This window comes from Tepidanaerobacter sp. GT38 (assembly GCF_021991635.1).
Classification (GTDB): Bacteria; Bacillota; Thermosediminibacteria; order Thermosediminibacterales; family Tepidanaerobacteraceae; genus DTU063.
This window is the reverse complement of record NZ_JAFFJA010000027.1, coordinates 1-40627: the sequence shown is the minus strand read 5'-3', so window position 1 is coordinate 40627 and position 40627 is coordinate 1. Positions and strand designations below refer to the sequence as shown.

Below are 40627 nucleotides of genomic sequence, written 5' to 3'. Positions count from 1 at the left end.
CGCGGCATAACAGCCCTTGCAGAGAGTCTATTCTCTTAACCGATCAGAAGCCATCCCTTGATTTTGAAAAACACTTTGAGCCTACTCCAATAAAAACCAAAAAACCCAGTGACCAAGACATAACTCGTATCTTAGAGGCTACAGGGAAGTATAGACCTGAACATGAGTTGAACTGTGGCGCCTGTGGCTATAATTCATGCCGTGAAAAAGCAGAGGCAGTGTACAATGGCATGGCGGAAATTCATATGTGCCTGCCGTATATGCGAAATCGGGCCGAATCCCTTTCGAATCTCATTATCCAATCTACGCCTAATGCTATTATTGCAGTTGATAAAGATATGAATGTTCAGGTGTTCAACAATGGCGCTGAAAAAATGTTTAGAGTAAATAGTGCCGATATGATCCACAAACCTTTAAGTTTGCTTTTCGATGATGATGACTTTAAGTTTGTAAGTAAAACACACCAAAATATCAAAAAGAAAAAGGTGGTTTTACCAGAGTACGGCCTGATAACCCAGCAAAATATATATTACGAGAAAGAACATTCATTGGTAATAAGCATTATAACCGATATTACTGAGCAAGAGCAAGTTCGGGAAAGAGATGCAAGACTCCGCAAGGAGACAGTAAAAACTGCCCAAGAGGTTATTGATAAACAAATGAGAGTTGCTCAAGAAATCGCAAGTGTCTTAGGCGAGACAACGGCCGAGACAAAAGTTTTGTTAAATAAAATACAGCGACTTTTAATCGATGAGATACCGGGTGAAGAGTGATGGAAGTAAGAACCGAGGTGTATTGGGAGAGTTTAAATAAATACGGTGAAGAACTGTGCGGAGACAAAACCGAAGCAGTTCAAAGTCCAGAAGAAACCATAATGGTAATGGCTGATGGCTTAGGAAGCGGAGTAAAAGCAAACATTCTTTCTACGCTGACGACTAAAATCGCTTTGACCATGTTGCGTCAAGGTTCTTCTATTGAAGAAACGGTAAAAACCATAATAGCCACACTGCCTATATGCAAAGTCAGAAAAATAGCCTATTCCACTTTTACAATAATACGAGTGGACTCCAAGGGCAACTGTTATATTGTTGAATACGGCAATCCGCCGGTTATTCTTTTGCGAGAAGGTAAAGTCGTTAAGCTTGAAGGAACAAAGAGGCAGATAGCAGGCAAAGAAGTAAGGGAACACAGGTTAAAAGTGCAGCGAAACGACATTTTTATTGCCATGAGTGATGGAGTGGTGCATGCCGGGGTAGGTGGAATACTAAACTTAGGTTGGCAATGGGATAATATAGCCCAGTATATTGAGAAAGTGTCCAAAGTGGAAACCACCGTTGTAAGTCTTGTAAAATTGCTTTCTACTGCCACAACAAATTTTTATATGGACAAACCGGGTGATGATGCCACTATTGCTGCCATAAAAATCATTTCTCCAAACTTTGTAACGGTTTTTGCAGGTCCCCCACAGAATTCTGCTGACGATGAAAAATTAGTAAAGCGGTTAATGCAAAATCCTGGGAAAAAAGTAGTCTGTGGGGGGACCGCTGCTCAAATTGTGGCCAGAATTTTAGATAAAGAGATAAAAACTTCTACAAATTTTATTGATCCCGCTATTCCTCCCATTGCCTGGGTTAAGGGTATTGATTTGGTAACTGAAGGCGTATTAACATTAGATCGCACCCGCAAACTGCTGACCAGATTTGTAGATGCAAATATTCAATATAAAGAACTTCGAAAACTTGAGCAACAAGAGGATGGTGCGTCGAAACTAGCCAGAATTCTTTTGGAAGCTACGGATATCACTTTTCTTTTAGGTAAAGCTATAAACCCAGCCCATCAAAATCCTGATTTTCCAAAGAATCTTTCAATTAAATTAAATATAATAAGAGAATTAGTGGATATATTAGAAAAAATGGGCAAGTATATAGAAATTTTTTATTATTAATTAAGTTTCTCATCCATTTTAAGCTTTACATCTTTTCTAGTGCCAGGTGTATTACTTTTTTGTTGAGCTACCTGGGATTTTACTTCCCTGGGAGAAGGTCTACCTTCGAACTTGTAATAAATATTGGGTCTTGCATCTTGTTGAGAGGCTTTTTGTTGTGTAAACATTTTTTTCTTATTAGGCATGAAACTCACTCCGATTCTTAGAATAATCGTCACGTTTGATCGAGGCTCGATAAAACATCGTCAAAAAGGTTTATTTTACATTTATTGTTTTTCCAATGAATACAAGATTCACAGCTCACTTCGTTTTCTATATTTTCCGAAGCAAGTGTCCAAGAAATATTATGTGCTTGAACGTATCCCGGGCACATTTTACCTACTGAACGAAGCTGCATTTTGCTGACCATCACATAACGACCTCCAAAATAGTAGTTGCTGTATTTATTGTTTGATAAAATACACAGATTTATTATAAAAAGTTATGGCTTTTATAGTTAGTGTGAATATAGTATAATATACGAGTGCTTAGGGTTTAACCAAAAAATTTTAAAGCAAACTTAAATCACGAGGTGAGCTTATTGAATAAAAGGGATAAGTTTGCAACGAATCTTGGGGTTCTTGCGGCTACTCTGGGTTCGGCTGTAGGTCTTGGCAATATATGGAAATTTCCCTATTTTACCGGCCAATATGGAGGAGCAGCTTTTATTATCATTTATTTGATTTGTGTAGTGCTGGCTGGCGTGCCGGTTATGGTTTCCGAATTTATAGTTGGAAGACGAGCAAACTCAAACCCAGTGGGAGCATTTAAAAAATTAGCACCTGGAACAGCATGGTATGCAATTGGGTACTCAGGCATTGCAGCTTCTTTTCTAATCATGCTCTTTTATACCAGTGTGGCAGGATGGGTATACTCTTATATTTTTCGAGCCTTGAGCGGCACTTTCATTAATGCCAGTCCGGAGATGACCATTGGGGTTTTTGGGAAACTGATAACCAGCAATTATGAGCCAATAATATGGCAGATCATCGTTCTTATCGTAGTTAGTTCCATTATTATTGCTGGGGTTCAAAAGGGTATTGAGAGAATGACCAAAACCTTGATGCCCTTACTGTTCGTGCTTTTGTTATTGTGTGATATAAGGGCTCTTACTTTACCGGGAGCCCAAATGGGCGTTGAGTTCTTATTTAAACCGGATTTTACAAAGATTACCAGAGAAGTTATCATAATAGCTTTAGGGCTGGCTTTCTTTAAGTTGTCGGTTGGTATGGGGACCATGGTGACCTATGGAAGTTATTTTGATAAGAATCAAAACCTTCCCGGCACTGCTGTGAAGGTTGCTCTTTCAGACATTTTAGTATCCATGATGGCGGGTCTTGCCATATTCCCCGCAGTTTTTGCATTTGGATTTGAACCTGACGCAGGTCCCGGCCTGTTATTTATCACAATACCCATGGTATTTAGCAAAATGCCCTTAGGCAATATTTTGCTGACAATATTTTTCTTATTGACAGCAATAGCCGCCACCACTGCCATGATGTCTCTTCTGGAAGTACCTGTGGCTTATTTGGTAGAGGAAAAGGGCTATTCTCGCACAAAAGCTACTTTAACTTCCGCTGCAACGATAGCCATCCTTGGTTCTACTGCATCACTTTCAGCCAATGCAGGGTCGCTTCTTGGAAGCATAAAGATTTTCGGTAAGACTTTCTTTGATCTATATGACTATATATCTTCAAATATCTTAATGCCTGTGGGAGGTTTGTTTACAGTTATTTTTATAGTTTGGGTTTTGGGTAAAGCAAACCTTGCGGCGGAACTTTCCAACGATGGACAGTTGAATAATAAAGGTGTTATAAACCTGTTTTATTTAATCGTCAAATATATGACACCTTTGTTGATAATAATCATTTTCTTAAATTCCATAGGTGTACTGAAGTTTTAAATAGCTTAATATTTTCGGTTTATAAAAAAAGCCTGGTGTGTAAAAACATCAGGCTTTTTTAAAGTGCAGCCGCTTATAACACCAAAGGTTTAAGCAGCTCTAATGCTTTTTTTCAGCCTTTTCCTATGCTATAATAGAGGACAAAGCGGGGGAGAGGAGATATCAGATGAACTTAGAACAAGTTTTGGATCAGTTTAAGATTCAGGAGCGTTTTAGCAAAAACATAACACATTGGGAGATCATTCCCCAAAAGCCCGGTGAGTATGAGGATTTTCCGGAATACCTAAGTCCTAAGCTGGTTTCGGCTTTAAAGAAGAAAGGGATATACAAGCTTTATTCTCATCAGAGAAGGGCCTTAGATGAAGTTATGTCAAATCACAATATTACAGTGGTTACCCCTACCGCTTCCGGTAAGTCCCTTTGCTATAATCTGCCCGTCTTAAATGCGCTCATTTCTGACAAAGATGCCAGAGCTATATATCTTTTTCCAACAAAAGCCCTCTCCCAGGATCAAGTATCGGAGCTTATGGAACTAATTGATGAAATGGATGAAGATATAAAAACATTTACATATGATGGAGACACTCCCGTTAATGCGCGTGTGGCTATACGCAAAGATGGCCATATAGTTGTTACGAATCCGGATATGCTGCACACCGGTATCCTGCCCCATCATACCAAGTGGATGAAACTCTTTACTAATTTAAAGTATATAGTGATCGATGAAATACATATTTACCGAGGAATTTTTGGGAGCCATACCGCCAATGTGCTAAGGAGGCTTAGACGCATATGCAATTTTTATGGATCTGATCCTATTTTTATCTGCTGTTCGGCTACCATTGCAAATCCGGGAGAGCTTTCGCAAAAATTGACCGGAAAACCTGCTGTCTTAATTGACCAAAATGGGGCACCAGCAGGAGAAAAGAACATTATTTTTTACAACCCACCCGTTGTAAACAGACAGCTTGGGATCCGCCGCAGCTGCTTGTTGGAGGCTAAAAACATTGCTTTAAACTTTTTAAAAAATCATATTCAAACCATTACCTTTGCTCGAAGCCGATTGGCAGTTGAGGTGCTCCTGACATATCTGCAGGAAGACATGAAAAAAGAACCAGGAGCCATAGACCGTATTAAGGGATACCGAGGAGGATACCTTCCCAGAGAGCGCCGGGAGATTGAGAAAGGCCTTCGAGATGGAAAAATCCTTGGAGTAGTGAGCACTAATGCCTTAGAACTAGGCATAGATATCGGTAATTTAGATGCGAGCATCATAACAGGCTATCCAGGTTCCATTGCCAGCACCTGGCAGCAGGCAGGTCGGGCCGGGCGAAGAAATTCGGTATCAGCTTCAATTTTAGTGGCTTCCAGCAGCCCCCTTGATCAATTTATAGTCAACCACCCACAGTACTTTTTTAAAGCATCACCGGAACATGGGTTAATAAATCCCAACAACTTGTATATTCTCGTAAGCCATATTAAATGCGCGGCTTTTGAACTTCCTTTTAGCGATGGTGAAACTTTCGGAGATGAACGCATAGATGAGATATTGGCATTTTTGGAAGACGAAGGCATTCTCCGGCACGTGGGAGGGCGCTGGCATTGGATGGCTGAATCTTTTCCTGCTGAAGAAATCAGCCTGCGCAGTGCATCTACGGAAAACTTTGTGGTAATAGATATTACCGAAGGAGCCAAAGTTATCGGCGAGGTTGACCGCAGCAGTGCTCCAATGATGATTCATGAAGAAGCAATTTACATTCATGCTGGCCAACAGTATCAGGTTGAAAAGCTGGACTATGAGGAGAAAAAAGCCTATGTCCGAAAGGTCGATGTAGATTATTATACTGATGCAAATGTGGCTGTTGAAATCAAAGTTTTAGATGTATTTAGAGAAAAAACAGTTGAAAGCTGCCAAAACTACTTAGGTGAAGTAATGGTGACGAGCCTTGCTACCATGTTTAAAAAGGTAAAGTTTTTTACACATGAGAACTTAGGTTTTGGCCCAATCCATTTGCCGCCTGAAGAAATGCACACTACTGCTTACTGGCTGTCGATTCCTGAAAACACGGGTAATCTCTCAATCGAAGAGATAAAATCGGGGTTATTAGGGCTTTGTAATGTCATGGTAAATATAGCACCACTTTATTTAATGTGCGATCCAAAAGATATTCGAGGAGTTGTGCAAATCAGATCGCCTTTTACTCAGAAACCTACGATTTTTATTTACGACAACTGTCCCGGCGGCGTAGGTTTTGCAGAAAAGCTCTACGACATGGAAGAACAATTGTTAAAGGCTGCACGGCAAGTTATCTTGGAGTGCGACTGTGAAGATGGCTGCCCGTCCTGTATAGGTCCCTATGAAGAAGTAGGCCGTGGCAGTAAAGCTTTTGCGCTGAAAATTATCAAAGGGGTGCTTTCCGATTGAATCTTTCGGAAAAGTTAAAGACCTTTTTATCAAACAGGCCTGAAAAAAGCAGTAACAATAAAAATTCAAGACTGGAACTTCATAAATCAGTAAGCGATGTACTTGGGGCAATAGCAGTACCGACGCCTTTCGGTGAGCACTTCTTGGTAGAAAACACTTATCCCGGTTCTTATATGCACGGAAACATGCGGCTGAATTTGATTTGCAATATTTCCGGGGAAATAATAAAATTAATTGCTAAAAACTCAGAATACGAGAGCTTTGACTTTACCCGTGCAGTCTTCATTGATACGGAAACCACAGGGCTTGCCGGAGGCAGCGGTACTTTAGCTTTTTTAATAGGTGTAGGTTTCTTTAAGGGAAATGACTTTAAAATTTTGCAGTATTTTATAAGCGATTATGATAAAGAGGCAGCAGCCCTTTATAGTTTAGGTAAGCTGCTGGAAGAGTTTGAAAGTATAGTAACTTTTAACGGCAAATCTTACGACATACCTTTACTTGAAGCTCGCTATATGCTTAGCCGTATGGAAAGTCCTTTTAAAAAAAATTTTCATCTTGATCTATTAGCTGCGGCCAGAAGGCTTTATAAGGAGCGTTTGGAAAGTGTGAGCCTCTCGTCTCTAGAGTCAAACCTGCTTTCTCTTAAACGTGACGGTGACATACCTGGCTTTGAAATTCCGTCTGTTTATTTTAGATTTTTAAAAGATAAAAATCCATATCCTCTAAAGCCCATATTTTACCACAATCAGATGGATATACTGTCTATGGTTACACTTGCAATCAGCATGGCTTGCACTTTTGAAAATCCTTTGTATTCTGCAGCTTGCGAAAATCAAGACTATTACTGCCTTGGCAGAGTCTTTGAAGACATGGGTATGATTGAGGATAGTATTAAATGCTACGAAAAAGCTTTATACGTCCAGGGTGTTAGGGAAAAGTCTTATACCCAGTTATCGCTGTTGTATAAGCGTTTGGGGATGTGGCAGGAGGCAGAAAAGCTCTGGATAGCCATGGTCAAATCAAACATAAGGCCTGTCTTTGCGCTGGTGGAGCTTGCTAAATACTATGAACATAAGCTAAAGGATTACGACAGAGCAGCAAAAGCGGCACAAGAAGCATTGGAGAGAGCATATAAGAAAAATACCCTTGTGGGCTTTGCATTAAAAGAGGAAATTTTAGAGCTAAAAAAGCGCCTTGAGCGAATTGAGGGTAAACAAAAAAAGTATGAAACGGCAAGCCGTAAAGATATTTTTTATCCTCGTCAGGAGAGTTTACATATAAATTAATATTACTGGAGGGGATTTCTTATGAAGGATGCTCTGAAAATGGCGGCACAATTCATGGCCCTATCTGCCAGAACTGCTCCCAAAACTGCTGGGAAAGACTTCGTAGAGATCAAGGTCATTGACGATGAAGCTGAGCTTGCAAAATTGGGAGAGGAAATGGCTGCCTACGGTGAAAAACACGGCAAGAGGAATTATGATAGGGACGGTAAAGGTGTTGCCAGCTGTGGGGCTGTATTGCTTGTGGCATTAAAAGATGCCAAAACTGCCGGCTTAAACTGTGGAGCCTGCGGATATGATGAATGTGCAAAACTTCCGAAAGCTAGAGATGGTATTGAATTTGCCGGGCCATTTTGTGCATGGAGATTAGTAGACTTAGGGATAGCTGTTGGTTCTGCAGTTAAGACAGCCAGCATGCTAAATGTGGACAACCGCATTATGTATCGAATAGGTGTTGTTGCTCGAAAGATGAAGCTTATTGAAGGTGATGTGGTACTTGGGATACCGCTTTCGGCAACGGGGAAAAATATATTTTTTGACAGATAGGCTTTTGTTAAATAAAACTATGTTTAAAACAAAACCGGGTATAGTCCCCAGATTTACTCGGTTTTGTTTTTTATGAATGGTCGTTTATCTTGAGACCCAAAAAGAGTAAAGCTAAATGATTAACCTTTAAGGCACATAGCTTAATGCTGTTGCCTTTTTTATTTTATACCGATTGTACTGGAAACCTTAATAAAAATAGTATAAAATAAAGTAGGTATAAAATAGGAGTAAAATAATAGGGGGTCTATTAAATGAAATTTTTTCTTGATACAGCAAATGTTGAAGAAATTCGAGAAGCGGCTGCTACGGGTATAATCTGTGGAATTACAACAAATCCCACTTTAATAGCTAAAGAAGGCAGAGACTTTAAAGAAACTATCCTTGAAATTACATCAATAGTGGACGGTCCAATAAGTGCGGAAGTTATAAGTCTTGATGCACCAGGAATGATCAGAGAAGCTGAAGAGATAGCATCTTGGCATCCCAATATAGTAATCAAAGTGCCTATTACCTGGGAAGGCCTTAAAGCAGTAAGCGAGCTAAGCAAAAAGAATATCAAGACCAACGTGACACTGGTATTTAACCCAAATCAGGCACTAGCGGCAGCAAGAGCCGGAGCAACTTACGTTAGCCCCTTTGTTGGCCGTTTTACTGATATTACTCAAAATGGAATCGAACTAATTTCAAACATTGCCGATATATATCACTTACATGACATCTCAACAGAAATTATTGCTGCCAGCATCAGAACACCTATGGATATTTTTAACGCAGCAAAGGCCGGGGCCGACATTGCTACTGTCCCGTATAAAGTCTTACAACAAATGCTGAAGCACCCCTTGACAGATATAGGTATTGAAAGGTTTTTGAAGGATTGGGAAAAGGTTCAGAAAAAATAAAAAGGAGGTAATTTATGATAAAATATGAGACCACAGTTATAGAGATAGGCGAAATGGCCAAAAAGTTTTTCAGCCAAAAAATCATGGTGCTTTTTTCTAAAAAAGAAATGCCATTAGAAATGAAAGATATATCAATAATGCACAGTGGCGGAGAACTTGTTGAAGATATTAAAACCGGTGATATAGTGCGCCTAGGCAACAGAACCTATACAGTTTCTGCAATTGGAGACAAGGCAAACAGCAATCTAAGGCTTATGGGCCATGCATGCCTAAAATTTGATGAAAAACAAGCACCTGAAATGCCTGGCGATATACATTTAAAAGGCAGCGACCCTTTGGGTATAGAGCTTGGCGAAAAAATCATTATCGAAAGCCCTCAGTAATTTAATAAGAGTACTATAAGGAGCCTAAACATGCTAAATATCAATACAGCCCTAAGAAAATTAGATGAAAACGGAAAACATATATGCATGGGTCTCGTGGGCGCAGGCCAAATGGGGCGCGGAATTGTAACACAGGTTTTTCAAATGAAGGGTATGTGTATACCCATTATAGCTAATAGAACAGTGACCAAAGCGAAAGAAGCTTTTCAGCTTGCGGGGGTTGACAGTAAAGATATTATTGTGACTAATACCGTGTCAGAGGCAGAAAACGCAATAAAAAACGGCAAATATGTTGTAACTGAAGACTTTGAAGTCGTAGCAAAAGTGCTTCCCGTTGATGTGATTATTGAAGCTACCGGTGTGCCTGAAATCGGTGCTCAAGTGGCATTAAAAGCTATACACAACGGAAAGCACATTGTCATGTTAAATGTGGAAGCTGACGCAACTGTAGGTCCAATACTAAAAAAAATGGCGGATAGGGCAGGAATCGTATATACCGTATCTGCAGGAGACGAACCTGGTGCTATTAAAGAATTGTTTGACTTTGCAGATGCTGTCGGTTTTAATGTTATTGCTGTAGGTAAAGGTAAGAATAATCCTCTTGACCGTGATGCTACTCCCGATACCCTGCGACAAAAAGCTCTGGAAAAAGGTGTTAGCCCTAGGATGCTCACATCTTTTGTAGATGCAACCAATACCATGATAGAGCTAACAGCTGTGTCAAATGCTATAGGGTTTGTCCCATCAAAGAGGGGCTTAATAGGGCCATCTGCCAAGCTACAAGATTTACCGAAGCTATTTATGCTAAAAGAGCAGGGAGGAATACTGGACAGATATCAAGTCGTAGATTATGTATTTGGAATAGCCCCTGGAGTCTTTGCTATAGTTAACTCGGAGCGCCAAATTACAAGAGAGACAATGCAATATGTATCCATGGGAGAAGGTCCTAATTTTGTGTTATACAGGCCCTTTCATCTTATATGTATTGAAACGCCCCTTTCAGCTGCCAGGGCATTTTTATACAAAGAACCGACCATAGCTCCTGCTGGGGCGCCTGTGTCAGAAACGGTTGCCGTGGCAAAAAGGGATTTAAAAGCAGGAGAACACCTTGATGGCATAGGCGGATATACCGTATATGGCCTAATAGATACAGTAGAGAATGCTCGCAAAGACAACGCTGTACCCATTGGTTTAATCAACAATAATACGGTTGTTAAAACCGATGTGAAAAAAGGTGAAACCATAACCTATGATATGGTTAAGCTGGATGAAGACTCTACGGTTTTGCAACTGAGAAGGTTGCAGGATAAATTTTTAAGGTGAAGTGAGGTGGCCTCAAATGAATTCGAAAATGAAGGCCGAACTTTTCTGTCTTCACTGTAACAAAGACACTCCACATGAAGTTTCATATGCAGGTACAACCTTAAAAAGCATAAAATGTATTGAATGCGGCAGCGAAATTGAAATAAGACGTGAAAAACTAATAGGCAACTACGCGGTAGATTTTATTGAGCGTATACTTACGAAACCCTATAGAATGACTGAAGAACTGGAAAAGGATTTAACTAAATTTATACTGTCATTGCCTATAAGGATTATTACAAAACCTTATCGAATTGCGAAAGAAGTAACCGAGATGATAAAAAAAGAACATGACTGATAGAGGTGGTTAGTTTGTTAAAGGGAGTTGCAGCGTCGCCAGGGATAGCAATTGGAAAGGTCCATGTAGTGAAATCCCATCAAATCAATATCAATACAGAAGTCATTGCTCAAGATGACACAGATGCCCAGATTAAAAGATTTGATGAAGCTATTGCTGCTTCCAAGCTGCAGATAATGCAAATTAAGGAAAAAGCTGAAAAAGAACTGGGCACCGATGAGGCCAGAATCTTTGATGCCCATTTTATGGTGCTTGAAGATCCGGTTTTTCTAGATGAAGTAAAAGCAAAAATCAAAACAGAACTAATCACTGCAGACAATGCGGTTTCTCATGTTGTAAATAATTATGTGGATATATTTTCCAATATGGACGATGAATACATGAAGGAAAGGGCCGCCGATGTAAAAGATGTAGGAGATAGGATAATAAAAAATTTATTAGGGATTCCCACTGAAAGCTTTTTCTTCTCAGAAGAAGTTATTATAATAGCCAGAGATTTGACACCTTCAGATACTGCTCAAATGAACAAGGACAAAGTTCTCGCCTTTGCCACAGATATGGGTGGCCGCACTTCTCACACTGCAATTATGGCCAGATCTTTGGAAATACCAGCAGTGGTAGGCTTAGTTAACGCAACGGACAAAGTACAAGATGGCGATATTGCAATTGTAGACGGCAATAAAGGAATTGTTTACATAAATCCTGATGAAACCATTTTGAAAGAATATGAAAAATTAAAGCAAGATTACCTCGAATATCGAAAGAATTTGAGAGAATTAAAAGATTTAACAGCAGAAACACGCGATAAATTGCGCACAGTTGAGCTTGCGGCCAATATTGGAACGCCCCGCGATGTAAAAGGTGCCCTGGAAAACGGAGCAGAAGGTGTTGGGCTTTACCGCACCGAATTTTTATATATGGACAGAGATGAACTGCCTACAGAGGAAGAACAGTACAAAGCCTATAGAGAAGTAATAGAAAAGATGGCCCCAAGGCCTATTATCATAAGAACTCTTGATATAGGCGGCGATAAAAAACTTCCATATCTGGATATGCCAGAGGAACTAAATCCATTCTTGGGATGGCGCGCTATTCGCATGTGCCTTGACAGGCCTGAGATACTGAAAACCCAGCTTCGAGCTATTTTAAGGGCAAGTGTCTATGGAAAAGCAAAGATCATGTATCCCATGGTGTCAGGATTGGAAGAGATAAGAAGAGCTAATGCCGTATTAAAAGAAGCCAAAGAAGAGCTTAAAGCTGAAGGGATTCCTTTCGATGAAAATATTGAAGTTGGAATTATGGTTGAAATACCTTCAGCAGCAGTTATTGCGGATATTCTGGCGAAAGAAGTAGACTTCTTCAGCATTGGAACAAATGATTTGATACAGTATACATTGGCAGTTGATCGCATGAATGAACATATATCCCATTTATATGAACCTCTACATCCTGCAGTCTTAAGGCTGATCAAAAATGTAATTGATGCTTCGCATAGAGCAGGCAAGTGGACAGGAATGTGTGGCGAGATGGCTGGAGATACTTGGGCCACTGCTATCCTCTTGGGAATGGGACTTGATGAATTTTCCATGAGTGCATCTTCCATACCTCAGGTTAAAAACATAATACGCACTCTCACCTATGAAAAAGCAAAGCAAATTGCCCAAGAGGCTCTTTCTATGGATAATCCTGAAGATATACGAAATATGGTGAAACGGGAAATGGAAGCCATAAATTTGCCTATGTAATACATTGATCTGCCATTGAATAAAACTATCTTCCCCGGGCAACATAAACTTGAGGTGAGTCTGGTGGGGAAGAAGAAAAAGATTAAAAAGACCGTAAACCCGAACGAGAAATTAAAAATAGAAGCTGCTATGGAACTGGGGCTTTTGGAAAAGGCTCAACTTTTGGGTTGGGATAAATTAACGGCTCAAGAGACTGGAAAGATTGGGGCTCTTGTGAAAAAAATGCTAAAACATAAATAAATTATGCTACATCAGTATCTTTTTCAAAAAGTGTTTATTCTGTATATAACAATAAGCTTTTTCAAAAAAACTTGACGGATTATCGTCGAGTTTTTTTTTTAGATTTTTGTCATATAAAGTGTTATACTTAAAATAAACAGAAACCAGAGGAGAGAGAATATTTACAATTTCCATTATAAGAATATTAAGAGTTTGGCATAAAATGCTGACGAAACTCAATTGTATAAATAAACTTTGGAGGTACTATTTATGGATTTTTACTCTAAAATCCCCGACCTTATGGATGAAGGTATTATAGCTATAGATTCCGAAGGTTATATTAAAATCTACAACAGAATGGCAAAAAATATTTTTGGGATAAATTTCAATGAGGGCCCCAGTTATCCTGAAGGCGTAATAAAAGATGGAGATATAGTGGTCGTTGCAGACAATATGTTAGGAGCAGATGATGGTGGTATGACACCTGAGGATTTAAAACTTATAGGAGTAAACCCTTGCGGCGTTGAATTAGGGTATGCTGTTGTAGCAGTGGGGAGAAAGGGGGATAAAACTGGTCAGGGGTATGTAAAATTTCTGAAGCCGGATCAGATGGCGAATGAGTTATTATTGAAAACGTCGGTTGATGATATTGTTATTGAATCGCATATTAACTTTCCAAGAAGAATTTTAAGGATAAAAATAAACGATAAAATTTATGATTATGAGTATATATGGGCAGCAGGACATATGGTAATTTTGGATGGTAGTACAAAATGCGTAAAATTTTATCAATCTAAAGGCTATACTTCCAGAAAAGAAGATATGAAATTCATATTAATGGGTCAGCCTTTTAAAGGAAAAGGAAGGTACAGTAAAGTTTTTGAAACTTATAACAAGCATATTTTAGAACTGCATTCGGATTCTGAAGTGGTACGAAAGCTTTTAAATGTAGCTTGCGGTAAAGAAGATGATATAAAAGGTGTTGAATCTTTAATCAATGGTATCCCCGTCCGATGCTCTATTAAGGCTGTAACTGACGGAGCGGAAAGGATAGGAGCCATCCTAGAAATTGTAGATATAACTGAACTTAAGGCAATGCAAATTGAAAGAGAAGAGGCCCTCATAACTTTAAAAAAATTACAAGACAAAATGATATCAGAAAAGTATAAAAGGCAAGCTTTTAAAGCGATCATAGGGCAAAGCCCCAAAATAAAACAGGTAATAGAAATAGCCAAAAAAGCTGCTGAAGCTAATTCAACAGTGCTTCTACTTGGCGAAAGTGGCACAGGGAAAAATTTATTTGCAGAGGCAATTCATAAAGCCAGTTCTAGGCGAAATGGTCCTTTTATTTATATAAATTGTGCATCTATCCCCGAGAATCTCTTAGAAAGTGAACTGTTCGGACATGAGAAAGGTTCTTTCACTGGCGCCGTTTCAGAAAAAAAAGGCAAATTTGAAATGGCAAATGGAGGGACAATTTTTTTAGATGAAATAAACGAACTCCCAGTTACTCTTCAGGCTAAAATCCTACATGTTTTACAGAGTAAATCATTTACAAGGGTAGGAGGATTAAAGTCAATCGATGTGGATATTAGAATCATTGCTGCTTCCAATAAAGATTTGGAACAATTAGTCTCCCAAGGAAAGTTTCGAGGTGATCTTTTCTATAGAATAAATGTTGTTTCTATAACCTTACCTCCCCTAAGAGAGCGTAAAGAAGATATATATCTGTTAATAGAAAATATATGTAATAAATTGGAGGATAAAATTAACAAAAGAAAAAAATTATCACATGAAGTTTACAATATATTATATAATTATGAATGGCCCGGCAATATACGTGAACTTGAGAATGTATTAGAAAGGGCTATGCTCATGTCAGGAGATATAATTCAACCCGGGGATTTGCCAGAATATATATTAAGAGGAAATAATGGGAATATCCATGGAAAAGCACTGGTAGATGTAAAAGATCTCGGGCCTATGAGGGATATAGTTGAAGAAGCCGAAAAAAGAGCATTATTGAAAGCATTAAAAATAACAAAAGGGAACGGTAAAAAAGCTATGGAATTATTGCAAATAGGAAAGACAAATTTTTATGAAAAACTTAAGAAGTTCGGAATTGAGAGTTCGAAATTCCGGAATAATAGTTCGTAATTAAGGACAAATAATTTCTAAGAAAAAATACTCATTTTAAAATAAAAAAGTAAAAAGTCCGCAAAAGCGAACTCTTTTATTGTTTAATATTTCTCCCTCTCCTGAATAAAAAAGCAATAATTTCTTAATATTATTTATGGTCATTTCTTTTGGCATAATTATTGCTAAATAAATATTGTGTCTAATAAATCTTATTATAGTTCCTAATTTGGCATGATGGAGATAAATTTTTATCTTTATCCCCATCCGGCATAAAAATTTTTAGTATAAACAAATTACAAGGAGAGGGTTTTTAATGACTAATGCGAGAATTGTTGTAGTTGGTTACGGTAATGTTGGTCGAGGAGCAGTAGAAGCAGTGCTCGAAAGCCCAGATATGGACCTAGTCGGTATCATAGAAATTCCGCAGAAAGTTGAGGATGTTAAAAAGAAGGTTAAAGATATTGCTGTGACATCAGATATAAAAGAACTGGGTCACGTCGACGTAGCGATATTAGCTATTGGTAGTAGAGCAGTGTCAAATGTGGCACCTTTATACTTAAAAATGGGAATCAATACAGTAGATGCCTATGATATTCATGGAGATGCTACGATGAAATTAAAGCGAGAACTGAATGAAATAGCAAAAAAGCACAATGCAGTCTCAATTATATCCGCAGGCTGGGATCCTGGAACTGATTCTATAGTCAGAGCTTTATTTGAAATTATTGCACCGAGAGGTGTAACTTATGTCAATTTTGGGCCTGGTATGAGCATGGGCCATTCTGTGGCGGTGAAGGCAATACCGGGCGTAAAAGATGCCATATCCATTACTGTGCCAAAGGGAATGGGCCTGCATAAGCGACTGGTATACGTAGAAATTAAAGATGGTGTTGATTTTAAACAAATTGAAGAGGCAATTAAAAAAGATCCGTATTTCCAACATGATGAAACTCATGTATATAAGGTGGATAATGTAAAGAATCTTATAGATATGGGCCATGGCGTCCACATAGAGAGAAAAGGGGTTTCCGGCAGAACTCATAATCAAAAAATGGAATTTATTATGTCCGTAATCAATCCTGCAGCCACAGGACAAGTAATGGTATCAGCGGCGAGGGCGAGTTTAAGACAAAAACCAGGATGCTACAGTTTGCTGGAAATTCCGCCGATTGATTTCATCTATGGAGATAGAGAGCAACTTTTACATAATCTAATTTAAGTTATTGTTGAAGTTGCCAATAATTATATAGAGCAAAGGTGGTGATAATCTAATCGTAATATGAGAATTATTAAAAAAAATAGAGATGGAGGAGTGAAAAATGAGCGAGATTAAAAAGCAAACTCTGTGGGATTCTTACAAGTTTCCAATCATTCTTTTAACTTCTATTGTTCTAGGCAGTTTAATCGGTTTATTTATGGGCGAAAAAGCCGAAATTTTAAAACCTTTCGGCGATATATTTTTAAATGCCATGTTTACCATTGTTGTGCCTCTTGTTTTTATTACCATAAGCAGTGCAGTCGCAAGTATTGCAAGTCTTCAGAGGTTAGGAAGAATATTGAGCACCATGTTGGTCATCTTTATTATTACCGGTACAATCGCTGCAGTCTTAATGATTGTGACGGTTAATATTTTCCCACCGGCTCAAGGCGTAAACTTAGAACTCGAAGCAGTAGAAGAATTACAGCAATTAAATACCAGTGAACAGATTGTGTCAGCCATAACCGTTACTGATTTTCCCGAGTTGATATCTCGTAAGAACATGCTGCCACTTATAATCTTTTCTATTTTCTTTGGATTGTGCATCAGTATGCTGGGAGATAAAGCTAGGGGAATTGCCGAAGGGTTAAATACCCTGTCTGAAGTAATGATTAAGATGATTTCTCTCATTATGCTATATGCTCCAATAGGACTAGGTGCCTATTTCGCATCATTGGTGGGCACTTTTGGGCCACAGCTTTTGGGCTCCTATGCGAGGGCTATGCTAATATACTATCCAGTGTGTATACTTTACTTTTTCATTGCCTTTTCGATCTATTCTTATTTTGCTGCAGGCAAAGAAGGTATGACTACGTATTGGAGATATATAATCCCTCCAGCCGTAACATCCCTTGCTACCCAGAGCAGTATTGCAACACTGCCGGTAAACCTTGAAGCTGCTAGAAAGATAGGTGTTCCAAAAGATATCAGAGAGATAGTGCTTCCAATAGGTGCTACAGCTCATATGGATGGCTCCTGCTTAAGTGCTATATTGAAAATATCATTCCTATTCGGAATATTTAATGTGCCGTTTACAGGTATCAGTACGTATATTAGTGCTATTATCATTTCTGTATTAAGCGGTGTTGTCATGTCAGGTGTCCCAGGTGGTGGATTGATAGGAGAAATGTTGATAGTGAGCATGTATGGATTTCCACCTGAGGCTTTTCCAATTGTAGCTATGATAGGTTATCTTGTTGATCCACCTGCTACCATGATCAACGCAACAGGAGATACTGTTGCATCAATGATGGTTACGAAGATACTCGAGGGCAAGGATTGGATCAAAAAATCACTTGGTTGAACTTTAACAATATTTTTTAAATAATTATTAATGAAAAAATAAAGCGGTTCTGATATAGTATGAAGAGCCGCTTTATTTTGCTAAAAAACTCATTAGGAGAAGATGAAATATGGAAAAAGTTCCCTTTATGAAAATGAATGGGTGCGGTAATGATTTTGTAGTTATAGATAATCGGGAAGGGATAATGCAGCATTTTGATCTTTACAAATTCATAAGACGCGTATGTGCCAGAAGGACTTCAATAGGGGCAGATGGCCTAATGCTGCTAGAAAAATCCAACAAGGTCGATTTTAAGATGAGATATTTTAATGCTGATGGCAGTGAAGGGGAAATGTGTGGCAATGGGGCACGCTGTATATCAAAATTTGCATATCTGATAGGTGCAGCACAAAAGCAAATGCAATTCGAGACCATGGCGGGAATTTATGAATCTCAGATAAATGGAGAAAATGTTAAGGTGAAATTTCCACCTGTACAGATGAAAAATATTCAGCTTAACCGAAGACATGATTTTGGGCAGGTAAATGATTTTCATTTTGCCATAGTAGGAGTTCCGCATGTCGTTATTTATTGTGATGATGTGGATAACATGGAATATAAAGAGCTTTATAATCTTGGGAAAAAAATCAGAAACAGTTTGGATGTCTTTCCTGAAGGAACGAATGTGAACTTTGTCCAATATGTGGATGAGAGCAATATGAAAATAAGAACTTATGAAAGAGGAGTAGAAGACGAAACCTTCGCTTGCGGTACCGGTTCAACGGCTTCTGCTGTAATTTCAGGCTTATTAGGTAAGGTTAAATCACCTGTAAATATGCATACTCGAGCAGGAATCCTAAAGATATACTTTAATTTAGGGAAAGATTTAATAGATGATATATATCTAGAAGGAGATGCAAGGGTTGTAGCGGAAGGTTATATTCTTCCGGATGCTTGGAAATAAATAAAAGACTTTCCTTGCATAAGTTGACAAGGAAGTATATAATATAAAACAAATAATAAGTTTTAACAGGTGCCGCAAGGTTAAAAGGGAATCAGGTGAAAGTCCTGAGCGGTCCCGCCACTGTAATCGGGGATGAACTGCTATACCACTGGGAAACTGGGAAGGTGCAGGGAAAATGAACCGAGAGCCAGGAAACCTGCCTGTTAAGAAGTACTGCCAGCCTTCGGTAGAAAGGAGGGTACTGTATTAGTGGTAACAACCCGGCTTTTTCTATTAGGAGGCCGGGTTATTTTCATAATACTAATAAAAAGGAGCAGTTTAATATGAAAAGTAAAACGAAAATAAAAGTTTTATTATTAGCCGTTTTACTGATTACTGTATTTACGGTTGGCTGCAACAAAGGTCCTGAAATAACAGAATCAAAGGATAAGGTTGACGTTTCTGACAACTCTTTTCCATTAACGTTGAATGACCAAATAGGGAGAGAAGTTACTATTGAGAAACTGCCCGAAAGAATCGTTTCATTGGCACCCAGCAATACGGAAATTCTATTTGCCTTAGGTCTTGGAGACAAAGTTGTAGGCGTTACCGATTACTGCGACTATCCTGAAGAGGTAAAGACTATAGACAAGGTAGGAGGTTATTCAGAGCCCAATATCGAAAAAATTATATCTCTTAAGCCTGACTTAATACTTGCTACGGAAATACATCAAAAACCAGTAGAGGAATTGGAGAAATTAGGTGTTACATCAGTGGTTGTTGAACCTGAAAATTTCGATGAGGTTTTTGCAAGCATAGAAATTATAGGAAAGGCAACTGGTCGGCATAATGAAGCAGAGGCTTTGGTCAATGATTTAAAGGCTAGAGTAAAAAAGGTGGAGGATATGGTAGCCAATATACCAGAAGATGAGCGGCCGAAAGTTTTATATGAGCTGTGGCATAGCCCCATTACAACTGCCGGACCGGGGACTTTCGTAGATGACATTATACAGAGAGCAGGCGGAGACAACATAGCAAAAGATGCCAACAAAGAGTATCCTCAGTACAGTCAGGAAATGATAGTGGCTAAAAACCCTGATATAATAATTTTTTCTCATCATGGCACAACAGGAGCAACAGTTGAAGATATACTGCAGCGTCCAGGTTGGAACAGCATAAATGCGGTAAAAAATAAAAAGGTTTATTATGTAGATGAGAATTTGGTTCAGAGGACTACCCCGAGATTAGTAGACGGTCTAGAAGAGTTTTTAAAAATAATACACCCTGAGCTCTTTGAAAATTAAAGTTAGATTTTAAGTTAAAGGAGAAGCTTAATGGCCAAAATTTCAAGACCAAATAAAACCCATAAAATGTATATATTGATAATAATGGGAATAGTAATGGGTTTGGTTTTTTCTCTGGGCGTTGGGTCTGTAAATATTCCACCGGGCAAAATTTTCATGATACTGCTTAGCAAATTACCATTTACAGAAGGATTATATAAAAACTTAACAATTACCGAAGAGGCAATTGTATTACATATTCGGCTCCCTAGAATTATCCTGGCATTTTTGGTTGGTGCTCAGCTTTCCGCAGCTGGGGTTATATATCAAGGCATTTTTCGAAATCCCATGGCAGATCCGTATATAATAGGAGCTTCGTCTGGCGCGTCTTTAGGAGCTGCCCTTGGAATTTTGTTTTTTCCCAGTTTAAAGATTTTCGGCATCGGATCTACCCCTTTTTTTGCGTTTATTGGCTCAGCTGGAACGGTGTTTTTAGTCTACAGCCTTGCTAGCATAGGAGGTAGAACATATTCATTTACACTGCTTCTTTCAGGTGTTGCTGTCAGCAGTTTTTTGTCAGCTATAGTTTCTTTTTTCATGTATTTTAGCGGCAATAAGCTACACCAAATATATTTTTGGCTGATGGGCAGCTTTGCTTCACAGGGATGGAATGAAATATATATCAACTTGCCTTATGCTATTTTAGGTTTTGTAATGGTATATTGCAACTTAAGATCCCTTAATATACTGCAGCTGGGGGAAGAGACAGCCTTTTTCACAGGTGTAGATACAGAAAGACTAAAAAAGATTTCACTTACTGCAGCCGCACTGCTTACTGCATCTGCAGTGGCCGTCAGTGGTGTAATAGGCTTTGTTGGCCTAATTATTCCACATATTACCCGGTTGATTGTGGGCCCTGATCACAGACAGTTATTTCCCATGTCAACACTGGTAGGCGGTTTATATTTGATGTTGGCTGATACCGTATCAAGAATAATAATTGCCCCTACAGAACTGCCTGTAGGAATACTGACAGCACTATTCGGTGGTCCTTTCTTTATTTATTTACTTTTCCAAAAGAAAAATAAAGATTACAGAATTTGAAAAAGAGGAGAGAACATGAAAGCTACTTTCGTAACTGGAGGAGCGAGAAGCGGCAAAAGTCGCTTTGCTGAAAAAATGGCTTTAGAAACCGGACAAAATGTTATTTACATTGCTACCGCACAGGCATTAGATGAGGAGATGGCTCATCGAATCAAAATTCACAGGCAGCGAAGGCCAGAAAACTGGACAACTGTCGAAGAACCTCGCTACTTATCAAGGGCGCTCAAAGAAATTGAGCAGGAGAAGAAATATAACGGTTTTCCCATAGTTTTAATTGACTGTCTAGCCCTTTTGGTTTCCAACTGGCTGCCTTTAGAAAAGGCTTCGGATTTAAGCCTATGGGACAATTTGAGAGTAGACCTTTTAACCGAAATCGATGCGATGATTTCACAAATGAAGAGAATGGAAAAGGACTTTATCATCGTGTCAAATGAAGTGGGCTTAGGCTTGGTGCCAGAATATCCCTTAGGCAGGCTGTACCGAGATTTGCTGGGTGAAGTCAATCAAAAAGTGGCCGCATTTGCAGATGAGGTTATTTTTATGGTTTCAGGGCTGCCGATGAAATTGAAATAGGTAATTGGAGAGGATGAGACATTTGCGGGCTACAGCCATTTGTCCTGCCAGCTGTGGCGAAATAGTTCAGGGAATGATAGGTGATTGCAATTTTTTGATCACTTGTCCTATAGCCCTTTATACGAAGGTGTCGGTTCATTTAGGCGTTAACGTGCCAATAAACACTGATAGTGACAAAGTATACTATCATAAAGCACTTCAAGCTGTAAATAAAACTCTGGCGTTTTTCGGAATGGACCATTTAAAAGCCTTTGTAACAGTAAGTTCAGACATTCCGCGGGGCATAGGCCTTGCATCAAGTACTGCCGATATTACAGCTGCTTGTCTTGCCACTGCTCAAGCTTTAGGCAAAGAGATTTCTAATGATACTATAGCTGATATAGCCCTTTCCATTGAACCCAGTGACGGCATTATGTACCCAGGTGCAGTGCTTTTTGACCACATCAGCGGTTGCTTGAGAAAAAGTCTTGGCTTGCTTCCAGAACTTGATGTTTATATTATAGATATTGGACAACAGGTAGATACTGAGAAGTTTAACGGTATTAAAGATTTAAAAGAGAAAAACAAACAAAAGGAGCAGGTAGTAAAACATGCTCTGAGGCTTGCTTTAAAGGCATTTCGTCAATCTGATTTGAAACCTTTGGGCAATGCTATGAAAATGAGTGCCGTTGCCCACCAGTCAATATTATTTAAATCTCATTTAACAGATATTATTGACATAAGTGACAGGTACCATGCTGTTGGAGTAAATGTTGCCCACAGCGGGTCGGCCATAGGTGTCTTTTTTGAAAAGGGACAAATTCCCCCAGAGGATTTTTGGAAAGAAATAAGATATATTATGCAAGCTCACAATATGTCATACAGGATTATAAAAACTTTTACTGACAGCAAAGGTCCTAGGATTTTGAAATAAGTTTAGCTTTGAATACAATTTAAATAAACATTTTCAGGAGAGATAAAATGAAACCAAATTTAATTCACGGCGGAAATGTTTATAAAGCGGCCCAGGAACTAAATATTTCCCACGATGATATTTTGGATTTTAGTGCAAATATCAACCCGTTGGGATTTCCTGAAGCAGTCAAAAGCATTATTTTAAACCATATTAAAGATATAGTGCATTACCCGGACGTGGAGCAGATTGAATTAAAAAAGGCAGCAGCAGAATACTATGGTACAAGCCCTGAAAGTATAATGCCGGGCAATGGTTCGGTGGAGCTTATACATATTGTTCTAGAAGCTTTAAGACCATCCAGAGCTATCATTCCATCTCCTACCTTTGCCGAATATGCCATTTCCTGCCAAAGCAGAAATATTGACACCTTATTTATAAACTTAAGGCCAAACAACTTTAAATTTGATTTTCAAATGGTAAACAATCTTACAGATGAGATAATTCCCAATTCTATAATCATATTGTGCAATCCTAATAATCCCACAGGGTTACTAACAAAGCAACAGGACATATCAGTTTTATTAGATATTCTGTCTGATAAAAAGGCTTATCTTTTAGTAGATGAGGCATTTATGGATTTTGTAGATGTAGATGAAAGCATGGCCACATTTATCGAGAAATATGATAATCTCATGGTTTTAAAATCTGTTACCAAATTTTTTGCGCTGCCCGGTTTGCGCTTGGGTTTTGTGCTGGCGTGTCCCGAATTGATTAAAAGGTTTTATACACTAAAAGACCCTTGGAATATCAATACATTTGCTGGGCTTGTAGGTGCAAAAGTGCTGCAGGATAAGCACTACATAGATAAAACTCGCAAGTATATTAGAGAGGAGAAGCTGAGATTTTGGGAAAACCTAAAAAACGTACCTGCTATCCAGCCCTTGTATCCTGAGGCGAACTTTATTTTTATAAAGATAACTGCAGCAGACATTAAAGTACCTTTATTAGCTGAAAGTCTTAAGAAAAATAGGATTTTAATTAGAGACTGCTCTAACTATATGTTTTTAGATGACAGCTTCTTTCGCGTAGCTGTTAAACGCAGAGAAGACAACGATATTTTTGTTTCGGCGCTGAAAGAAGTGCTGGAAAAAGAGAAGGGCTGCTTATGAGCATGGGTATAATTATTTTTTTAGCTTTTTTGCTTGATATTTTGCTTGGCGACCCGGCAAGACCGACTCATCCCATAGTCTTAATAGGAAAATTCATAGCAATAATTGAAAGAAAGCTTAGGCAAGTGGCCAGGACCTCAAGGGGCCTTAAAGCAGCCGGAGTAGTACTTTGGTTTTTAACTGTTTCTTTGGCATATATTGCTACTTACTGTATAATAAAGACAGCCTATAAAATTAGTCCCTGGCTTGGCCATGGAATAAGTCTTTGGCTTACATATACTACCCTGGCTGCCAGGTGTCTTGCTGATGAGGCACTGGGCATATACTGTGAAATAAAGAAAAAAGATTTGGAGAAAGCCCGCAAGCGGCTTGCATGTATAGTTGGTCGAGATACCTATGATTTGCCGGTAGATGAAATTTGCCGCGCCACAGTCGAAACGGTGGCGGAAAACACTATTGACGGAATTATATCGCCTTTGATGTATGCCTTTATCGGCGGGGCGCCTCTAGCTATGGCATATAAAGCCGTAAACACCTTGGATTCTATGGTGGGATATAAAAATGAAAGGTATGAACATATGGGATGGTTTTCTGCTCGAATGGACGATGTAGCAAATTTTATTCCCGCCCGCATAGGAGGAATCCTGATGTTGATAGCCGCTGCTTTTTTGAAACTTGACATTAAGGGCGGAGTAAAAACTGTCCTTTCTGATGCAAAAAAGCATAAAAGCCCCAACAGCGGTATACCGGAGGCCATAACTGCAGGAGTGCTTGGAGTACGGCTGGGCGGTTGGAATTCTTATGGCGGTGTTTTAAGTTTTCGGGAATATATGGGGGAAGGTCTGAGACAAATCCAACCAGAAGACATAATTACAACAGTTAAGTTAAGTTTTCTTACTGCAATTATTGGGCTGATCGCAGGGGAAATGTTGTTTAGATTAATTTAACTGAAATTTGAGCGAACTCATGGGGCCAGATGCTACATTTTGAAAGGAAGGCGTTTTTATGGGGTTTTATGCTGCACTCTTGTTTCTTACTCGCATACCCTTACCTCAAATTGAACTTGATGAAAACAAAATCGCATCAGCAGTTCCCTTTTTTCCTCTGGCCGGAGCGGTGATTGGCGGGATTTTAACTCTAATAAATATATTAGCAAGGACAATACTTCCAAATCACGTTGTAGCAGGGATAACTGTAATTCTGAGCATAATCATTACTGGCGGCATGCACTTAGACGGTTTTGCTGATACATTGGACGGGCTTTTTTGTTTTGGTGATCATGAAAAAAAACTTACTGTTATGAAAGACAGCCGCATAGGGGCTTATGGTGTAATTGGTCTTGTTTCTGATATCTTATTAAAATACCTGTTCATTTCCTCATTATCCCAAGCTTATCTAATACCCGCATTAATTGGATTTCCCGTTTTAAGCAGGTTGATGATGACTTTTGCCATTGTGTTTTATCCCTATATTAGAGAACAGGGCTTAGGAAAAGCTTTTACAGGTCAAAAAGTTACAGCCTTTGTTATCGCAGGTCTATTTACTATACTCATCAATTATACTACTGCCAAAATGGAAGGTTTAATGGTGGTTTTGGGAGTATTTGCAGCAGGTTTTTGCTTTACTCAGTATCTGTTTAAACAGTTGGGCGGCATGACAGGTGATACTTACGGCGCCCTAAATGAGTTTTGTGAAATAATGGCTTTATTTATTTTTTCCATACTATCTTTTAGAATCGGGTGATATTTTGGCAAGGTTTTTTTTAGTGCGGCACGGTGAAACCATTTGGAATAGAGAGCGCAGATATCAGGGGCAATCGGATGTGCCCTTAAATGAAGAAGGGAGAGCACAGGCCAGAGTCCTGTCAGAAAGACTTAAAGATGAAAACATTAATGTGATTTATGCAAGCGACCTCAGCAGAACTGTAGAGACGGCAGAAATCATAGCAAAGTATCATGGCCTCAAAGTTTTGACAGCTCCACTGATGCGTGAATTGAGCTTTGGAATATGGGAAGGCATGACCTATGATGAAATCATACAAAAGTGGCCTCAGGAATACAAAGAGTGGCAGGCCGACCCTTATAATAAAAAGCCCCCTGAGGGAGAAACGCTATCGGAACTTTGCCAGAGGGCTTCTAAATTTTTAATGGAAACAGCAAAAAAGCACCCAGGAAGTCGAATACTCGTAGTAAGTCATGCTGGCCCAATCAGAGCAGTACTATCGGTGCTGCTGAATCTAAAAAAGGATTTTTTCTGGAAGTTTAAAATAAGCAATACATCCCTTACCATCATTGAATATGATGGGCAAAAAGAACTGGCAGAAAGCAATGCCTTCATAGTAACAGTAAACAATACTTATCATTTATAGTGGAATATGTAAACTACAACTCTTTGTAAAATGCTAAGAAAGACAAATACATCTTCTGCCATTTGCTGTTCCTTACAAGATGTTTTTGGACATGAAGAAAAATGTAGAGGGAAGATTCTTGAAGAAGCAGTTATGGCAGAGAATTGGCAAAAATGGAAGGGAGTAATTATAGAGAATAACATAAGAAAAAATGACCCCTTTGGGGTCGTTTAAAAATATGGGTTGGCGAATATTTTAGAGAGCCCTTTTGGCTCTGCCAGTAAATGCCCTTATAGGGCTAGAGCAGACAATCTGTTTTGCCTTTACAACATTATATGCTTCCTTTTATATAAGTTGTAAATTTAGAATACCTGCTGAACTTCTTTTACTTCCGGCACTTCCTGTTTTAGCGCTTCTTCGATGCCGTTTTTTAAAGTCATAGTTGCAAAGGGGCAACCTCCACAGGCACCGGTAAGTCTGACTTTGACTATACCGTTTGCTTCATCTACTTCAACCAATTCAACATCTCCGCCGTCTGCTTGCAAAGCAGGGCGAATTTTATTTAAAGTAGCTTCAACTTTTTCCTTCAAAAAATACAACTCCCTTCAATACTTTCTTATTTAAAATCATTCCCATTATATCAGATAATATTTCAGCATTCAATGAGAAAAAAGAAGAAATTCTATTTGTTTTATTTTGATAAAAGCAGGGATTCGTTTTGAGTTTGGATTTTTTTATTGTAAATGGTAGAATCAATATAACATAGAACAAAACAGTCAAGGAGATGATTATGAATACCCTAGATATACTATATGAAGACAACCATTTGCTAGTAGTCGTAAAACCGCCCAACCTATTGTCGCAAGGTGACCAAACTGGGGATCCGGATTTGCTCACTATTTTAAAACAGGACTTAAAACAGCGCTACAATAAGCCAGGAAATGTATATCTTGGTCTTGTCCATCGTTTAGATAGGCCGGTGGGAGGGGTCATGGTCTTTGCTAAAACCTCCAAGGCTGCGTCAAGACTTTCGGACCAGATCAGAAGAAAAGTATTTGAAAAAACTTACATAGCGGTGATTCGCGGCTTGCCAACAAAGCAAAAGGATACTTTGATTCACTATTTATTAAAAGATGAAAAGACCGGCAAAGTTGCAGCGGTTGATAAAGGAGTAAAGGGGGCTAAAGAAGCAGTTTTGGATTACGAAGTAATAAGCTATGCCCATCCCTACAGTCTTGTAAAAATAAATCTTCAGACCGGGAGACCCCACCAAATACGAGTTCAGCTTTCAAAAATAGGTTTCCCTATCCTGGGCGACCAGCGATATGGAGGATTTAAAGATAAATTCAGCCAAATAGCTTTGTGGGCTTACAAAATATCCTTTGAACATCCTACATTAAGGAAAAAGGTGGAGTTTTCTGCTTCGCCGCCAAAACGGCCGCCCTGGTCCCGCTTTTCGCTGTCTAAGTTAGAATAAAAACTCTTTGGACAAAGCTTAAACAGCATGTTGAATGTCAGACTTTGAGATTACTATAAAAAACACCTCCAAAAGTATTTTTAATGGTATAATAAAGACAGCTTATAAGATGTTTGGAGGACTACTATGAAGGCAGTTGTTTTAGCAGGTGGCAAAATCGAAAACTATGATAAAGTTAAAAAATATTTATGTGAAAGCAGCTTGATCATATGTGCCGATAGCGGCATAGAACATGCATTTAACATGGGAATTATACCGGATCTGCTTGTCGGAGACATGGATTCCATTAGCCCCGAAGCTGCAGCAAAGGTACAAAAGCTGGGTATAGAAAAGCACACTTATCCTTCGGAAAAGGACTACACAGATACCGAATTGGCTATAGATATAGCGCTTTCAAAAGGGGTCCGTGAAGTAATACTTTTGGGCGGACTTGGAGACAGGCCTGACCACAGCCTAGCGAATATTTATTTGATGGTCAATTTTAAAAGACAGGGGCTTGATTTAAAACTTGCCGGTGAAAAATGGGAGATGTTTTTAATAGACAAGGTGACGGAAGTCAGCGGTAAAAAGGGAGATATTTTATCGCTTATTCCCATAACTTCTGAAGCCATAGGTGTAGAGACTGAAGGTTTATACTATCCTTTAAAAGGCGAAACCCTTTTGATGGGACCTGCCCGTGGTATAAGCAACGTTTTTTTAGGAAATGTAGCTAAAATTTCAATAAAGCAGGGATTGCTGTTGGCAGTTAAGTGGACACAAACCTAGAAGGAGGAGAAGTATGGCTAGACCTAGAGTAGTGGAATTAGATTTTATAAGGGCATCGGCTATTCTTTTGGTGGTCATTCTTCATGTTTCTGCAGCATATGTGGCCTACAGCAGAGTAGATAGCAATGTCTTTCATTTGGGTCTCTTACTCAATCAATGGTCCCGGATTTGCCTGCCTTTATTTGTTTTTGTATCAGGATTTGGCCTTTTTTACAAATACGGTCAAAAGAATCAGCTTAAATTGAAAGACTTTTATTTGCGTAGATTTTATACAGTTTTTGTACCATATCTGGTATGGAGTTTTATCTACATGATTTTAAGGGACATATTTAATCCATCTTTTCATTTTATAGGTCTACCTTTTAAAGACGCGTTTTTATCTTACATAAATTGGACATTTAAAGAAAATATACATACACCCATATGGTTTGTAATGATGATTGTGCAATTATATGCCGCATTTCCCATTTTAATTAACCCAATAGTGAAAATAATCAAACCGAGCAAAGCCATAGCAGCAAACTTTTTACTGTTTCTCATTTTAAGCGTTTATTTTCGCCATTTTATGGTTATGACCGGCATATATGCAATAGACTTGCTGCAAAAATATTACAATGTAAACCTTATTGGTTGGTATTTTTATTTCATACTGGGGGGCATAGTAGCGCAAAACTGGGAAAAACTTAAAGAAATAAAACTGAATAAATTTCGAATTGCGTTATTATATATTATTACTACATTGCTGGTAATACTGGAGGCTTACATGGGATTTTTGACATACGGACAAGCTCACTTAGGTGTATACACATCAACCAGACCTACGGTTTTGATTAATTCGGTTGTTGCCATTCCTTTAGCATTTATCCTTGCTCAAAAGGCAATGAGACGGGACAAAACTGCAAAGTTTTTTACAGCCATATCAAGGTACTCTTATGGAATTTTCTTTGTACATCCACAAGTGCTGACAGTAGTAAAACAAATCGTAGGCCTAATATATGGCACCTACACCACCCGAATTTTTCATTTGATTCTAATATTTATGCTTACCATTATGCTTTCATATTTATTCTGCTATATTGTCGATAAGACGCCAATGAGGACGGTGTTATTAGGTAAAGGTAAAAAATAGTGGCTACCACGCCCTGTATCGTTTGCCTGCGCTATAGGCTAAGCTGCCATTTTTAAAGACAAGCCAGCTGTCGGTGGTTAGAAACACGCCGGTTTCTCGATTGCCCCAAATTTCGGGATAAGTTCCACCATCAGATCCAACCACAGTACCTCCTGTAACAGCAGAAAGTTTCCTAGAAAAAGTGCCCAGGTCACAGCCAAACAACAGAATTTGCGAGTCAGGCGTAAATCTGATAATTCCTTTTTGAATTCTGTCAGCCAAGTCGCTTAAATAAGCGGCTTTTTTTGTATCTTGAGGCCCCGGCTCATCGTAAAACCCGCTCCAATTTGACATGATTATTCCTCGCGGATAAGAATGGCTAAACACTTTCATTAAAAAAATAGGTCCTCTCGTTTTAGTCAAGTCTGCCAACATTTCTAGAAATTCTTGCCCTGTGCTAGGTTTGATAATTGTATGGCCTGTCATTTCAGCCCTGTAGTCAAAAGCTGGTTCATCTCCATACCCTTGTGCGGAAACAGCTATAGCAATGCTCATTTTTTCCTCTCCCTTTAAAAATGTTGTTATAATATCATTATATTCAATTTTTTTTTGGGGTTTCCTTAACTAGTGTAACGATGTATCGGCAATGCAGGTAAATTAACTATATGCTATTTACCATATGCGGGAAAGTCTGTCTTTGGTGATGGGGAAATATACCGGATTAAAAACCATGATGTTGTTGTAGCTATTTTCATAAATTTACACAAAATATTTATCTACCCCTTGTTATGTGCTATTATTAAAATATAAATCAGCAAGGGGTGATCTTGTGAAATACGAGCTTAGAGGAGATACGCTACCTGTTGTAATCTTAACTTTAGAAGAGGGAGAAAGTGTCTTTACGGAAACCGGTGGTATGGCTTGGATGAGCGAAGGCTTTGAAATGAAGACTAATATGGAAGGCGGCATATTAGGGGGAATTGCCAGGACACTGGCAGGAGAAAGCCTTTTTATGACAACATATACCATGAAAAAGTCATCGGGCTTCATAGCCTTCTCCTCGTCATTTCCAGGGAAAATAGTTCCCATATATCTGGAAGCCGGCCAGTATATTATATGCCAAAAGGAAGCTTTTCTGTGTGCTGAGCGCAGCGTAAAACTTTCGGCTTACCTGAAAAAGAGGTTAGGGGCAGGTTTATTTGGAGGGGAAGGCTTTATACTGCAAAAACTAACAGGACCAGGCTGGTGTTTCCTTGAGATTGACGGTGAATCTGTAGAGTATCAATTGGAGCCCGGCGAAAAAATAAAAGTTGACCCGGGACATGTGGCAATTTACGAACCCAGTGTGGACTTTGACATTGAAATGGTAAAAGGCTTTAGAAATATCTTTTTCGGAGGCGAAGGCTTATTTTTGGCAACACTCCAAGGGCCGGGAAAAGTATGGCTTCAGTCCATGCCTGTTGCAAACTTGGCAGCCAGGATTATACCTTTTATTCCAAGTAGTTCGGATTGATACGTGTGTTAGAATAAGTAATAGAAAAAGATTAAAGGTATTCGATATAATTAATAATATATTTATTGTATTGGTATTACAGAGGGACGTGAACATCTTACGTCCCTTTTGCGTTATTAAACACGAAAGTTGTTGACAAAATAGGTTTACTGCGATAAACTAAATATCGAATAAGGTTTATTATAATAAACCTACGGGAGGGTGTTCATGAAAGATTTAAAACTCTTTGACGCAGAATACAAATTGATGGATATTATTTGGGAACTTGAGCCAATAAACTCTACAGAATTAACTAGAATTTGCCAAAAAAAACTGGGATGGAAAAAGTCTACTACATACACCATGATAAGAAAGCTGTCTAATAGAGGAATCTTACAAAACGAAAATGCTACAGTTACTGCCTTGGTAAAGCGGGATCAAGTTCGAAAATACGAAAGTGAAACGCTATTGGAGGAAAAATTTGAAGGCTCTCTACCTGTTTTTTTAGCTACATTTCTACAAGGTAGGAAACTATCAAAAAGTGAAGCTCAAGAGCTTCAAAAATTGATTGAGGAGGCTACCAAATGAGCCGATTGTTTGTTACGGTGTTCAATATGAGCCTGACTGCAAGCTATGTGGCTTTAGTTGTTATATTTATCCGCATGCTGCTTAAAAAGTTACCAAAAGTTTTTTCCTATATGCTTTGGGCGGTAGTGTGGTTTCGGCTTGTTTGCCCTGTTTCCATTGAAAGTCCTTTGAGTTTGGTGCCCGCTGAAAGCCCTATACCTTACAGTATTGCAAATTCAATAAATCCTGACTTGCAATTTAGCGTTGAAAATATAGACAATGCATTAAATCATTCCGTAAACCCTTCAGTGCCTTTTGCGGATTCTATAGCAAGTTTAAATAAAACGGGTATTATGGAATTAGCCACAGCCGTATGGCTGATAGGTATTGCGGTATTATTGTGTTACAGCATATCATCATATTTTAAACTCAGCTTGCGCCTTTCAACTGCAACGCTATACAAAGAGAATATATATGAAACTGATAGGATAAATACTCCTTTTGTCTTTGGATTTATTCGGCCTAAAATTTTTATACCGACAGGCCTTGCGCAGAATGAGCTGGATTATATACTAAAACACGAGCAAGTGCACATCAAGCGCAAGGACCATATAATAAAACCACTGGCATTCCTGGCGGTAGTCCTTCATTGGTTTAACCCTCTCATATGGTACTGCTTTTTCCTCATGTCTAAAGATATGGAGATGTCCTGTGATGAAAGAGTCCTAATAGAGTCAAAGGAGGATATAAGAGCCTGCTATTCAAATTCTTTGCTTTCTCTTTCAGTAAAACAATCGGGAATTTTAATGCCCCTAACCTTTGGAGAAAGCAATGTAAAAGCGCGCATTAAAAATGTGCTCAATTTCAAAAAGCCCCTACTTTGGAAAGTATTTATTGCTGCCATTTTAGTAGCTGTAGTCTCGGTTGTACTGATGACAAATCCCAATGAGAATGGCCGAGGAAATGTTTTTTCAAACACTGTATCCTTTTTCAAACAATTTAATAGAGACTCGTCCTTGGCTGTCGCTGAAAAATTTTTAAAGTATAAAACGGAATATGTGGGAAATGCGCCAAAGGTAGGAAATATCATATATCTGCTGGCTTTTCCTGAAAAAGTGAGTTACGACCACTTTGAACTTTATACGGATAGCGTTCCCTACGCTGTTACGGTTTATTTAATGACTGATACCCAGACGATAAACTACTATGCTCAAACTTTAGATCAGTCCCTTTTTGAGAAAAATGCGATTATCATGTTTTCCCTTATAGGCAATGTAGATTATATAAACTTTAATTTGACAGACGGCAAAAGTGATTACCTTGTGCAATATACAAGAGATGATGCAAATGCCATTATAGGAAGGGATGTTCGAGAGTTTTCAGAAGGAAAACAGGAATTTGCAGAACTATTGAAGAAGTTAGACGCGATAAAAGAAAATTAAAAATGCAGCAAGAATAGAAAGCTTGCCCAAAAAACTAGTAAAAAACAAGAAAGGATATGTAATGATAAATATATCCTTTCTTGTTTTTTTCACCTTTATGTGAAATTGCATTTAAAACTTGTGAACTTCCGGTTCAGCGGTGAAGGAGCAGAAGGTACAGGTGGCGTCTTTTAAGTAAAAGATGGTGCATTTTCCATCATCGGCGGAATACAACTGTTTTAGTTCTGGATTGTCATCTAAAAATTGCTGTATTTTGTCCAGATCGTAATCTTCTACTGCAGTTGCGGAAATTCTAAGCCAGGTGCCATCTTTACCCATGGTGCAAATGGCGATGTTTGGATTTTCAATCATTTGTTTGTATACTTCCTTTGTTCTTGAGGTCTGGATATATAATTTGCCGTCGATAACTGAAACAACACCAAAGGGCCGTACCTGTGGCTTATTGCCGTCTACAGTTGCCAGATAAAACACTCTGTTTTCTTTTAAATATTGGAGGACCTTTTCCATTATAAATTACCTGCCTTTATATATAATTTATTTATTCACAAAAACTAAGTTGAATGGACAAGACCAATTATTATTATACATTAAATTAACAGATGCGGCTATAACTTCCAAGCAGAACAAAATTGAAAAATCTAAATATCAAGGAGGCTTGTTTTATCAGGTAAGTGGCCTAACCGGAACATAGAAAACTATCTGACCTACGGATTTTGAAAGAGTAATGCCATGGCAGCGTTAATTTATTAAAATTTTCATTGTGAGTGGCTGGTAAACTGCTTCATAAAAATTTAAGGTAAATTTAAGGATTATAAAATTTGAAGTTAAACTGCCTTCTATATAATTAGCTTGAAAAGTTAATTTATAGGAGGTCGAAGATGGAGCTTGTCATTGAAACAAAAGGTTTGACAAAAAAATTTAGGAAATTTACGGCAGTAAAGGATTTAAACCTGAAAGTTCCCAGAAAAACCATATATGGGTTTTTAGGCCCCAATGGTGCAGGAAAGTCCACAACAATCCGCATGCTTTTGGATTTAATAAAGCCTACAGGAGGAGAGGTGTATTTATTTGGCAAAGACATCAGCAGGTATCGAATGGATATACTCAGAAAAGTAGGATCATTGGTAGAGGCGCCATCTTATTATGGCAATTTAACTGCCTATGAAAACCTGGAGATAACCAGGAGAATACTTAAAATAGACAAAAAAGAAATTGACAAGGCACTGGAAATTGTCAATTTATCAAAGTGGAAAAATGTTAAAGTAAAAAGTTTTTCGCTGGGAATGAAGCAGAGATTGGGAATAGCTCAAGCTCTAATAGGGCCCCGGGAGCTTTTGATTCTGGATGAACCAACAAATGGCCTTGATCCCGCCGGAGTGCGAGAGATCAGAGATTTGATAATAAGTCTTCCAAGAATAATGGGAGTTACCTTATTGATAAGCAGCCATATTTTAAGTGAAATAGAGCAAATGGCAGATTATGTGGGCATAATACGAAATGGCAATCTGCTATTCCAAGGGACATTAGATGAATTGAAAGCAAGGACAAATACGCAAATTCTCATAAAGGCAACTCCTCTTGACAAAGTCCAGGAATTTATCAGGCAAATGGGCCTTGGAGTAGAAAACAGGGAAGGAAAACTTTATGTATCTAAAGGAGAGATTGGCACCGAAGAACTAAATAGAGCACTGGTATTGAAAGGCTTTGGAGTTTCACACTTGAGCGAGAGCGAAAAAAGTTTGGAAGAAATCTTTTTAGAGCTGACGGAGGGTAAAAGCAATGCTTGAGTTTTATCAGCTTTTAAACTATGAATTACTAAAGCAAAAAGGTACTTTTACTCGATCTATGGTCTTGCTCTCGCCGATTCTTGCAACAGGGCTTTCATTTATAAATTTGCTTTTTCGCTATGACTACCTTAAGGGGTTAGAAGTAAATAAAGATTTAAGTTCATGGAATTTATTAATTATTCAGCATCACTTTTTGTGGATTCTGATTTTGCCTTTAACATAATAGTTTCTTGCATATAGAGGTGGGCTTTATTGGTAAATGTAGACATGACCATTATGAAGAATAAGAAAATTTTATTGGTGGATGATGAATTAGATATACTAAATTTACTGGAAACCGTGCTTAAAAAAGAAGGTTTTAATAATATCTATAAAACCACTTCTGGCCATGAGACCATAAAAATGTGTGAAAAAATAGCACCAGATCTGATAGTTTTGGATATCATGCTGCCTGATATTGACGGTTTTGAAGTTTGCAGGCGATTAAGGGAGTTTTGTTTAGTCCCTATTATCTTTTTATCTGCCAAAGATGATGATGTGGACAAATTGCTCGGACTAGGCATTGGCGGCGATGATTATATAACAAAGCCCTTCAGCCCCAAAGAAGTGGCTTTTCGGATTAAAGCACATTTCAGAAGGAGCGAATATTTCAATTTAAAGAGCCTATCCGATTCCAAAAGGATAATTAGGTTCGGAGATGTAGAGATCGATGAAGACAAAGGTGAGGTTAGAAAGAAAAGTGAATTGGTGCCTTTAACTTTAAAGGAATACAGCCTGCTTCTGTATTTGGCTTACAACCCTAACAAGATACTCAGTAAAAACCAGATTTTAGAAAAGGTATGGGGCAGCGATTTTGAAGGTTACGACAATACATTAATGGTACACATAAGGCATCTTCGCCAGAAGCTGGAGAATGATCCGTCAAATCCAAAATATATAATCCCATTATACCCCGAGTGAAATGGTGTTTTACAACATATATACGGGGGCAATAGATGATTACACTACTTTTGCCGGCACTAAAGAAATTGACGGCTATAAATGGAGTTACATTATAGGATTTCCCATGGAAGAGGTGGCAAAGTACAATTTTTACTATTTGCCAAAGAGACTAGAACTGAACATCGTAAAAGCTGCAATATATCTGCTCGTTACACCTATCGCAGTTATATTGATAATGGGATATATTTTTGGAAGAAGCCTTACAAAGCCGGTGTATGACATAATCACTGGCATACAGCAGCTGGCAAAGGGAAATTACGATGTAAATTATAAAGAAAAGGGCATATATAAAGAAGTCTATGCAAATATCAACAACTTGTCCCATCAATTAAAGCTCAATGAGCGGGAAAGAAAAAAGACGGAGAAAATGAGGGAAGAGTGGATCAACAATCTTTCACATGATTTAAAGACGCCCCTGTCTTCTATAAAGGGATACAGCGAATTGATGGCTGATGGGGATTATCCCTTAACTGATAGTGAAATAAAAGAGTACTCCCGCATAATAAAAAACAAGGCCATCTATATGGAGGAGCTGCTGGAAGATTTAAAATTAACTCAGGTTTTAAAAGTTGGCCTGGTTCCTTTTAATGCCAAAAAACAAGATCTCGTTGAACTGCTGAGAAGTATTACAATTGATGTGCTCAACAACCCCAAATATGAAAAGAGAAGAGTGCAGTTTAATATAGGCACTGAACCAATAATTTTTTCTTTCGACAAAAACCTTTTGCAGAGGGCCTTTACCAATCTCATATACAATTCTCTGGTTCACAATGATGAAGATACTGAAATAACCATTAACATAGACAAACAAGAAAAAATATATATTGAAATAGAAGACAACGGCAGGGGGATTCCAGAAGAGGATTTGGATAAACTTTTTGAAAGGTATTATAGAGGCACTGATACCGGTGAAAGTCACAAAGGTTCGGGCCTTGGCCTTAACATTGCAAAGCAGATAATAGAGCTCCACGGTGGGACAATTGATGTGGAAAGCACCCGGGGTGCGGGGACCAAATTTATTGTGACCTTTTAGTTTTTGTGAAGGGCAATAGAATGCTGCCTTATTTGTCAGGCTTGCTAAACTAGTTACCTTAAGCCTCTGTTGCTTATATATTAATATAAAAGAGCAATAGGGGTATTTTTGTGTTCAAAAAAGATTCATAAGGATTTTAGAAGATATCGGCTCACTTTATTTTAAGTTAAAAGCTTGGTATAGTATAATCAAATGGCATAAAAAGTAAATAATAATTAAAAGGCGTTGTTTTAGTCATAAGAGCTAATAGCTAAAGAAAGGGTGGGAAAGTTGAGCAATTTGCCTTTGAGAGAAGAAATTGATGATATTTACAAATGGAAGCTGGAAGACATATACGAAAATGAAGAGCTCTGGGAAAAAGATTACAGTGAAGTAAAAAGCCAATTGAGTTTATTTGATGAATATCGGGGCAATGTTAATACGGCAGAAAAGCTGTTGGGTGTCTTAAAGCTTAAAGATGAGGTTACCATGAAGGTTGATAGGCTCTTTACATATGCCAGGATGCGAAGAGACGAAGACAATTCCCGGTCGAAGTATCAGGCACTGGCTGATAGAGCAATGAGCCTCGTGGTGGAACTTTCAAGCAGGACGTCTTTTATTGAACCTGAAATCCTCTCTCTTTCCGAAGAAAAAATCATGAACTTCTTGGAGCAAAACGAGGATCTGAAACTGTACAGACATTTTCTTGAAAATCTGATGCGCATGAAAGCACACATTCTTGACGCGGAAAAAGAAAAAATTCTTGCTGAAGTTATGGAAATTGCTGAGGCTCCTGGTGACATTTTTAAAATGCTGGACAATGCAGATATAAAATTCCCAAAGATTAAGGATGAAGAGGGCAATGAAGTTGAACTTACAAAAGGGCGCTATATGACATTCATGGAAAGCGAAAACCGGGAAGTGAGGAAGGCTGCCTTTGAAGCCCTCTATAACACTTACAAATCCATGATAAACACCTTAAGTGCCACAACCGCTGCAAATGTCAAGGTAAATATTTTTGTTAAAAATCAGAGGAAATTTAAATCTTCCCTCGAAGCATCCCTATTTGCCGATAATGTGCCCGTTGAGGTTTACGATAATCTGATAAAAACCGTCCATAAGCGGTTGGACTTGATGTACAGGTACGTAAATATTCGGAAGAAAGCATTGGGCCTTGATGAACTCCACATGTATGACCTTTATGTGCCACTTGTCAGGGGCTACGACAAAACCGTAAGCTATGATGAAGCCAAGCAGATGGTCATAGAAGGCCTTGCACCTATGGGTGACGAGTACATCAGCATCTTAAAAGAAGGATTTAATTCCGGATGGATTGATGTTTATGAAAACCGGGGTAAGACCGGAGGGGCATATTCCTGGGGAACCTACGGCACTCATCCCTTTGTGCTGCTAAACTTCCAGGGCAAATTAAATGATGTGTTTACAATTGCCCACGAAATGGGGCATGCCATACACACATATTATTCCTTTAAAAACCAGCCCTATGTTTACTCAAATTACACCATATTCGTAGCGGAAGTCGCTTCAACCTGCAATGAAGCCATACTCATAAATTATTTACTAAAGAACGCTCGTACAAAAGAAGAAAAAATGTATTTGCTGAATCACTTTATGGAACAGTTTAGAGGCACCGTTTACCGCCAGACCATGTTTGCGGAATTTGAGAAAATCATACACGAAAAAGCGGAAGCTGGAGAGCCATTAAATGCTCAAATGCTTCAGGAAATTTACCACAAATTAAATGAAACATATTACGGCCCTGATATTTGCATTGACCAGCTCATAGATTATGAATGGGCAAGGATACCGCATTTTTATAGCAGTTTCTACGTATATAAGTATGCTACCGGCTTTTCAGCGGCCATTGCGATTTCCAAGAGCATACTGGAAAAGGGAATGCCTGCCGTAAACGCATACAAGCAATTCTTATCAAGCGGAAGTTCCGATTACTCACTGGAGCTTTTGAAAAAGGTAGGGGTGGATTTGACAACTCCCCAGCCCATACAGGAAGCCCTTGGTGTGTTTGAAAACCTGCTTAATGAGTTTGAGGAACTGATGTAAAAAAAAGCCATTCATCACATGCTGTGATGAATGGCTAAATTGCTGTAAAGGGCAGACATCTATTTAAGGCCATCTTGGACTTTGTGAATTAAGGCCTGCATGGCAAGTATGTAACCGTAATAGCCAAATCCGGAAATCTGGCCTATACATGCTCCGGCGGTTACCGATCTTTTTCTGAAGTCTTCCCGGGCATGGATGTTGCTTAAGTGAACTTCCACTGCCGGAACTAAGACGGCTTTTAAAGCGTCGTATATGGCAATGCTGTAGTGGGTATAGGCTGCGGGATTAATGATTATTCCATCGTATTTATCTCTCGCATTGTGTACAAAATTTATAATTTCACCTTCAATATTGCTCTGCACAATATCCAAAGAGACTCCCAAATCTTTTGCCCTTTCATACAGTAAATCGCATATTTTATTATAGTCCATGTTGCCGTAAATATGAGTTTCTCTGGAGCCTACAAGATTGATATTTGGGCCGTTAATTATCAGGATCCTCATAAATAATTCCTATCCTCCAGTATCTTTATAATTTTTTTCACCGTATCCATAATTTCATTTTGGCTTTTTACTTCAAAATCTGAGTATTTTTTGTATAGTTCATACCGCTCGCGAAAAAGCTGATATATCCTATTGACATCATTTGCAAGCAGAGGCCTGTTTGAAATATCTATATCATTGACTATATCGTCAATGGGGCGGTTTATAAAAAACACTAGGCCTTTTCGCTTTAAATTTTCGATATTTTGTCTGAAAAGAACTACGCCGCCACCGGTTGCTATAACTGTATTTGTCCTTTGGCTTAATTCTTCGATAGCAGCTCTTTCAAGGGTGCGAAAATGTTTTTCGCCATCTTTGAAGATTTCTGGTATAGTTTTGCCGGACTTTTTTTCAATGTATTCGTCCACATCGCAGAAATCCATGTTGAGACTTTCTGCTAAAATCTTTCCCACAGAGGTCTTGCCGGAACCCGGCATTCCGATCAGTACAATGTTAATGCCTTTTTGCCTCAAGGTCACATCTCCTTATCAGCTTCGAAGAGAACTTCGTCTATAATTTTTTTATCTATTACGGTCTTGTTCCATAATTCCTGAGCTTTTGCAGCCTGGCAAACCAGCATATCAAGTCCGTTTATTGCATATAAACCCATTTCTATGGCGTTTTTTATAAGAAGGGTTTGCTTAGGATTATATACAATATCAACTACTACTTTAAATTGCTTTAGAAGAGCTGCATCTACAGGACTGACATCGGTATTAGGATACATGCCAACAGGAGTGCAATTTATCAGTATATCACCATCAATGCTATGAAGATCTTGATACGATATAATCCGAAAGTCACTGTATTTCTCCTTGGCTTTTTGGTAATCTCTGCTCACGAAAATCAATTCTCCTATACCCTGATCCAGGAGATACTGAGAAACTGCTCTGGAAGCACCTCCAGTCCCTAGAATAACAGCGATCTTGCCTTTTAATTCCACATTGTGGTTTTCTAGGACCATTCCGAAACCATAATAATCCGTATTACTGCCAATTGCCCTGTTTTCATCTATAGTTATGGTGTTTACAGCACCAATTTTTTTGGCTTCAGGAGACAGCTCGTCAAGGTATTTCATTATGTCAATCTTATAGGGTATAGTCACATTTGCACCTTTTATGCCCAAAACTTTCATTGCCTTTACAACATCTTTTAAATCTTCTCGTCTAACTTCAAATAGATTATAGGTCCCTGAAAATCCAGTTTTTTTGAAAAACTTTTCGTGAATTATAGGTGACAGGCTGTGGCCCAATTTTTCACCTATAACACCGTAACATTTGAGCATAATTAAACCCCCTCGTATAATATATT

At 38.6% G+C, this 40627-nt stretch carries 43 protein-coding genes and 1 riboswitch; of the genes, 35 read left to right on the top strand and 8 right to left on the bottom strand.

The genetic code is table 11. The features are described 5' to 3' along the window. Positions 1-773, top strand: a 773-nt coding sequence (locus JT739_RS05370) for a (Fe-S)-binding protein (protein ID WP_237660078.1), incomplete at its 5' end; no start/stop codon positions are given. Beyond that, a complete protein-coding gene (locus JT739_RS05365) occupies positions 773-1945 on the top strand; it encodes a SpoIIE family protein phosphatase (RefSeq protein WP_237660077.1) in 1173 nt (390 codons plus the stop codon). The genes JT739_RS05370 and JT739_RS05365, both read left to right, overlap by 1 nt. Here JT739_RS05365 and JT739_RS05360 read toward each other — a convergent pair. Together JT739_RS05360 and JT739_RS05355 are read right to left on the bottom strand one after the other, a co-directional pair. Next, positions 1942-2130 (bottom strand): hypothetical protein, encoded by a 189-nt coding sequence (locus tag JT739_RS05360; RefSeq protein WP_237660076.1) that lies wholly within the window; start codon positions 2128-2130, stop codon positions 1942-1944. The two genes, JT739_RS05365 and JT739_RS05360, sit on opposite strands and share 4 nt — an antisense overlap. Before the next feature lie 29 nt (positions 2131-2159). After that, a complete protein-coding gene (locus JT739_RS05355; RefSeq protein WP_237660075.1) occupies positions 2160-2357 on the bottom strand; it encodes a hypothetical protein in 198 nt (65 codons plus the stop codon). A 159-nt stretch (positions 2358-2516) separates the two neighbouring features. On the opposite strand from JT739_RS05355, the gene JT739_RS05350 reads away from it, so the two are divergent. The 22 genes from JT739_RS05350 (at position 2517) to cobC (ending at position 26061) form a co-directional block, all read left to right on the top strand. Beyond that, on the top strand, positions 2517-3887 hold the full coding sequence (locus JT739_RS05350; protein WP_370642582.1) for a sodium-dependent transporter: 1371 nt from the start codon (positions 2517-2519) through the stop codon (positions 3885-3887). Positions 3888-4053: 166 nt separating this feature from the next. Further along, entirely contained in the window at positions 4054-6312 is a 2259-nt protein-coding gene (locus JT739_RS05345) for a DEAD/DEAH box helicase (protein ID WP_237660073.1), read from the top strand. After that, entirely contained in the window at positions 6309-7598 is a 1290-nt protein-coding gene (locus JT739_RS05340; protein ID WP_237660072.1) for a ribonuclease H-like domain-containing protein, read from the top strand. The genes JT739_RS05345 and JT739_RS05340 overlap by 4 nt, the downstream gene beginning before the upstream one ends. 21 nt (positions 7599-7619) lie before the next feature. After that, on the top strand, positions 7620-8141 hold the full coding sequence (locus JT739_RS05335; protein WP_237660071.1) for a ferredoxin domain-containing protein: 522 nt from the start codon (positions 7620-7622) through the stop codon (positions 8139-8141). Between the two features lie 251 nt (positions 8142-8392). Beyond that, positions 8393-9040, top strand: coding sequence for a fructose-6-phosphate aldolase (fsa, locus tag JT739_RS05330; protein WP_237660070.1), 648 nt, complete (start codon positions 8393-8395; stop codon positions 9038-9040). Between the two features lie 14 nt (positions 9041-9054). Continuing rightward, positions 9055-9423 (top strand): PTS glucitol/sorbitol transporter subunit IIA, encoded by a 369-nt coding sequence (locus tag JT739_RS05325; protein ID WP_237660069.1) that lies wholly within the window; start codon positions 9055-9057, stop codon positions 9421-9423. A 30-nt stretch (positions 9424-9453) separates the two neighbouring features. Next, on the top strand, positions 9454-10746 hold the full coding sequence (locus JT739_RS05320; protein WP_237660068.1) for an NAD(P)H-dependent oxidoreductase: 1293 nt from the start codon (positions 9454-9456) through the stop codon (positions 10744-10746). 16 nt (positions 10747-10762) lie between these two features. Beyond that, positions 10763-11083 carry a bh protein gene (locus JT739_RS05315; RefSeq protein ID WP_237660067.1) on the top strand — a complete coding sequence of 107 codons (321 nt, stop codon included), beginning with the start codon at positions 10763-10765 and terminating at the stop codon, positions 11081-11083. Between the two features lie 14 nt (positions 11084-11097). Continuing rightward, on the top strand, positions 11098-12828 hold the full coding sequence (gene ptsP, locus JT739_RS05310) for a phosphoenolpyruvate--protein phosphotransferase (RefSeq protein WP_255688395.1): 1731 nt from the start codon (positions 11098-11100) through the stop codon (positions 12826-12828). Between the two features lie 63 nt (positions 12829-12891). After that, positions 12892-13068 carry a small, acid-soluble spore protein, alpha/beta type gene (locus JT739_RS05305; RefSeq protein ID WP_237660065.1) on the top strand — a complete coding sequence of 59 codons (177 nt, stop codon included), beginning with the start codon at positions 12892-12894 and terminating at the stop codon, positions 13066-13068. 249 nt (positions 13069-13317) lie between these two features. Further along, positions 13318-15204: a sigma-54-dependent Fis family transcriptional regulator gene (locus JT739_RS05300; RefSeq protein ID WP_237660064.1), complete on the top strand. Its 1887-nt coding sequence runs from the start codon at positions 13318-13320 to the stop codon at positions 15202-15204. 295 nt (positions 15205-15499) lie between these two features. Further along, positions 15500-16405 carry a diaminopimelate dehydrogenase gene (locus JT739_RS05295; RefSeq protein WP_237660063.1) on the top strand — a complete coding sequence of 302 codons (906 nt, stop codon included), beginning with the start codon at positions 15500-15502 and terminating at the stop codon, positions 16403-16405. A 100-nt stretch (positions 16406-16505) separates the two neighbouring features. After that, the gene (locus JT739_RS05290; protein ID WP_237660062.1) at positions 16506-17747 is read left to right on the top strand and encodes a dicarboxylate/amino acid:cation symporter; all 1242 of its coding nucleotides are present in this window, start codon (positions 16506-16508) and stop codon (positions 17745-17747) included. Positions 17748-17856: 109 nt separating this feature from the next. Continuing rightward, entirely contained in the window at positions 17857-18690 is an 834-nt protein-coding gene (dapF, locus tag JT739_RS05285; protein WP_237660061.1) for a diaminopimelate epimerase, read from the top strand. Between the two features lie 50 nt (positions 18691-18740). After that, positions 18741-18909: riboswitch (cobalamin riboswitch) on the top strand. A 104-nt stretch (positions 18910-19013) separates the two neighbouring features. Next, the gene (locus tag JT739_RS05280; protein ID WP_237660060.1) at positions 19014-19973 is read left to right on the top strand and encodes an ABC transporter substrate-binding protein; all 960 of its coding nucleotides are present in this window, start codon (positions 19014-19016) and stop codon (positions 19971-19973) included. A 30-nt stretch (positions 19974-20003) separates the two neighbouring features. After that, on the top strand, positions 20004-21056 hold the full coding sequence (locus JT739_RS05275; RefSeq protein ID WP_237660059.1) for an iron ABC transporter permease: 1053 nt from the start codon (positions 20004-20006) through the stop codon (positions 21054-21056). Positions 21057-21071: 15 nt separating this feature from the next. After that, positions 21072-21629, top strand: a complete 558-nt coding sequence (cobU, locus tag JT739_RS05270) for a bifunctional adenosylcobinamide kinase/adenosylcobinamide-phosphate guanylyltransferase (RefSeq protein ID WP_237660058.1) — start codon at positions 21072-21074, stop codon at positions 21627-21629. A gap of 13 nt (positions 21630-21642) precedes the next feature. Next, complete coding sequence (locus tag JT739_RS05265) at positions 21643-22542, top strand: GHMP kinase (protein ID WP_237660057.1); 900 nt, start codon at positions 21643-21645, stop codon at positions 22540-22542. A 47-nt stretch (positions 22543-22589) separates the two neighbouring features. Next, positions 22590-23693: a threonine-phosphate decarboxylase CobD gene (cobD, locus tag JT739_RS05260; protein WP_237660056.1), complete on the top strand. Its 1104-nt coding sequence runs from the start codon at positions 22590-22592 to the stop codon at positions 23691-23693. Beyond that, positions 23690-24640 carry an adenosylcobinamide-phosphate synthase CbiB gene (gene cbiB, locus JT739_RS05255; protein WP_237660055.1) on the top strand — a complete coding sequence of 317 codons (951 nt, stop codon included), beginning with the start codon at positions 23690-23692 and terminating at the stop codon, positions 24638-24640. Before cobD ends, cbiB begins: the two co-directional genes overlap by 4 nt. Before the next feature lie 58 nt (positions 24641-24698). Further along, the gene (cobS, locus tag JT739_RS05250) at positions 24699-25436 is read left to right on the top strand and encodes an adenosylcobinamide-GDP ribazoletransferase (RefSeq protein WP_237660054.1); all 738 of its coding nucleotides are present in this window, start codon (positions 24699-24701) and stop codon (positions 25434-25436) included. A gap of 4 nt (positions 25437-25440) precedes the next feature. Next, positions 25441-26061: an alpha-ribazole phosphatase gene (gene cobC / locus JT739_RS05245; RefSeq protein WP_237660053.1), complete on the top strand. Its 621-nt coding sequence runs from the start codon at positions 25441-25443 to the stop codon at positions 26059-26061. A 341-nt stretch (positions 26062-26402) separates the two neighbouring features. On the opposite strand, the gene JT739_RS05240 is transcribed toward cobC, so the two are convergent. Further along, positions 26403-26630, bottom strand: a complete 228-nt coding sequence (locus JT739_RS05240) for a NifU family protein (RefSeq protein ID WP_237660052.1) — start codon at positions 26628-26630, stop codon at positions 26403-26405. Between the two features lie 200 nt (positions 26631-26830). Between JT739_RS05240 and JT739_RS05235 the strand changes: the two genes are divergently transcribed. From JT739_RS05235 to JT739_RS05225, 3 genes are all read left to right on the top strand, one after another. Then, entirely contained in the window at positions 26831-27517 is a 687-nt protein-coding gene (locus JT739_RS05235; RefSeq protein ID WP_237660051.1) for an RluA family pseudouridine synthase, read from the top strand. Between the two features lie 126 nt (positions 27518-27643). Further along, positions 27644-28282 (top strand): thiamine diphosphokinase, encoded by a 639-nt coding sequence (locus tag JT739_RS05230; protein ID WP_237660050.1) that lies wholly within the window; start codon positions 27644-27646, stop codon positions 28280-28282. A gap of 13 nt (positions 28283-28295) precedes the next feature. Next, positions 28296-29411, top strand: coding sequence for an acyltransferase (locus JT739_RS05225; RefSeq protein WP_237660049.1), 1116 nt, complete (start codon positions 28296-28298; stop codon positions 29409-29411). A 3-nt stretch (positions 29412-29414) separates the two neighbouring features. On the opposite strand, the gene JT739_RS05220 is transcribed toward JT739_RS05225, so the two are convergent. Next, positions 29415-29945 carry a DUF4347 domain-containing protein gene (locus tag JT739_RS05220; RefSeq protein ID WP_237660048.1) on the bottom strand — a complete coding sequence of 177 codons (531 nt, stop codon included), beginning with the start codon at positions 29943-29945 and terminating at the stop codon, positions 29415-29417. Positions 29946-30219: 274 nt separating this feature from the next. Here JT739_RS05220 and JT739_RS05215 point away from each other — a divergent pair, with 274 nt between their 5' ends. From JT739_RS05215 to JT739_RS05205, 3 genes are all read left to right on the top strand, one after another. Continuing rightward, positions 30220-30903 carry a TIGR00266 family protein gene (locus JT739_RS05215; protein WP_237660047.1) on the top strand — a complete coding sequence of 228 codons (684 nt, stop codon included), beginning with the start codon at positions 30220-30222 and terminating at the stop codon, positions 30901-30903. A gap of 207 nt (positions 30904-31110) precedes the next feature. Continuing rightward, positions 31111-31470, top strand: a complete 360-nt coding sequence (locus tag JT739_RS05210; RefSeq protein WP_237660046.1) for a BlaI/MecI/CopY family transcriptional regulator — start codon at positions 31111-31113, stop codon at positions 31468-31470. Next, positions 31467-32891 (top strand): M56 family metallopeptidase, encoded by a 1425-nt coding sequence (locus tag JT739_RS05205; protein WP_237660045.1) that lies wholly within the window; start codon positions 31467-31469, stop codon positions 32889-32891. Before JT739_RS05210 ends, JT739_RS05205 begins: the two co-directional genes overlap by 4 nt. A 111-nt stretch (positions 32892-33002) precedes the next feature. On the opposite strand, the gene JT739_RS05200 is transcribed toward JT739_RS05205, so the two are convergent. Next, entirely contained in the window at positions 33003-33398 is a 396-nt protein-coding gene (locus JT739_RS05200) for a pyridoxamine 5'-phosphate oxidase family protein (RefSeq protein WP_237660044.1), read from the bottom strand. Positions 33399-33769: 371 nt separating this feature from the next. Between JT739_RS05200 and JT739_RS05195 the strand changes: the two genes are divergently transcribed. The 5 genes from JT739_RS05195 to pepF all read left to right on the top strand — a co-directional run bounded on the left by JT739_RS05195 (position 33770) and on the right by pepF (position 38774). After that, entirely contained in the window at positions 33770-34678 is a 909-nt protein-coding gene (locus JT739_RS05195) for an ABC transporter ATP-binding protein (protein WP_237660043.1), read from the top strand. After that, the gene (locus JT739_RS05190; protein WP_237660042.1) at positions 34671-34901 is read left to right on the top strand and encodes a hypothetical protein; all 231 of its coding nucleotides are present in this window, start codon (positions 34671-34673) and stop codon (positions 34899-34901) included. Before JT739_RS05195 ends, JT739_RS05190 begins: the two co-directional genes overlap by 8 nt. Positions 34902-34945: 44 nt before the next feature. Next, complete coding sequence (locus JT739_RS05185) at positions 34946-35638, top strand: response regulator transcription factor (RefSeq protein WP_370642583.1); 693 nt, start codon at positions 34946-34948, stop codon at positions 35636-35638. A 4-nt stretch (positions 35639-35642) separates the two neighbouring features. Beyond that, positions 35643-36713 carry a HAMP domain-containing sensor histidine kinase gene (locus tag JT739_RS12895; protein WP_237660040.1) on the top strand — a complete coding sequence of 357 codons (1071 nt, stop codon included), beginning with the start codon at positions 35643-35645 and terminating at the stop codon, positions 36711-36713. 270 nt (positions 36714-36983) lie between these two features. Further along, complete coding sequence (gene pepF, locus JT739_RS05175) at positions 36984-38774, top strand: oligoendopeptidase F (RefSeq protein ID WP_237660039.1); 1791 nt, start codon at positions 36984-36986, stop codon at positions 38772-38774. A 59-nt stretch (positions 38775-38833) separates the two neighbouring features. Here pepF and aroQ read toward each other — a convergent pair whose 3' ends face one another. The 3 genes from aroQ to aroE are packed head-to-tail and all read right to left on the bottom strand — an operon-like array spanning position 38834 to position 40601. Then, the gene (aroQ, locus tag JT739_RS05170) at positions 38834-39277 is read right to left on the bottom strand and encodes a type II 3-dehydroquinate dehydratase (protein ID WP_237660038.1); all 444 of its coding nucleotides are present in this window, start codon (positions 39275-39277) and stop codon (positions 38834-38836) included. Next, positions 39274-39789: a shikimate kinase gene (locus tag JT739_RS05165; protein ID WP_237660037.1), complete on the bottom strand. Its 516-nt coding sequence runs from the start codon at positions 39787-39789 to the stop codon at positions 39274-39276. The genes aroQ and JT739_RS05165 overlap by 4 nt, the downstream gene beginning before the upstream one ends. Positions 39790-39791: 2 nt before the next feature. Then, positions 39792-40601, bottom strand: a complete 810-nt coding sequence (gene aroE / locus JT739_RS05160; protein ID WP_237660036.1) for a shikimate dehydrogenase — start codon at positions 40599-40601, stop codon at positions 39792-39794. Positions 40602-40627: the final 26 nt, after the last annotated feature.

Bases quoted from the DNA above. Each gene is read 5' to 3' on its own strand.
- JT739_RS05365 (WP_237660077.1), top strand. From the start codon at position 773: ATGGAAGTAAGAACCGAGGTGTATTGGGAGAGTTTAAATAAATACGGT.
- JT739_RS05360 (WP_237660076.1), bottom strand. From the start codon at position 2,130: ATGCCTAATAAGAAAAAAATGTTTACACAACAAAAAGCCTCTCAACAA.
- JT739_RS05345 (WP_237660073.1), top strand. From the start codon at position 4,054: ATGAACTTAGAACAAGTTTTGGATCAGTTTAAGATTCAGGAGCGTTTT.
- JT739_RS05335 (WP_237660071.1), top strand. From the start codon at position 7,620: ATGAAGGATGCTCTGAAAATGGCGGCACAATTCATGGCCCTATCTGCC.
- fsa (WP_237660070.1), top strand. From the start codon at position 8,393: ATGAAATTTTTTCTTGATACAGCAAATGTTGAAGAAATTCGAGAAGCG.
- JT739_RS05325 (WP_237660069.1), top strand. From the start codon at position 9,055: ATGATAAAATATGAGACCACAGTTATAGAGATAGGCGAAATGGCCAAA.
- JT739_RS05320 (WP_237660068.1), top strand. From the start codon at position 9,454: ATGCTAAATATCAATACAGCCCTAAGAAAATTAGATGAAAACGGAAAA.
- JT739_RS05315 (WP_237660067.1), top strand. From the start codon at position 10,763: ATGAATTCGAAAATGAAGGCCGAACTTTTCTGTCTTCACTGTAACAAA.
- JT739_RS05300 (WP_237660064.1), top strand. From the start codon at position 13,318: ATGGATTTTTACTCTAAAATCCCCGACCTTATGGATGAAGGTATTATA.
- JT739_RS05295 (WP_237660063.1), top strand. From the start codon at position 15,500: ATGACTAATGCGAGAATTGTTGTAGTTGGTTACGGTAATGTTGGTCGA.
- JT739_RS05290 (WP_237660062.1), top strand. From the start codon at position 16,506: ATGAGCGAGATTAAAAAGCAAACTCTGTGGGATTCTTACAAGTTTCCA.
- dapF (WP_237660061.1), top strand. From the start codon at position 17,857: ATGGAAAAAGTTCCCTTTATGAAAATGAATGGGTGCGGTAATGATTTT.
- JT739_RS05280 (WP_237660060.1), top strand. From the start codon at position 19,014: ATGAAAAGTAAAACGAAAATAAAAGTTTTATTATTAGCCGTTTTACTG.
- JT739_RS05275 (WP_237660059.1), top strand. From the start codon at position 20,004: ATGGCCAAAATTTCAAGACCAAATAAAACCCATAAAATGTATATATTG.
- cobU (WP_237660058.1), top strand. From the start codon at position 21,072: ATGAAAGCTACTTTCGTAACTGGAGGAGCGAGAAGCGGCAAAAGTCGC.
- JT739_RS05265 (WP_237660057.1), top strand. From the start codon at position 21,643: ATGAGACATTTGCGGGCTACAGCCATTTGTCCTGCCAGCTGTGGCGAA.
- cobD (WP_237660056.1), top strand. From the start codon at position 22,590: ATGAAACCAAATTTAATTCACGGCGGAAATGTTTATAAAGCGGCCCAG.
- cbiB (WP_237660055.1), top strand. From the start codon at position 23,690: ATGAGCATGGGTATAATTATTTTTTTAGCTTTTTTGCTTGATATTTTG.
- cobS (WP_237660054.1), top strand. From the start codon at position 24,699: ATGGGGTTTTATGCTGCACTCTTGTTTCTTACTCGCATACCCTTACCT.
- JT739_RS05235 (WP_237660051.1), top strand. From the start codon at position 26,831: ATGAATACCCTAGATATACTATATGAAGACAACCATTTGCTAGTAGTC.
- JT739_RS05230 (WP_237660050.1), top strand. From the start codon at position 27,644: ATGAAGGCAGTTGTTTTAGCAGGTGGCAAAATCGAAAACTATGATAAA.
- JT739_RS05225 (WP_237660049.1), top strand. From the start codon at position 28,296: ATGGCTAGACCTAGAGTAGTGGAATTAGATTTTATAAGGGCATCGGCT.
- JT739_RS05220 (WP_237660048.1), bottom strand. From the start codon at position 29,945: ATGAGCATTGCTATAGCTGTTTCCGCACAAGGGTATGGAGATGAACCA.
- JT739_RS05210 (WP_237660046.1), top strand. From the start codon at position 31,111: ATGAAAGATTTAAAACTCTTTGACGCAGAATACAAATTGATGGATATT.
- JT739_RS05205 (WP_237660045.1), top strand. From the start codon at position 31,467: ATGAGCCGATTGTTTGTTACGGTGTTCAATATGAGCCTGACTGCAAGC.
- JT739_RS05200 (WP_237660044.1), bottom strand. From the start codon at position 33,398: ATGGAAAAGGTCCTCCAATATTTAAAAGAAAACAGAGTGTTTTATCTG.
- JT739_RS05195 (WP_237660043.1), top strand. From the start codon at position 33,770: ATGGAGCTTGTCATTGAAACAAAAGGTTTGACAAAAAAATTTAGGAAA.
- JT739_RS05190 (WP_237660042.1), top strand. From the start codon at position 34,671: ATGCTTGAGTTTTATCAGCTTTTAAACTATGAATTACTAAAGCAAAAA.
- JT739_RS05185 (WP_370642583.1), top strand. From the start codon at position 34,946: ATGACCATTATGAAGAATAAGAAAATTTTATTGGTGGATGATGAATTA.
- aroQ (WP_237660038.1), bottom strand. From the start codon at position 39,277: ATGAGGATCCTGATAATTAACGGCCCAAATATCAATCTTGTAGGCTCC.
- aroE (WP_237660036.1), bottom strand. From the start codon at position 40,601: ATGCTCAAATGTTACGGTGTTATAGGTGAAAAATTGGGCCACAGCCTG.